The following is a 57,671-nucleotide window of genomic DNA, read 5'->3' on the forward strand; positions in this document are numbered from 1 at the left end:
TGTTCGCCGGCGGCGATCGCCAGGTGCGCGATGTGCTGGTCAATGGTCAGTGGGTGGTGCGCGATGGCCGGCATGCCGGCGAAGAGCACAGCGCCCGAGCCTTCACCCGGGTCCTGCGCGATCTTTTAGGGTAAGAAAAGCAAAAGATCGCAGCCTTCGGCAGCTCCTACACGAATGCATTCTCATGTAGGAGCTGCCGAAGGCTGCGATCTTTTCGCTCTTAATTGGATGTCTTGGCCATCTGCCGATCCGACGCGCGCCAGATCAGGCGTGTGGTGTCGTAACCCTGCTGACGCGCCTTGCTCAGCAATTCTTCGCGCACTACACCGTTGACGGTCGGTGTGCGTGACAGCAGCCACAGGTACTTGCGACTCGGATCGCCGACGATGGCGGTCTTGTAATCGTCGCTGACGTACAACACCCAGTACTCGCCCTTTGCCACACCCGGCACCAGGCGCGAGAACCAGTTATCGAATTCGACCCAGAGCTTGTCGGTCTTGCCCGGCACTTGTGGATAAGCCGTGCCCTTGGCTTCTTCCCACTGCCACTCCGGGGTCAGGCAACGATTGAGCACGCCGACATTACCGTCAGGCTTGAGGGTGTAATGGGCTTCGGATTGCGCGCAGTGGCGCTGAAAGTACATCGGCAAGCGTGCCAGTTCATACCAGGTGCCCTGATAACGCTTGAGATTGACGCTGTTGACGGTCTTGGGCGCCAACGGGTCGACGCCGGAAGTGGCGCAGCCAGCCAGTACCAGGCCAGCAAAAAGGATCAGCAATAACCGCTTCATTTTTTTCTCCGTGGGCGCGAAGCCCCGGTTTACTTCAGGCCTTGGCCGGAAAACATCAGCACTTTGTCACCGGCGTATTGCACGCTGATAAAGCTGTTCTTGTCGCCCCAGGTACAGCTGGACATACCGAGCGCGCCCGAGCAATCAGTGGGCTTGCCGAGAAGGGTTTCCACTTCGGACTTGGCCATGCCGGCCGAGAGCTTGGAGTAGTTTTCCTGATTGACCTTGCTGCATGCGGCCAACAGCACGCAAAACGACAGCAGGGCGATAGATCGCAGCGACATGGTGAAACTCCTGGAACGAGGGGGGATGGCATGGTGCCAACCAGAAGCTTAGAAGAGAAAAGTGTCATCTGGTTCCGTGACCGAACGCCTATTTATCAGCCCGCCTGTCCGGCTTTTGCCGGTAAATCAAAAACTTTGTGAAGCCGTCGAGCATTTCGTCGACTTTCCTTGCAAACGCCTAATCTTTGGCGCGGCGCGGTCGAAAATAAGAGCAGCGCAACGCTGCCGAATATGGCAAATTGCCGCCCTTTCCTGACCAGCCCCCTCGCGGTAGTTCATTCGATGACCAGAAACATGAAATTCAGCCACAAGATTCTGCTGGCTGCTGCCCTTGTGGTGGCCGTTGCGTTCGCCTGTTTCATCTTCTTCAACGACTATCGCCAGCGTCAGGCCTTGAGCAGCAGTACCGAAGCGACCATGCAGGAGCTGGGCAGCCTGACCACCAGCAACATCCAGACCTGGCTGGAAAGCCGCATTCAGCTGCTGCAATCGCTGTCGCAGCAAGTCGCCGTTGACGGCAACGCGCCCGCCAGCCTCAAACGCATCATTGACCTGCCCGCCTACACCGGCAATTTCCAGCTCAGCTATTTTGGCGGTGCCGACGGCGTGATGTTCTCGGTGCCGGCCGGCAACCGCGCGCCGGACTACGATCCACGGGCGCGCGGCTGGTACAAAGCCGCCAATAGCGCACAGCAGACCATCGTCACCGAACCGTACATTGCCGCTTCGTCGGGCAAGCTGGTGATCACCGTCGCCACGCCGGTGCAGCGTCAGGGCCAGATGCTCGGCGTGGCCGGGGCCGACATCGATCTGACCAGCGTCAGCGCGATCATCAACTCGCTGAACTTCGGCGGCCACGGTCACGCATTCATCGTCAGCGCCGAAGGCAAGATCCTGATTCACCCGGACAGCAAGCTGGTGCTCAAGACCCTCGCCGAGGCCTATCCGAACGGCGCGCCTCAAGTCAGCCCGGGCCTGAAAGAAGTCGAGTTCGACGGCAAGACCCAGTTGATTTCCTTCACTCGCGTCAACGGAGTGCCATCGGCTGACTGGTACGTGGCGCTGGTGCTCGATAAAGACACCGCGTTCTCGATGCTCAGCGAATTCCGCACCTCGGCGCTGATCGCCATGGTCATCGCCGTGCTGATCATCATCGGCCTGCTTGGCATGCTGATTCGCGTGCTGATGCAGCCACTGCTGACCATGGGCCGCGCGATGCATGACATCGCTGAAGGCGAAGGCGACCTGACCAAGCGTCTGGTGATTCACGGCAACGATGAATTCGGCGCGCTGGGTACGTCGTTCAACCGCTTCGTCGAACGCATTCATACGTCGATCCGCGAAGTGTCCTCGGCGACCGGCCAGGTCAACGAAGTCGCCCTGCGTGTGGTCGCTGCCTCGAACTCGTCGATGTACAACTCAGACCAGCAGGCCAGCCGCACCAACAGCGTCGCCGCCGCGATCAATCAGCTCGGCGCCGCCGCTCAGGAAATCGCCCAGAACGCCGCCCTCGCCTCGCAGCATTCCAGCGATGCGCGCAGCCTCGCGGTCGACGGCCAGCAGGTGGTGGATAAAACCATCCACGCCATGCAACAGCTGTCGGCAAAGATCAGCGATTCCTGCGGCAACATCGAAACGCTGAACAGCAACACGGTGAACATCGGCCAGATTCTCGAAGTGATCACCAGCATCTCCCAGCAGACCAACCTGCTCGCGCTCAACGCCGCCATCGAAGCCGCGCGCGCCGGTGAAGCCGGACGCGGTTTCGCCGTGGTCGCCGACGAGGTGCGCAACCTCGCGCACCGCACCCAGGATTCGGCGCAGCAAGTACAGAAGATGATCGAAGAGTTGCAGGTCGGCGCACGTCAGGCAGTAACCATCATGACCGAGAGCCAGCGCGAGAGCGAAAGCAGCGTCGGCATCGCCAACCAGGCCGGCGAGCGTCTGGGCAGCGTGACCCAGCGCATCGGCGAAATCGACGGTATGAACCAGTCGGTGGCCACCGCGACCGAAGAACAGACAGCCGTGGTCGAGTCGATCAACGTTGATATCAACGAGATCAACACGCTGAATCAGGAAGGCGTGGAGAACTTGCAGGCGACATTGCGAGCCTGTTCGGACCTTGAGCAGCAGGCGGCGCGGTTGAAGCATCTGGTCGGCAGCTTCAGGATCTAAGCTGCAGCCTCAGGCCTCTTCGCGAGCAGGCTCGCTCCCACAGGTATCTCCGGTGGTTACACAATTTGAGTGCACCACCAGATCCTATGGGAGCGAGCCTGCTCGCGAAAGCGGCCTGCATCACGCAGAATGTCTTCAATATAAACATCGGGAATTTGCCAGATGAACAAGAAACACAACGGGGTTCATCCAGATCAAATCACATTATTGGCAATCCTTGCGCTGGGTAGCGAGGAAATCGATCGAGGAAACTATACAAACGCTGAAGACGTATTTCTTGAGCTAGATGAACTGGATCCAGCCCAGCAATCTAGAACCGTGATCCAGGTTTGGAAAGAAATACCAACTCTTCAGCCGTAGACTCCCGCCCCAACACCGCATTGCGATGCGGAAACCGGCCAAACCGCGCAATCACTTTCTGATGCCGCTCGGCATAGTCCAGGTTATCGGCAAACACGGCCCGCTCCGTTTCCGGCTGTTCAGCCACCAGCTCGATAAATCTGGAAACAGCCTCATTCTGCACTGCGAGATTTTCGCAGTGTTCGAACACCAGATAAATGAACACACGCTGAATCGGTTTCAACTGCCGATCGAAATCCGCTGCAATGCCTTGGGCGACGAGCTTCTGTGCGAGCAGATCACCGGAAAACGCTTTGGGGGTGTCGCGATAGATCATGCGTGGCAGCTGATCGAGCAACAGCACCACCGCCAGCCAGCCTTCGGGACATTGCGTCCACTCGGTCAATTCGCCGGCCAGGGCCTGATCGACAAAGACCCCGAAACGCGTCTGCGCTTCGAGGTCTTGGCTGTTTCGCTTGCCGAACCACAACTTGCCCTTTTCGGCCGCCACTTCGCTGGCTGATTCGGCGTGTCCGAACCACCAGTCGAGCAACGGCTGCCAGGGCGCGTGCATGGTTTATTCCTTGTGGTAGGCCGTGGCGCGGGCGACTTCTTCTTTCGAGCCGAGGAACACTGCAACGCGCTGGTGCAGGCCTTCCGGCTGGATGTCGAGAATACGCTGGTGACCGTCAGTGGACGCGCCGCCGGCTTGTTCGACGAGGAACGACATCGGGTTGGCTTCATACATCAGGCGCAGCTTGCCCGGTTTCGACGGCTCGCGGCTGTCGCGCGGGTACATGAACAGACCACCACGGGTCAGAATGCGGTGTACGTCGGCAACCATCGCCGCGACCCAACGCATGTTGTAGTTCTTCTTCAACGGGCCTTCTTCACCGGCCAGCAGCTCGCCGACATAGCGCTGCACCGGGGCTTCCCAGTGACGCTGGTTGGACATGTTGATGGCGAATTCCTGGGTGGTTTCCGGGATGGTGATGTCTTCGTGAGTCAGGACGAAGCTGCCCATTTCGCGGTCCAGGGTGAAGCCTTTGACGCCGTCGCCCAAGGTCAGCACCAGCATGGTCTGCGGGCCGTAGATGGCGTAACCGGCGGCCACTTGCTGGGTGCCTGGCTGCAGGAAGGCTTTTTCGTTCAGCGGCTCGTTCTGGCTCAGGTATTCGTTCGGGCAACGCAGTACCGAGAAGATCGTGCCGACCGGGGCGTTGATGTCGATGTTCGACGAGCCGTCCAGTGGGTCGAAGACCAGCAGGTATGCGCCTTTCGGGTATTTGCCCGGGATCTGGTAGGCGTTGTCCATTTCTTCGGACGCCATGCCGGCCAGGTGACCGCCCCATTCGTTGGCTTCGAGCAGGATCTCGTTAGAGATCACGTCGAGCTTCTTCTGCACTTCGCCTTGCACGTTCTCGGTGCCCATGCTGCCCAGAACACCACCCAGGGCGCCTTTGGACACGGCGTGGCTGATCTCCTTGCAGGCACGCGCTACCACTTCGATCAAAAAGCGCAGATCGGCAGGAGTGTTGTTGCTGCGGGTCTGCTCAATCAAATAGCGACTCAAGGTAACGCGGGACATGGACGGCTCCGGTGGAATGGGGGGCGGAAAACCCGCGCAGTTTACAGGGAGTCTGAAAACCTAGCGAGCGAAGACGCCGGCTAACGTGCGCCTGGGTGTATTTGCCTGTATGAGACGTGATTGTTGGTGGAGAGTTCAGGTGTCGGATTGAGCGTAGTTCGGTTCGGCATGAGCGATTGAGGATTTTCAGTGTTTGCCCGGGCGCCTTCGCGAGCAAGCTCGCTCCCACATTGGAATGCATTTCAACTCTGGGGCGAGCCTGCTCGCGAATGGCGCGCAGCGCCGGCCATGCTCAGGTATTGGCTGGCGGCTTGCGCAACAGGCTGAACGCCATCGCCCCGAGAAACACCACACTGAGCAGCAACACCGCCCACAGCCCGAACTTCTTCCAATTGGTTCCGGCCACCGCAGCCGTCGTCGCCGTTGAGGTTTGCGTGGCCACTGCTTCGTCCTGCACCGTCGCCTTGCCCAGGCTCGCCAGCTTTTCTGGCTTGAAGTCCGGAATCAACGTTGCCAGTGGCAGGTTCGCCGTTTTCACCGTGGCATTGCCCAAGGCCAGGCTGTACGGCCCTTCGCCCCGGGCGAGGAAGATCACTTGCGTGGCGCGCACCGCATATTTCAGGTCCGGCGCCTGCTCACCCAGACCGCCGCCGCGCTCATCCACGGTCAGCTTGAGTTGCTGCACGGTCTGCCCGGACAGCGGGATTTCGTTCTGCACCACGTCCTGATTGTTCTGGCTCAGGCGATACAACAAACCGCTGCTCAGCGTCTGCCACGGCAAGTTGCTCTCGCGCCGGCCTGCCAACGTCACCGGCGCCAGACTGTTCGGCTGCTTCAGCTCAATCTGCACCCGCTCGACATTCAGCCCCATCGGCAACTGCCAGATGTATTCTCCGGATTTGGTGCTGCTGCCGGCCACGCTGGGCGACCACACCAAAGGCAGCGGCAGGTTGCGCGGGTCGCTGCTTTTCAATTGTGCCGACGTCAGGACGGGCGCCGAACCCGGCGACTCCCACAGCAGACGCACATAGCGCGCGGTCTGCCCCGGCAGGGTCACTTCGTGCTGTTCGATGCGCTCATCGGAAAAGGTCAGCCGTGCCACCTGGCCCTCGCCCCAGGACTGCCAGTGCTGCAGATCGTCGCTGGCCTCGATGCTGAAACGCTGGAAACCGTCGCGCTCGCTGGTCCAGTCGAGGATCAACTGCTGCAACGGTGCCTTGATCGCACTGGCATCGAGCAGCCAGCCGCGCAGCACTTCTTCGCCCGCCTCCAGTTGCGAGGACGGTTGCACTTCGACCAGGGTGCCGTTGGTGGTCGACTGCACGCGCACATTCGGCGCACGCTCGCTGGCGTCGGCAGCGTTGTACAGCGGGAACCATTTGACCTCGTGCAGCTTGCCGTCGTCGCGGGTCTGCGCCGATTCGCGAGCCAAGGCGTAGGCCTGCGCTTCGCCGGCGGCGTTGAACACACGCAAGTCGCTGAGATCGGTCTGGCGCGCCTGCAATTGCGCGCTCAGCGGCAGGTCGAGGCGATACCACGGGCCATTGCCGCTCACCGTCAACGGGACTTGCGTGGCGAATTCCGCCGGTTTTTCCTGAGCACCAGCGACCATCACCACGCCCAGCGCCAACCACCCCAGATTCAGCATGCGACTCAAGATGCAACTCCTTCGGTATCCGGCGCGGGTTTGTCCGCCGCCGGTTCAGCCTCGACGCGTTTGGGTGGCAGCGGCGCGAAGTAGCCGACCACCAGCAGCAATACGCCGACACCGATAAACGAGACGATCCGGGCGAGACCGCCACGGTTGCTCAGTTCGACAAAAATCAGTTTGGCCACCACCAGCGCAATCAGTGCCGCGCCGATGAGCCACACTTCGCGGCGATGGCGCAGATGGCCGCCGATCATCAGCCCCAGCGCCATCAACGTCCAGACGATCGACAGGCCGGCCTGCACCAGCATCGACGCGAGCAGTTGATCAAGCTCGAACGGGATGCCAGCCCAGTGATGCGCCGCGCGGGTGACCAGCGCGGTGCAGAAGGCGAACAGCGAAACCCCGGCGATCAGTTGCGTGGCGTGGTCGGCATGATCCTGACGGATCGACAACTGCGCAACGGCGCTGCGCGACCAGACATAAACGCCGAACAGGGCAAACAGCAGGCCCAGCTCCAACGGGTTGAGCAACGGCACGTAAGGCAATGGTTCGGCATTGCCATCGCTGACGCCATTGGCCAGCCAGAACCACGCCAGCATCAGCACCGCCAGCGGTGCCGCCGCATACAAGCGGTACTCCCGAGAAAATGCGGCCACCGGCCAAGGCCAGTTGCGCGGTGCAGCCATCAGCAGCAAATACAGGCTCGGCAGAATCGCCCAGCCCAGCCAGCGCCACGCGTTGTATTGCTCGGACAACAGCAGCAGGCCGTAACGCAACTCCAGCGCCAGCACGCCAATCAGCAGCCAGCAACCGAGCACATGGGCCACGCTCAATGCGCGCGCCGGCAACATCGACGCCAAGCGGCGCAGGCTGAAGAAGTGCACCGCGAACAGCGCCGGCCACGCCAGCCAGCCGAAGTCGGCGGCCGGGTGGTAGCGCGAATGCCAAGCGCCGAGCAAAACCAGCGCCGCCGCAGGAATCAGTAATGTGCAGAGCAACCCCAGCGCCGGCCATTTCAAGCGCAGTGACAACAGCGTCCACAGCGCCACACTGATCACAGCGACCAGCAGCAACAATGTGCCTTGCAGGTTCGGCGAGGCGAAACGCAGGATTTCGCTGACCCACGCCAGCGTCCACCAACCGGCGCCCCAGACCAGCAGCACTTGCGACAAGCGCTGCAAACTCAAGGCATCAAAAGCCGTGGCATGGTTGCCCAATTGCAAGCGCCACGCACCGATCAGCGCGGCCAGCCCCAGCACCAGCGGTGTCCAGAAGCCGCCATGGGCCAATGGTTGCAATCCTTCGCTAGACAACGGCCCGTGCCATTCAGGCCCGGCGAGCAGAAACGCAGCGCCGCCGACCACCTGCAACAGCAGCCCGAAAACGAAACTCAGACGCTGTTGCAGGTACAGGCTCAGCCAGATGATCAGCAAGCCGCTGGCCGCCCACACTGCACTCGCGGTTTGCCACGGCAGCACGAACAGCACCGCCAGATTGATCAGCACCAAGCCGGCCAGCAGCACCACCGACAAGCCGCGCAGCAGGCGCACATCGCCGCGCACCATCTCGTCCCGCGCCGCGAGCAGCATGCCGCCGATCAAGGCCAGACCGATCAAGGACGCACTGAGCAAACCGCTCCAGCCAGCGCTGAACACCGCCGCCGAATCTTCGCCGGCCGTTTGCAGGCGCAACAGAAATAACGCGCCGCCCAGCAACTGCACGGCGAATGCGGTGAACAGGAATGTGCGTGATTGAATCCGCAAGCCGACAAACAACGTTGCCAAACCCGCCAACGCCCAACTGATCGCCGTGCCCTGGATGAACAGGAACAACGGCGCCAGCAGATACAGGAACGTCAGGCCCAGACACGCCAGCAGCGGCATTCCTTGCCTTTCCCACGGCAATGTTTGCTCGGGCGTAGCCTTGCGCAGTTGGAAGAAACTGAACAGCAGCGCGGCGCCAAGCATCAGCGCGCCCAGCGGTGCGCCGTCGAGCAGGCTGCTCTCGCCGGGCTGCAACTGGCTGAGAAACGCCAGTGCCGAACCCAGTTGCAGCAGTAAGGCAAAGGCCCGGGCAAACGGTCGATGCTGACGCAACCCGAGCCAGAAAATTCCCGCGCCTTCCACGGCCCACGCCGCAGAAGTCCAGCGCGCATCGAGCCCCAGCGGAATCGCCAGGCTGGTGAAAATCACTCCCAGCGCCAGGCAGGTTTCGCCCAGGAGCATCGCGCGCCCGCCCATCAAAACTTTGGCCAGCGCCATATAGATCATGCCCAGCGCCAACGCACTGAACGCCGCCGCAAATTCGAGGTGCTGGACCAACGCAAACTGCAAACCGAAGCCAATGATCGGCGGGCCGAACAGCATGGTGCCGTCGACATAATCACCCTTGCGGGCCGACCATTGCAGCAGCGCCTCGCGATCAGCCTCCGCCGGAGCATCATGCAGGTCGCGCAATTTGCGCCGGGCGAACAGCAGGCCGATGGCGAGGTACATGAGGAAAAACACAATCAGGAACGGCTCGGTGCTCCACAGCAGTTCCGGCGTGTAGGAACGCAGGCCCCAGGCGAAACCGATGCCGAAGGTGCCGACGAAGCCGATCAGATTGAGCAGGCGCCAGGCCTTGAACCAGGCGATGGCCAGAATACCGGCGTTGAGCAAGGCGAAATAGCTGAACAGTGCGACGTGATTGCCTTCGCCTGTAGAGGTGAGAATCGGAGCGGCGAAACCACCGAGTGCCGCCGCTGCGGCCAACCCCAGCGCGTCCTGGGTAATCGCCAGAATGGCCGAGAACACCGTCACCGCGACCAGCAAACCGAGTGCAGCGGACGGATCAAGCAACGGATGCAAACGCATCGCCGCAAACACCGTCAGGTACAACACCGCGATCCCGGTCCCTTGCAGCATCAACGCATAGTTGCTGTTGCGTCGTCGCAGCCACCAGCCCAGCGCCAGCAGGGCCAACGCTGCTGCCGCGACGCCGGCGTATCGCAACTCGATCGGCACCACCATGCCTTCGGTGGCGTAACGCAGTAAAAATGCCAGACCGAAAAACAGCAGCACCACACCGACGCGCAGCACTGTATTGCCGCCAAACAGCCAGTTGCGCGCAGCGCTGATGCCGCGTTCGATCAGGTTCGGGCCACGGGGTTCGGCGGGTTTTTGCGGTGGTGCAACGGGAGCCGGTTCGGCGCGCCAGACATCCGCCGGCAGCGGCTGGCTGGTTTCGCGGGCGACGGCGGAAATCGGTTCGAGTTCGGGAGGCAGTTCCCAGATCAGTTCAGGGGTCGGGGCTGCCTGCTCAGCCACGTCGACGGGTGCGGCGACTGGCTCGGCTTCAGGTGACGGCGCGGGCGCATGCGAGGGCGAACCCTCCAGCACAAACAGCCGCTGAGCCACGCCTTGCAAGGCTTCGCGCACCTGCTCGAGTTGACGCTGTTGTTCCGCCGCCTGCGAGCCAAGGCGCGCAATGCGCAGCGCCTGGCCGATGACCAGCCCCAGCAGCGCACCCAATAGCGCGCCACTGAACGACTCGTCGAGCAGTCCACCGAGCACCAGCCCGATCAACATGAACATCCATTGCATGGTCGATATCCCTAAGCAGCCCCGGGGCGGGGCGAGTCCGGCGATGGCTTCAGTCTAGGCACAAACCGTGTGGGAGCGAGCCTGCTCGCGAAGGCGGATTGTCAACCAACATTTCTGTTTAAGTCGACGATCGCTTCGCGAGCAGGCTCGCTCCCACAGGGTACGGCGGTGATTGATGCCTTTTAACCGGCGCTCAGTATATCGATCCAGCCCAACAAACGTTGGGCCTTGCGCAGATTTGTCGGGGAAAGTTACTCCAGCGCTTTCCAGATATCCGTGGCGTACTCGCGAATCGTCCGATCGGAAGAGAACCAGCCCATCCGCGAGGTGTTGAGCACCGCCGAACGCCACCAGTTCTGCGAGTCATGCCAGTGCGCATCGACACGCTTCTGCGCTTCCCAATAGGAGTCGAAATCGGCGCAGACCAGGAAGCGGTCATAGTCGATCAACGAGTCGATCAGGCCGGTGTAACGCGAGGTATCGTCCGGCGAGAACACACCGCTGCGAATCGCTTGCAGCACATCGTTCAAACGATGGGAGGCGGCGATGTCGGGTACGGCGCTGAACTCGTGGTTCTGCTTGCGCGCTTCAACCTGTTGCGCGCTGAGACCGAAGATGAACATGTGCTCGGCACCGATGCGCTCGCACATTTCCACGTTGGCACCGTCGAGGGTGCCGATGGTCAGCGCGCCGTTGAGGCCGAACTTCATGTTACTGGTGCCCGACGCCTCGAAACCGGCGGTGGAAATCTGCTCGGACAAGTCCGCCGCCGGGATGATGCTTTCGGCCAGGCTGACGTTGTAGTTGGGCAGGAACACCACTTTCAGCAGGCCGCGCACGGTCGGGTCGTTGTTCACCACCCGAGCAATGTCATTGGTCAGCTTGATGATCAGCTTGGCCTGGTGATAACTCGCCGCCGCTTTACCGGCGAAGATTTTCACCCGTGGCACCCAGTCGACTTCCGGCTCGGCACGAATCGCCTGGTACAACGCCACGGTGTGCATCAGGTTGAGCAGCTGGCGTTTATATTCGTGGATACGTTTGACCTGCACGTCGAACATCGCCGCCGGGTTGACCGCGATCCCGAGGCGCTCGTGAATCAGATAGGCCAGCGCCTTCTTGCTGTGCAAACGCTGCTCGGCGAAGGCTTTGCGGAACGCGGTTTTCTCGGCGAACGGCTCGAGTTCGAGCAGGCGCTCTTCAGGATGATCGAGCAGGTCCGGGCCGAGGGCATCGACCAGCATCGAAGTCAGTTCCGGGTTGGCCTGATACAACCAGCGGCGGAAGGTGATGCCGTTGGTTTTGTTGTTGATCCGCTCAGGGTAGAGCTTGTGCAGTTCGGCGAATACGGTTTTGCGCATCAGCTGCGTATGCAGACCGGACACGCCATTGACGCTATGCGAACCGAGGAACGCGAGGTTGCCCATGCGCACCCGGCGGCCGTTGTCTTCTTCGATCAGCGACACCGCGCGCAACACGTCGAAGTCGTGAATGCCCTTGGCCCGCAGCGAATCGATGTGCTGCGCGTTGATCAGGTAAATGATCTGCATGTGCCGTGGCAGCATGCGTTCCATCAGCCCGACCGGCCAGGTTTCCAGCGCTTCCGGCAGCAGCGTGTGGTTGGTGTACGACAGCGTGTCGACGGTGACTTGCCATGCTGCGTCCCACGCGACGTCGTAGACGTCGACCAGTTGGCGCATCAGCTCGGCCACCGCAATCGAGGGGTGAGTGTCGTTGAGCTGGATCGCCGCGTGATCACCGAGGGTCAGCACCGAGGTGTGCATGTTGCGGTGACGGCGCAGCAGATCCTGCAGCGAGGCGGCGACGAAGAAGTATTCCTGACGCAGGCGCAGTTCTTGCCCGGCTTCGGTGCTGTCGGCCGGATAAAGGACGCGGGAGATACTTTCGGCGCGAGCCACTTCCGCCACGGCGCCCAGGTGGTCACCGGCGTTGAAGCGTTCCAGGTGCAGGTCTTCCATGGCGCGGGCACGCCACAGGCGCAGAGTGTTGACGCTCGCTCCGCGCCAGCCGACCACCGGCGTGTCATAAGCAATGGCGCGCACGGTTTCCGCCGGCGACCAGACCTGACGAGTCTTGCCGGAGGCATCGGTGACGGTTTCGACGCTGCCGCCGAAGCCGATCGGGTAGGCGACTTCCGGCCGTTCGAATTCCCAAGGGTTGCCGAAATCCAGCCAGTGTTCGGTCTGCTCCTGTTGCCAGCCATCGACTATCGCCTGACGGAACAAGCCATGCTCATAACGAATGCCATAGCCATGGCCGGCGATGCCGAGGGTCGACATGCTTTCCATGAAGCACGCCGCCAGACGACCGAGGCCGCCGTTGCCGAGCGCCGCGTCGGGCTCCAGCAGGCGGATGCGCTCCAGATCGACGCCCAGTTCGGTCAGCGCCTCACGGGCGACGTCGAGCAGGCCGAGGTTGCTCAGGCTGTCGTAGAGCAAACGGCCGATGAGAAATTCCAGCGAGAGGTAATAAACCCGCTTCTGGCCTTTGCGATAGATCTGTCGGGTGTGGTCCATCCAGTGTTCGACCATGTGATCACGCGCAGCCAGGGCGATGGCTTCGAACCAGTCATGGTCGAAGGCGTGATCGGGGTCTTTGCCCACGGCGTAGGTGAGTTTGGTCAGGACGGCGTCGCGGAATGCGGCCACCTCTGCTTCGCGAACTAGTGGTTCTTGAGTCATCAACAGGACCTCGAGCGAGCGGGAATTTTCTGAGCCTAGACGGTCTGACCGGCGCTAACGGCTCTGGTTCGGCAGTATTTGCGCGGACTGTGCGCCAGTGCGACATAACCTTGGCGGATGAGCCAATGAATGCAGGGGCCGTGCCGTCCTGTCGGGCAAAATGCGGCCGCTGTGAAAATATCCGGCGAAAGGTTGTTCAAAATTCCACCGCTCCCGGTATGATCGCGCGCCCTGATGCATACACGCCTGGTAACTCCCGATGATGAAGCCCAACCTGATCGCCGCCGCCGAGATTGATCGTCTCGATACGTGGGCCAAATATTCGGCGCCGATGTGCGGCTCGTGCATGTCCAGCTGCTGCACGTTGCCGGTCGAAGTGAAGATCAAGGATCTGGTGCGCATCGGCGTCGTCGACGAGTTCGAACTGGGCGATCCGCCAAAGAACATCGCCAAGCGTCTGCAAAAGGAAGGTCTGGTCGAGCGCTTCAATCAGAAGTCGGGAATCTTCACCCTCCAGCGCATGAGCAACAACGACTGCTATTACCTGGATCGTAAAACCCGCCTGTGCACCATTTATGACAAGCGCCCGGACACCTGCCGCAACCACCCGAAGATCGGACCGCGGCCGGGGTATTGCGCTTATAAGCCGAAAGAAGTCGAGCGGGTGCAGAATTTCCGGGCCATCGACAAATTTTGATCGCGCCTGATCGTTCCCACGCTCTGCGTGGGAATGCAGCCCGGGACGCTCCGCGTCACTCCTGAAGCCGAACGCGGAGCGTCCGTTGAGGCATTCCCACGCAGAGCGTAGGAACGATCAATACGCCCACAAAACCCTGTGGGAGCTGGCTTGCCAGCGATGAGGCCAGCACAAAGATCGCCTAAACCCCAGACAAACAAAAACGCCCCCGGTCTCGCGACCGGGGGCGTTTTCTATTCCAGGGCTGAATTACGCCTTGGCTTTCTTCGCAGCGCGGGTACGCTCGCTTTCGTCGAGGATCTTCTTGCGAAGACGGATCGACTTAGGCGTAACTTCGCACAGCTCGTCTTCCTGGATGTATTCCAGAGCCTGTTCCAGGGTGAAGCGAACAGGTGGGACCAGAGCGATGGTTTCGTCTTTACCAGAAGCACGCATGTTGTCGAGCTTCTTGCCTTTGGTTGGGTTGACGCCCAGGTCGTTGTCGCGGCTGTTCTGACCAACGATCTGACCGTTGTAGATTTCCTGGCCGTGTTCTACGAACAGCTTGCCACGAGCCTGCAGGGTTTCCAGCGAGTAGGTCAGAGCCTTGCCGGTTTCAACCGAAACCAGAACGCCGTTCTGACGGCCGGACATGTGGCCCGACTTCACTGGAGCGTAACGGTCGAAGATCGAGGTCAGGATGCCAGCACCGTTGGTCAGGGTCAGGAACTGGTTACGGAAACCGATCAGACCGCGAGCAGGGATGTTGTATTCCAGACGAACACGGCCCTTGCCATCCGGCACCATGTTGCTCAGGTCGCCCTTACGCAGACCCATCTCTTCCATGACCTTGCCCTGGGATTCTTCAGGGATGTCGATGGTGACGTTTTCGAACGGTTCCTGCTTCACGCCGTCAACTTCACGGATGATCACTTCAGGACGGCCCAGTGCCAGCTCGAAGCCTTCGCGACGCATGGTTTCGATCAGTACCGAGAGGTGCAGCTCACCACGGCCGGAAACCTTGAACTTGTCAGCCGAGTCGCCTTCTTCAACGCGCAGTGCAACGTTGTACAGCAGCTCTTTGTCCAGACGATCCTTGATGTTACGGGAGGTCACGAACTTGCCTTCTTTACCGCAGAATGGCGAGTCGTTTACCTGGAAGGTCATGGAAACGGTTGGCTCGTCAACGGTCAGCGGCTTCATCGCCTCGACGGTGTTGATATCGCACAGAGTGTCGGAGATGAACAGCTCGTCGAAGCCGCTGATGCAGACGATGTCGCCAGCTGCTGCTTCGTCAACGTCGATGCGGTGCAGACCGTGGTGACCCATCAGCTTCAGGATACGACCGTTGCGGCGCTTGCCGTCGGCGCTGATAGCGACAACCGGGGTGTTCGGCTTGACGCGACCGCGAGCGATACGGCCAACACCGATAACACCCAGGAAGCTGTTGTAGTCCAGAGCGGAGATCTGCATCTGGAACGGACCGTCACGGTCAACGGCCGGAGGCGGAACGTGGTCGACTACCGCCTGGTACAGCGGAGTCATGTCTTCCGCCATGGCGGTGTGGTCCAGACCGGCAATACCGTTCAGGGCCGAAGCGTAAACAACCTGGAAGTCCAGTTGTTCTTCGGTCGCACCGAGGTTGTCGAACAGGTCGAAGATCTGGTCCAGAACCCAGTCCGGACGTGCGCCTGGACGGTCAACCTTGTTGATCACCACGATTGGACGCAGGCCGGCTTCGAAAGCCTTCTTGGTCACGAAACGGGTTTGCGGCATAGGGCCGTCTTGAGCGTCAACCAGCAGCAGAACGGAGTCGACCATCGACATTACGCGTTCAACTTCGCCGCCGAAGTCGGCGTGGCCCGGGGTGTCCACGATATTGATGTGGTAGCCGTTCCAGTTGATGGCGGTGTTCTTCGCCAGAATGGTAATACCGCGCTCTTTTTCCTGGTCGTTGGAGTCCATCACGCGCTCGTCGTTGAGCTCGTTGCGCTCCAGGGTGCCGGATTGACGCAGGAGTTTGTCTACCAGGGTGGTTTTACCGTGGTCAACGTGGGCAATGATGGCGATGTTGCGTAGATTTTCGATCACTTGTGTATCTCGATCAGAGGATTCGGTTTGCTGACAAGTCATGGCAGCGATTAGCAGTAGTGTCCGGCATGGCCGTTACAGCTTGACGGCGGTGTCGGGGGGCCGGTGACGCAGGCCACAGGCAAACAGCCCCGGGCACTTAGCTCGGTCGATAAACGCGCACATTGGCATGCCCCTCACTGAGCAAATGGTGGGCATGCAGGCGACTCATCACGCCTTTGTCGCAATACAGCAGGTACTGGCGAGTAGGGTCCAGTTCCTTGAAACGTGCGTTCACTGCATAGAACGGCATCGTCTGTACCTCTATGCCGGCGAGTTCCAGCGGGTCATCCTCGGCGGCATCCGGGTGGCGGATGTCGATGACGATCTGACCGGCCAGCGCTTCGCTGACTTCTTCAATCTGCAAATCCTGGCCCAACTCGTCGATTACCCGATCGATCGGCACCAGTTTGGCGTTGGCGAGCGCACGCTCGAGTACCGCCATGTCGAATTCTTTCTCTTCGTGCTCAACCCGGCCCCGCTTGGCGGCAGTCTTGGGGTTGACCGAAATCACGCCGCAATATTCCGGCATGTGCCGGGCGAAATCGGCGGTGCCGATCTCGTTGGCGGTGTCGATGATGTCCTGCTTGTGCGCGACGATCAGCGGCCGCAGCACCAGTTTATCGGTCACGCAGTCGATCACAGACAGGTTCGGCAGCGTCTGGCTCGACACCTGGGAGATCGCTTCACCGGTCACCAGTGCATCGATGTGCAGGCGTTCGGCGATCTCGGACGAGGCGCGCAACATCATACGCTTCAAAACCACGCCCATATGACTGTTATCGACTTTGCCGAGAATTTCGCCCAGCACTTCCTCGAACGGCACACTGACAAATAGCACGCGTTGCGAGCTGCCGTACTTCTTCCAGATGAAGTGCGCGACTTCCATCACGCCCAATTCGTGTGCACGCCCGCCGAGATTGAAGAAGCAGAAGTGCGCCATCAGGCCGCGACGCATGATCTGGTAAGCCGCCACGGTCGAATCGAAGCCGCCGGACATCAACACCAGCGTCTGCTCCAGCGCACCCAGCGGGTAGCCGCCGATGCCGTTGTGCTGGCTGTGAATCACGAACAACCGTTTGTCGCGAACTTCGATACGGACTTCGATTTGCGGCGCTTTAAGGTCGATTCCGGCCGCACCGCACTCGCGACGCAGCTTGCTGCCGACGTATTTTTCCACGTCCATCGAGCTGAATGCATGCTTGCCTGCGCGCTTGCAGCGCACCGAGAAAATCTTCCCGGCCAGCGCATCGCCGTAGTGCTGTTTGCACTTTTCGGTAATGTCGTCGAAGTCGCCCAGCGGGTACTCGTCGATCTGCAGAAAGTGCGCGATCCCCGGCATGCAGGTCAGGCGCTCGCCCATCTCCTTCAAGGCTTTGGGGTCGGTGACGCGGGTTTCCAGCTCGAGATTGTCCCACACGCCGTTCACCACCAAGGCCGGGTCCAGGTCACGGAGCACGGTGCGGATGTTCTTGGCCAACTGGCGGATGAATTTCGTCCGGACAGGTCGGCTTTTGATGGTGATCTCGGGGAAGACTTTTACGATAAGTTTCATGAAAACAGCGCGCGAACGGCCAGCCGAAAAAGGGGGGCGCGGATTATAGCGGAAATTGCTCAAGGTTTAACCAGTTAATGTGCAGAAGGTTTTGCGCGCACCAAAACAGGTCATTTACGGAATTAAACGCAACATTACGGGGCGGGATTTGTCGATTCAGTAGCCTGCGCACCTTAATAAGCGTGAATTTGGGGCAAAAAACCCATGCTGGGGCACTGGCATGCAATTTGCTCCCTTGTGAGGCAGGTTGCCTTGGCAGAGTATTCGCGCCGGCATCACCATTATTAAGGGCATCCACTACCCGCCCTAATTCACCCGGAGGACACTATGTCGAAGTCGGTTCAACTCATCAAAGATCATGACGTCAAGTGGATTGATCTGCGCTTCACGGACACCAAAGGCACTCAGCACCACGTGACCATGCCGGCTCGCGATGCGCTGGATGACGACTTCTTCGAAGTCGGCAAGATGTTCGACGGTTCCTCCATCTCCGGCTGGAAAGGCATCGAAGCCTCCGACATGATCCTGATGCCGGTCGACGAAACTGCCGTACTCGATCCGTTCACCGAAGACCCAACCCTGATTCTGGTGTGCGACATCATCGAGCCTTCGAGCATGCAGGGCTACGATCGCGACCCACGTGCGATCGCCAAGCGCGCCGAAGAGCACCTGAAAGCTACCGGTATCGGTGACACCGTATTCGCCGGTCCAGAGCCTGAGTTCTTCATCTTTGACTCGGTGAAATTCAAGTCGGACATCTCCGGCTCGATGTTCAAGATCTACTCCGAGCAAGGTTCGTGGATGTCCGACCAGGACATCGAAGGCGGCAACAAGGGTCACCGTCCAGGCGTGAAAGGCGGCTACTTCCCGGTTCCACCGTTCGACCACGACCACGAAATCCGTACCGCCATGTGCAACGCACTGGAAGAAATGGGTCAGTCGGTTGAAGTTCACCACCACGAAGTGGCAACTGCCGGCCAGAACGAAATCGGCGTCAAGTTCAACACCCTGGTGAAGAAGGCCGACGAAGTTCAGACCCTGAAATACGTTGTGCACAACGTTGCCGACGCTTACGGCCGCACCGCGACCTTCATGCCGAAGCCACTGTACGGCGACAACGGTTCGGGCATGCACGTACACATGTCGATCTGGAAAGATGGCAAGAACACCTTCGCAGGTGAAGGCTATGCCGGCCTGTCCGATACCGCTCTGTACTTCATCGGCGGCATCATCAAGCACGGTAAGGCCCTGAACGGCTTCACCAACCCGGCGACCAACTCCTACAAGCGTCTGGTGCCAGGCTTCGAAGCTCCGGTAATGCTTGCCTACTCGGCTCGCAACCGTTCCGCTTCGATCCGTATTCCTTACGTGTCGAGCCCGAAAGCCCGCCGTATCGAAGCACGCTTCCCGGATCCGGCTGCCAACCCGTACCTGGCCTTCGCAGCACTGCTGATGGCCGGTCTGGACGGTATCCAGAACAAGATCCACCCAGGCGATGCTGCCGACAAAAACCTGTACGACCTGCCGCCTGAAGAGGCGAAAGAGATTCCACAGGTTTGCGGCAGCCTGAAAGAAGCCCTGGAAGAGCTGGACAAGGGCCGCGCCTTCCTGACCAAGGGCGGCGTGTTCTCCGACGACTTCATCGACGCTTACATCGCGCTGAAATCGGAAGAAGAAATCAAGGTTCGCACCTTCGTACACCCACTGGAATATGAGCTGTACTACAGCTGCTGATCCGGTAGCGCTGCGTAAAGTGGCGCGACAGAAAGAGGCCTCCTTCGGGAGGCCTTTTTTATTGCCCGGCGCAACGCATTTTCCATGTGGGAGCGAGCCTGCTCGCGAAAGCGGTGGGTCATTGATCGTTCCCACGCTCCGTGTGGGAATGCAGCCCGTGACGCTCCGCGTCACTGGACGCGGAGCGGCCCAGGAGGCATTCCCACGCAGAGCATGGGAACGATCCGTGTTTTGGCTACCAGTCTTTTCAATTCCAGTTATTAACGGTTTTGGCCAACCGCCCCACCTGCCCTATGCTGCTACCCATCGCTTCCAACCCCGGTCGATTTCATGGGTCGCACGTTTCTCTACATTTTGCTGCTGATCGCCCTGCCCACCGCCGCGCAGATCTACAAGTACACCGACGCCAACGGCAACACGGCGTACAGCAATCAGCCGCCGGACGGCGTGCAGGCGCAACCGGTCGAGCTGCCACCGCTCAATCGGGTCGAGCCGCAAGCACCGAGTGCGCCGCAAGCACCCACCGCAGAACAACCGCAACCAGCGCGCAACGCCTATGAAATCCTCGAACTCGCCGGCCTGCCCACTGACGAGGCGCTGCGCGCCAACAACGGCACCTTCACGGTCAACGTCCTGATCAAACCGCGCCTGCAACCGCCGCATCAATTAAGGCTGCTGCTCGACGACCAGCCCTATGGCCAGCCGAGCAACGTGCCGGTTCTGCAATTGATCAACATTGATCGCGGCGAGCATCGCCTGGCCGTGCAAGTGATCGATGGCCAGACTGTCATCCAGCAGAGCCCGCCCGCGGTCTTCACCGTGCAACGGGTGCACACGCCATGATCCGCGCGGGGCTGGTACTCGTCCTGGCACTGATGTCGACGTCCGCCTCGGCGGAGGTCTTCACCTATCTCGACGCGCAGGGCAACCGCGTCTATACCGACCAGCCACGCGCCAACGCCAAGCGAGTGCCGATCGCGACGAGCAATCGCATGGCGGTCCCTGCCAACACCGCAGCGCCGATCACCACAGCGAAAAAATCCGCCGAACCAGCGCCCTTTCACTACGACATGCTGCGCATTCTGATCCCGGAGCCCGATGCTACTTTGCGCAACAGCGCCGGCGAGCTGATCGTCAGCGTCACCAGCGAGCCCGGCCTGCAAGGCGGCCATCGTTATCGCTTGCTGCTGGATGGCAAGGCCACTGGCGAGCCCGGCGTCAGCCCGGTATTTGCGCTGAGCAATATCGATCGCGGCAGCCACAGCCTTTCGATCGAGATTCTCGACGCCGCCGGGCGTACCGTGGAACGCACCGCCAATCAGCCGTTCCACATGCTGCGCATTTCCCTGGCGCAGAAACGTCAGGTCAAACCCTGTGTCGCCGACGAATACGGCGTGCGCCCGGAATGCCCGCTCAAGGACAAACCTGAAGAACCGAAAAATCCATTCCTGCGCTTCTTTTAACGCCTGCCGGGCATACGCACCCTATTGGTGCACTAAACTGCATCTCGCCCACACCCCAACCCATTTTGGTTCGAAACTTCCCGTTGGAGCTGGCTTCGTGCCATACAAACGCGCGTCAAACGCCTGTTTCAGGGGTTAAACGCTTCTTTTCGGAGCCTTGGTTTGGTTTTTGCATTTTCCCGACATCAGCGCTTTGTTCTCGCGCACGCCTTGCTCCAAAAGGGGTCCAGATGACCATAAGCGACGCTATTCACCGTTTGCTACTCGACAACCTGACCACGGCGACCATCCTGCTCGACGCCGAATTGCGACTGGAGTACATGAACCCGGCGGCGGAGATGCTGCTGGCGGTCAGCGGTCAGCGCAGTCACGGCCAGTTCATCAGCGAGCTGTTTACCGAATCCCCCGAGGCGCTCAATTCCCTGCGTCAGGCGGTGGAGCAGGCGCACCCTTTCACCAAGCGTGAAGCGATGCTCACCGCCCTCACCGGCCAGACGCTGACCGTGGATTACGCGGTGACGCCGATTCTAAGTAACGGCGAGACTTTGCTTTTGCTTGAAGTGCATCCGCGTGATCGCCTGTTGCGCATCACCAAGGAAGAGGCGCAGCTGTCCAAGCAGGAAACCAGCAAGATGCTGGTACGCGGCCTCGCCCACGAGATCAAGAACCCCCTCGGCGGCATCCGTGGCGCGGCGCAATTGCTCGCCCGCGAACTGCCAGAAGACAGCCTGCGCGATTACACCAATGTGATCATCGAAGAGGCCGACCGCCTGCGCAATCTGGTCGATCGCATGCTCGGCTCGAACAAACTGCCGTCGCTGGCCATGTGCAACGTCCACGAAGTACTCGAACGCGTCTGCCATCTGGTCGAGGCCGAAAGCCAGGGCTGCATCACCCTGGTGCGTGATTACGACCCGAGCATTCCCGACGTATTGATCGACCGCGAGCAAATGATTCAGGCGGTGTTGAACATCGTGCGCAACGCGATGCAGGCCATCAGCAGCCAGAACGAGCTGCGTCTGGGCCGCATCAGCCTGCGCACCCGCGCCATGCGCCAGTTCACCATCGGCCACATCCGCCATCGTCTGGTGACCAAGATCGAGATCATCGACAACGGCCCGGGCATCCCGGCGGAACTGCAGGAAACCATTTTCTTTCCCATGGTCAGCGGCCGCCCGGACGGTACCGGGCTGGGCCTGGCCATTACCCAGAACATCATCAGTCAGCACCAGGGCCTGATCGAGTGTGAGAGCCATCCAGGCCACACCACCTTCTCGATCTTCCTGCCACTGGAACAAGGAGCCACATCGACATGAGCCGTAGTGAAACCGTGTGGATCGTCGATGACGACCGTTCTATCCGTTGGGTCCTGGAAAAGGCCTTGCAGCAGGAAGGCATGACCACCCAGAGCTTCGACAGCGCCGATGGCGTGATGAGTCGTCTGGCCCGGCAGCAGCCGGACGTGATCATTTCCGATATCCGCATGCCGGGCGCCAGTGGCCTGGATCTGCTGGCGCGGATTCGCGAACAGCACCCACGGCTGCCGGTCATCATCATGACCGCTCACTCCGATCTGGACAGCGCTGTCGCCTCCTATCAGGGCGGCGCTTTCGAGTACCTGCCCAAGCCCTTCGACGTCGATGAAGCGGTATCGCTGGTCAAACGCGCCAATCAACATGCGCAGGAACAGCAAGGTTTAGAAGTGGTGCCGGCGCTGACCCGCACCCCGGAAATCATCGGCGAAGCGCCGGCGATGCAGGAAGTGTTTCGTGCCATCGGGCGCCTGAGCCACTCCAACATCACCGTGCTGATCAACGGCGAATCCGGTACCGGTAAAGAACTGGTCGCCCACGCCCTGCACCGCCACAGCCCACGCGCGGCCTCGCCGTTCATTGCCCTGAACATGGCGGCGATTCCCAAGGATCTGATGGAATCGGAACTGTTCGGCCACGAGAAAGGCGCGTTCACCGGCGCGGCGAATTTGCGTCGCGGTCGCTTTGAACAGGCGGACGGCGGCACGCTGTTTCTCGATGAAATCGGCGACATGCCGGCGGACACCCAGACCCGTCTGCTGCGTGTGTTGGCCGATGGCGAGTTCTACCGCGTCGGCGGCCATGTGCCGGTGAAGGTCGATGTACGCATCATCGCCGCGACCCACCAGAATCTGGAAACGCTCGTCCACGCCGGCAAATTCCGCGAGGACTTGTTCCACCGCCTCAACGTTATCCGCATCCACATCCCGCGCCTGTCGGATCGTCGCGAAGACATCCCGACCCTGGCCCGGCACTTCCTCAGCCGCGCCGCGCAGGAACTGGCGGTCGAGCCGAAGCTGCTGAAAAGCGAAACCGAGGAATACCTGAAAAACCTGCCGTGGCCGGGCAACGTGCGCCAGCTGGAGAACACCTGCCGCTGGATCACCGTCATGGCCTCCGGCCGTGAAGTGCACATCAGTGACTTGCCACCGGAACTGCTCAACCTGCCGCAGGATTCGGCGCCAGTGACCAACTGGGAACAGGCCCTGCGCCAGTGGGCCGATCAGGCCCTGGCCCGTGGCCAGTCGAGCCTGCTCGACAGCGCAGTGCCGGCGTTCGAGCGGATCATGATCGAGACTGCTTTGAAGCACACCGCAGGACGTCGGCGTGATGCGGCGGTGCTGCTGGGTTGGGGGCGGAACACCTTGACGCGCAAGATCAAGGAACTGGGGATGAAGGTTGATGGTGGGGATGATGATGAGGGGGAAGAGGGTTAAGTCTCCGGTTCTCCGCTGAACCCATTCTCGAGCAGGCTCGCTCCCACAATTGGAATGCGCTTCCCCTGTGGGAACGAGCCTGCTCCTGGCGGCGTTCCGACGAAGCTTTTTGCGCAGCATGCACCGCATCAATGCACGATGACCCGGGATCGCGCAGAGCCCGATGCTCATCGCCCAGTTGCAAAGTGTTGAAAATTCCAGACTTCAAATAAGCGAAAGCCCCGTATTCCGGGGCTTTCGCTTTCCCAAAGCGTTTTTTGTTTCAGCGAATTTAAACCTGGCACGCACCCTGCAATACCTATCTCAGGTGATTCGTTTCACCACCCGTTTCGGGGACCTTGGTACAGGCAGGCCGGGGATTCCCCTCTTTACATCGGGCTCAGACCGCAACGCATGAGTCCACCCTTTTGGGATCCTTGGTACAGGCAGGCCGGGGGTTCCCTCTTTACACCGGGCCGACGCTGAACGCGACGCCCATGCTTTTGGGAACCCTGATACAGGCAGGTCAGGGATTCCCGCTTTTACACTGCAGCGCCCCCGCCCCTACTCGAGTCTCGGGCGCCCGGGCGCATGATGTGGGGGCTGGTTTTGCCACGTCGGGTCAGACCTCCTTATTTCCTCCTCCAGCCTGTCCAGCATTTTTCCAGGGCTGGCTTCATCAGTTGCAATACGCAGCAAACTTCTTTGCTCACCGTAACTGGCGTTTTGGAAACGCTCGATAAACGACCAGACCCGGCGCTGCAAAAGCAGCCGCTCAACCTGAAATTCCGGCGTACGCACCAGATTTCTGATTTGTTTCATCATTGCGGAGTTCGCTTCAAGGACAAATGCATCCCACAGCGCAGACTTTTCAGCGTGTCGCGCTTGGGGAACATGGTGCATCCAGTGATGGATCCCCAAATCAGACTCGATTCTTCCCAGCCATAGATCGCTACCCGTCTGCCGACGTGCAGCTATCAGACGTCGCAGAGAAGCGGGGTCGGCAATCGGGCTGCCAGTGAGGTCAAAACCCTTTCTCAGCTCAATGTGTTCAGGAATTGCGCTGATCCCGGTATGGGCCAGATCCAGACGCGTCCTGGGAATATCGGATGTAACGCCGTCCGGGAAACTCTTTATACGAGTACGGTTGAGATCGACCTCCAGCAACGCCGTCATTCCCCGCAGTGAAGGCGCCACAGCCAGCCGGCTTTGCGACAAATCCAGTTTCTCCAGCCGCGTCGGACCGCTGGGCAAATCAAGCCCGGGCGGCGGCGAAGATATGTAGCTGTGGGCCAGATTCAACTCTCGCAATGCGGACATATGAGTCACATCAGGCGCGTCTGTCAGATCGGGGTTATGGAACAGATCAAGCACCTCCAACCTTGATGCCGCGGGCAATTCACCCAGCCCGTCAGGCGGACGACGCAGGCCACAGGAACGTGCGCGCAAGACCCGCAACTCGGTCATGCCGCGCACCGAAAAAGGCGGCCAGATACTGCAGTGCGTCAGGCTCAGCTCCCGCAAACGGATCAGTTGCGTGAAATGTTCAAGAGTGACCGACGGGAGCCAGAGTGTGGCTTCCTGCATCGTCAGGACTTTCAACGCCGGGAGTTTACCGATTTCGCTTAACAGTTCATGACTCTTGCCTTTGAATCTGCGTACTTCGAGGGTTTCAATGTGGGAAAGCATCGAGAACACATTGCCCAGACTTCTTGAGGGACTTCCCTCCAGGACCAGGGATACGACGGCTCTGAGCGGAACCGAAAAACCCGGCGGCGCGAGATTGCCCCGACTTCCCAGGTCGAGCTCCAGCTTGAAACCGACCAGCTGCCCATCTCGGTAGACTTTTTCCGAGTGTTCTCCCTGCCACTTGAACAACCGGCGCATGTTGGCACCTATTGCCAGCCGGCGCCTGCGCTCTGCATTGTCCTTGCCTTTGTAGCCCGTCTCCCAGGCAGTGATCTCACGGTCCAACCGAGGAAACTCCAACTGAAGCCGCTTGAGTTCCACTTCCGCCACCCCCGCTTCTCCATATCGCGCAATGAAATCATCGGCATGTTGATCCGTCGCGTCAGCAAAATAGCGTTTGACCTGCGCCCGTGTGGTCGCAACCAGAACCGGCGGTTGTGCCCCTGAGGGGCCGGCGCCGGTGAGCCAGGGGCGGTGAAAGTTGAACGGGTTGGCAGGCGCCTGTGCACCGCCGTCCATCCCACCGCGCAAACCGGTGAGCATGGAAACCCAAGTGTTCTGCTCGCTGCGGGTGATAGCCAGGGTTTCACCGCCAAGGCTGGCGCGGTAGATATTCGCGCTGTCGGCAGCGACGGGATCGTTGGGCTTGACCAGGCGCCAAACCCTGTATTCCGGGCGGGAGGCATCCAGATCCTGCATGACCTGATACGCCTGTTCATGGATGACCACATAGAGCCTGCCTTCGTGACGTATCACGCCGTCGCTGCCCGATTGCGCGCCGCTGAGATCCGGCCCGGCATGAAAGCCGTCCAGGCTTTTGGCGGTCAGGGGGTTGGTGCGGGTGCTGAAGTCGCTGTGCGGATGCCAGATGCCGCTCTCGCTATCGCGCAACATCCATGGGCCGGAAGGGAACAACTCGCTGGAATGTCGAGCGCGATACCACCCTGTATCCGGATCCACTGCGACGAGAACGAGGCCACTGTCAGGTACGTCAACATAACAGCGATTTTTGTACATCCTGAAGCCTTCGCTATCAGCATCAGGCAGCTCGATCGCTGACGTTATCCGGTAGGTCTCCAGTGACCGGTTTATGACAGCGGGGCTTGCAGCAAGGTGCGGCGCCGGGCGAACTTCGAGCACCGGCGCCGGCAGGATCGCAACCGGGCCTGCGTCGTCGCCAGGTTTGGTGCTTCGCGACTTCAGATCATCGAGGCCAGCCCAGGGGACCGTGCCATCGCGGACGGGTACATCCGCCGGTATGAAATCCTTGTCGGAGCTTCGCTTCGGGAACGTGTGGACATCCGTATCAACGTGGGTGCTGCCCCCGCGAGGTGGTTTTACTGGCATGTTTTTTCATCCTTGAAAAGTTGCCCCGGCTTTTGTGCAGGGGGTAGTAGTGTCGGCATCGTGCCGCCCGCTGTTTACATCCCCCTAAGCAATACGCGGACGCTTGGGCAGAGGGTGCAGCGGTTGATTCTGTCGCCCTGCGTCATAGCTGCGGATTTCATTCTCCAGCCGGTCCAGCATCCTCCCGGGACTCGTTTCCGTATGAAGAATGGCGTCGAGCCTGGCCCGCTCAGTAGCGTCGGCCCGGTCATACATTTCCAGAAACCACCACACACGCCGCTGCAGCAGCGGGCGTTCGACGTGAAACTCGGGCGTTCGACTCAGCCGACGAAGAATGCCGGTCACTGCCAGTGGCATTGCGGCGTTATGCCTGTCCCACAGCGCTTGTTTTTCCGCTATCTGGTCCTGTGGCACATTGCGTAGCCAGAGATCGGCAGACCCATCGCTGCTTTCCTGCCCAAGCCAGATATCGGTGCCTGTCTCGGCACGTGCTCGTATCAACCGCCGTAGCGAGGCCGGGTCCGTGATCGGATTGCCGATGAGATTGAAGCCCGCTCTGAGCTCCACGGATTCGGGAATCGACCTGATGTGATTGTCCGCAAGATTCAGTTCTCTTGCGGGAATCCTGTCGGTAACGCCCTCGGGAAATCTTTGCAATCGTGTATTGGAAAGATCCAGCTCCTGCAGTGCGGTCATGTTTTCGAGTGAAAGGCTGTCCGCAAGCGGATTGCCCCCCAGTCTCAACACTTCAAGCTTCGACGCCACGTCGATGGCTTCAAGACCGGAAGGCAGCAGGTGTATTCCGGTGCGGCTCAGATCCAGCACTCGCAGTTCAGTCATCCCTCTGAGGTCAGCTGCCACTTGCAAAAAGGTGACTTGCTCCTGATGCCGCATTTGCATGTCGAGGCTATTCACCGGGGCCTCGAATGTATTGCAAAGCCATAGCTCATGTAGCCTGGCAAGGCCTCGTACGGAAAAGTCAGACGTCAATTTACAGTCCTGCAAGTGCAGCCTTTGCAGACGCGGGAATCTTTTCAATTGCTCGGCAAAGCGCGAATCCAGACTGAATTTTGAAGGCACCCAATTAATCACGTCCCATCCTTGAAACCGGCCTTGCACTCCGATTTCCCGACTGGTAATCGTCAGACTTTCAAGGTTGGGAAATTGTGCGCAAAACACGTCCGGATCCAGCCGGCCACGGCCTCTTAAAGTCAGAGAAACCACTGAGCCGAACTTCAAGGAAAGCGGCTTTGCAACTGGCCAAATCGTCAGATCGATTTCCAGCTTGAAGCCCACGAGCCGCCCATCACGGTAGACGCGCTGCTCGGGCTGGCCCTGCCATCGGTACAACTGGCGAAACGTCGCCCACATATTTCGCGCCTCATGAAACTCGTTGTCCGATGTAATGGAACCTCGACTGATCGGCAGGTCAAAATCCGTCGAGTCCAATAGCGCAAGCCCAAGCTGGATATGCTTGAGCTCAAGCTCTGCCACGTCCTTGTCATCAAACCGGGCGATGAAGGCATCCGCGTCCTCGTCGGTCGCGTCGGGAAGGTAGGTGCGGATCTGTTCCCGGGTAGTTGGCTCCGCGACTTCACGCGCATACCAGAGTCCGCTGTCCACATCGCGCAGCATCACCGGGCCGGAAGGGAGCAACTCGTTTGGCCGCCGGGCTCGGTACAAACCCGTCGCAGGATCCACGGCGACAGGCACCAGGTCACCGTTGGCCAGGTCTGCGTAGGTTCGCCGACTGATCACCCGCAAACCTTCGCTGTTGACCTGTGGAAGTACCGCTCGGGCGTTGGTGACGTAATTGTCCAGCGAAGGCTGGGTGGCGGTCGGGCCAATACCCTCCGCGATTGCGCGAACTACAACGGCCGCGGCGGGGGGCACGGCATCCAGGGTGGCGTCGGTGGATGATCCGGCGCGCGGCAGCAAATGGTGCTGAGCAATATCCACATCGACGCCTGTGCGACCCGAGTGGCCGGGAAGCGAAGTGTCCACGTCTGCAGACCGATGTGGGCTGCCCGAGGCGTCCACGTGGGTACCGCCACCGCGAGGGGGTTTGACTGGCATATTTTCATCCTTGAAAAAGACGCCCCCCTGCATTCCTGCAAGGGGACGACGGGTTTCGGCATCCTGCCGTTTGTAGGGGCGAACGATAGCGTGCATGAGCACGTGCTGGAGATGGGAAAGGAAGACGGTCGCAGTGGGAAACGACCTCAAAAAGTGTGGGAGCGCGCCCCAGTGATGAAGAAGTGCCGCTAGGGCTCGCTCAAACGGATCTCCAGTCGCCAGCGATCATCGACCTCGCTGCCGACCCAGTCGCCCCGCAACGGACGCGCTGCCAGCACCGTCAGCAACAATCCGCCATCACTCTTGCGCATGCGCCAGTTGACGTCCTTGCCGTTGAGCCTGAGCTGGCCTTTCTGCGGTCGACCTTCGGCCTGAAACAGCAGCGCGACGGTGCCGTCGATGATCTCGCCGTGCAGCTTCGGCTCGTTGTTGAACCACACCACCAGGCCGCCATCGGTAACCTCGACCTGCTCCAGCACGCTCGGATCCGGCGTAGTCAGCCGGCCGATCATCAAGCCGATCATCAAGCCGACAATCGCCAGCGAGCCGATGACTCGCGGGAATAGTTTCGAACGGTTGTCCACAGGCGGCGTAGAATGCCGCTCATCTTTACCTTCGGAGCCGTGCATGTTTCACGTCATCCTTTTTCAACCAGAAATTCCGCCGAACACCGGCAACGTTATCAGGCTGTGCGCCAACAGCGGCTGCCACCTGCATTTGATCGAACCACTGGGTTTCGAGATGGACGACAAGCGCCTGCGCCGTGCCGGTCTCGACTACCACGAATATGCCACGTTACAGCGTCACGCTGATCTGGCCAGTTGTCTGGAAAGTCTGGGCAACCCGCGTGTGTTCGCCTTCACCACCAAGGGTTCGCGGCCGTTCCATGATGCCGCGTTCGTGCCCGGCGATGCGTTTCTGTTCGGTCCGGAAAGCCGTGGCCTGCCAGCGGACGTGCTCGACGCCCTGCCCGCCGAACAGCGCCTGCGCCTGCCGATGCGCGAAGGCTGCCGCAGCCTGAACCTGTCCAACACCGTGGCGGTCGCCGTGTACGAAGCGTGGCGGCAGAACGACTTCAAGTAACGCCGCAAAACAAATGTGGGAGCGAGCCTGCTCGCGATTACGGAGTGTCAGTCAACATTGATGTGTCTGACAGACCGCTCTCGCGAGCAGGCTCGCTCCCACATGGGGTATTGCTGAACCGTCTTACTGAACGGTCGGGGTCTCGCCGCTTTCCTGCATGCGCTGCAGCTCTTGCGCGTACAGGGCATCGAAGTTCACCGGGGCCAGCATCAGCGCCGGGAACGAGCCACGGGTAACCAGGCTGTCCAGGGTTTCGCGGGCGTACGGGAACAGGATGTTCGGGCAGAACGCACCCAAGGTGTGGCTCATCGAAGCCGCGTCCAGATTCTTGATCAGGAAGATACCGGCCTGTTGCACTTCAGCGATGAAGGCCACTTCTTCACCGTTTTTCACGGTGACGGAAAGAGTCAGCACCACTTCGTAGAAATCGCCTTCCAGCGCTTTCTGGCGAGTGTTCAGATCCAGACCGACCGCCGGATCCCACTGCTGGCGGAAGATCGCCGGGCTTTTCGGGGCTTCGAAGGACAGGTCGCGTACGTAGATGCGCTGCAAGGAAAATTGCGGTGCGGTTTCTTCTTCGCTGGCTGCAGTGTTCTGTTGGTCAGTCATCTCAGATCCTTATCGATCTTGGGTCTTTTAGGGAGTGCTGTACGTGGGTGCAGCCGTTCAGCCCTTGAGCAGCGCGTCGAGTTTGCCGGCGCGTTCCAGGGCGTATAAATCATCGCAACCGCCGATGTGCTTTGCGCCGATCCAGATCTGCGGCACGGACGTGCGCCCGGCCTTTTTGGTCATTTCGGCACGCAGCTGCGGCTTGCCATCGACCTTGATCTCTTCGAAGGCCACGCCTTTGCTGGCGAGCAGATGCTTGGCGCGCGAGCAGTAAGGGCAGTAATCGCTGGAGTAGACGATGACTTCGCTCATGTCATTTCACCAGCGGCAGGTTGTCGCCTTTCCAGCTGGAAATCCCGCCGGACAGCTTGGCGGCGGTGAAGCCGGACTTCATCAGCTCGCGGGCGTGGGTGCCGGCGGTCTGACCGAGGGCATCGACCAGAATGATGGTCTTGGCCTTGTGTTTTTCCAGCTCGCCGACGCGGGCAGCCAGTTTGTCTTGCGGGATGTTCACCGCGCCGACGATGTGGCCAGCGGCATAATCCTTGGCCGGACGGATGTCCACCACCACACCTGCGTCTTTATTGACCAGTGCGGTCAGCTCGCCGGTGCTCAGGCTCTTGCCGCCGCCCTGCATCGTGTGCGCCAGCAACAGAGCCAGAAGTACGACGAAGATACCGACAAGAATGTAGTGGTTAGTGGCAAATTCAATCAGGTGAGCAACCATCGAAGGAGGTTCCAGGGCGTTAAAATGTCGGCCAGTATACACAGCCACTATGGTCGGCCAAACCCCGTCCGGCGGTGACGCGGTCGGAACTTCGCTTTAAACTCCAACTCCGTTTTCCATCGCCCTCTTCTTTATCAGCCACGAGTGGATTCCATGACGACTACGCCCAAACCTTTGGTCCTGATGATTCTCGACGGCTTCGGTCACAGCGACAGCCCCGAATCCAATGCCGTGTTCGCGGCGAAGAAACCTGTGCTGGATCGTCTGTGGGCCACGGTGCCGAACGGCTTGATTTCGGGCAGCGGCATGGACGTCGGCCTGCCGGACGGCCAGATGGGCAACTCCGAAGTCGGCCACATGAACCTCGGCGCCGGGCGCGTGGTGTATCAGGACTTCACCCGCGTGACCAAAGCGATCCGCGACGGCGAATTCTTCGAAAACCCGACCATCTGCGCCGCTGTCGATAAAGCCGTGGCCGCCGGCAAAGCCGTGCACTTCATGGGCCTGCTGTCCGATGGCGGCGTGCACAGCCACCAGGATCACCTGATCGCCATGGCCGAACTGGCCTTCAAGCGCGGCGCCGAAAAAATCTACCTGCACGCCTTCCTCGATGGCCGCGACACGCCGCCGAAAAGCGCCGCTTCGTCGATCGAACTGCTCGACGCGACTTTCCAGGCCCTCGGCAAAGGCCGGATCGCCAGCATCATCGGCCGCTATTTCGCCATGGACCGTGACAACCGTTGGGATCGCGTCGCCCAGGCCTATAACCTGATCGTCGACGGCAATGGCGAATTCAACGCCGCCACCGCTCAGGAAGGTCTCGAAGCCGCCTACGCCCGTGGCGAAAGCGACGAATTCGTCAAAGCCACTTCCATCGGTGAGCCGGTGAAAGTTGAAGACAGCGACGCCGTGGTGTTCATGAACTTCCGTGCCGACCGCGCCCGCGAGCTGACCCGCGTGTTCGTCGAAGACGATTTCAAGGAATTCGCGCGCGCCCGCCAGCCAAAACTGGCCGGTTTCGTCATGCTGACCCAGTACGCCGCAAGCATTCCGGCACCGTCGGCCTTCGCCGCCGGCAGCCTGGAAAACGTTCTCGGTGATTACCTGGCAAAAAACGGCAAGACCCAGCTGCGCATTGCTGAAACCGAAAAATACGCCCACGTGACCTTCTTCTTTTCCGGCGGTCGCGAAGAACCGTTCCCGGGCGAAGAGCGCATCCTGATCCCGTCGCCGAAAGTCGCGACTTATGACTTGCAGCCGGAAATGAGCGCCCCGGAAGTCACTGACCGTATCGTCGACGCCATCGAAAACCAGCGCTACGACGTGATCGTGGTCAACTACGCCAACGGCGACATGGTCGGCCACAGCGGTGTCTTCGACGCGGCGGTCAAGGCGGTCGAGTGCCTGGACACCTGCGTCGGTCGCATCGTCGAGGCGCTGGAAAAGGTCGGCGGCGAAGCACTGATCACCGCTGACCACGGCAACGTCGAGCAAATGGCTGATGAATCCACCGGTCAGGCGCACACCGCGCACACCACCGAGCCGGTGCCGTTCATCTACGTCGGCAAACGCGACCTGAAAGTGCGCAAAGGCGGCGTGCTGGCGGACGTAGCGCCGACCATGCTGATGCTGCTGGGTCTGGAAAAACCGGCGGAGATGACAGGTACTTCGATCCTGGTGTAACGCGAATCCAGAAAACGGCGAAACCTGCTGCAAATGACTTTGTGGCGAGGGGATTTAGCGAACCGTCGCACCGGCCCGCCGGGTGACGCAGCCGCCCTGAAATCGAACACCGCGGTATCTCTGATACACCGCATGTGCTGGTTTTACGACTGCTGCGCAGCCGAACGGGGATAAATCCCCTCGCCACAGGTCACTCCTGCATTGGTGTGGAGTGTTTTTCTGTCCAGTTATCACACAGCCCCAATTGGGCGTTTTTTTTGCAGCCTCGGGCGGGCATACTAGGCCGTCCTCTACCCTGGTGCCGCCCGCCCCTATGCTTCGCGTCCTGATCGCCCTTGCTCTGACCTGTCTGCTCCAGCCGGCCTTCGCCGACGAGCGCGCGCAAACCCAACAGCAGTTGGAGGCCACGCGTCAGGATATCGCCGAGCTGAAAAAACTCCTGGGCAAGCTGCAGGAAGAAAAGTCCGGCGTGCAAAAAGAGCTCAAGGGCACTGAAACCGAGATGGGCAAGCTGCAGAAGCAGGTCGACGCGCTGCAGAAAGAACTGCAGAAAAGCGAATCCGAGCTACAGCGGCTCGATGCAGAGAAAAAAAAACTCCAGAGCGCGCGCACTGAACAGCAGCGACTGATCGCCATCCAGGCCCGAGCGGCGTACCAGAACGGCCGCCAGGAATACCTCAAGCTGCTGCTCAATCAGCAGAACCCCGAGAAGTTCGCCCGCACCCTCACCTATTACGACTACCTGAGCCAGGCACGCCTGGAGCAGTTGAAGAACTTCAACGAAACCCTGCGCCAGCTGGCCAATGTCGAAAAAGACATCGGCCTGCAGCAAGCGCAGTTGCTGGTGCAGAAAAGCGACCTCGACACGCAGCGCGAAGCACTCGAGAAAGTCCGCAAGGAACGCCAGCAGGTCCTTGCCAAACTCAATGACGACGTCAAGGCCCGCGACCAGAAACTCGCCGCCCGCGAGCAGGATCAAGCAGACCTGTCTAAAGTCCTTAAAACCATTGAAGAAACCCTGGCCCGCCAGGCTCGTGAGGCAGAAGAAGCGCGGCAGAAAGCGCTGATCGCCCAGCAGGAAGCGGAAAAAAAGCGTTTGCGTGAGGCGCAGGCTGATAACAGCGACGCCCCACGAAAACCCGTCAGATCAAGCCCCGGCGCGCTGGTATCGAGCAGCGGCGAAACGTTTGGCGGGCCTTTTGCTGCAACCCGGGGAAAACTTCCGTGGCCGGTTGATGGTCGATTACTCGCGCGCTTCGGTGAAAGCCGTGGCGACGACGCCCGCACCAAGTGGGATGGCGTGATGATCAGCGCCTCCGCCGGCAGCCAGGTGCACGCCGTACACGGCGGGCGCGTGGTGTTCGCCGATTGGCTGCGCGGTGCCGGTTTGCTGGTGATCCTCGATCATGGCAACGGTTTTCTGAGTCTTTACGGCCACAACCAGACGCTGCTCAAGTCGGCGGGTGATGTGGTCAAGGCGGGCGAGTCGATTTCCACTGTCGGTAACAGTGGCGGTCAGGACACGCCAGCGCTGTATTTCGCAATTCGTCAGCAGGGTCACCCGAGTGATCCGGCGCAATGGTGTCGTGCGCAAGGATAAGCGCACCATCTAATTCAGGAGTTCGTTCGACATGCTGCATTTGTCCCGCCTTACCTCGCTGGCCCTGACGATCGCCTTGGTGATAGGCGCGCCTCTGGCGTTCGCCGCACAACCGGCCCCGACCGTCGCTCCGGCAGGCACTGCCGCGACCGCCAAGGCGCCGCTGCCGCTGGAAGAGCTGCGCACCTTCGCCGAGGTCATGGACCGGATCAAAGCCGCGTACGTCGAGCCTGTAGACGACAAGACCCTGTTGGAAAACGCGATCAAGGGCATGCTCAGCAACCTCGATCCGCATTCGGCCTACCTTGGCCCGGAAGACTTCACCGAATTGCAGGAAAGCACCAGCGGTGAATTCGGCGGCCTGGGCATCGAAGTCGGCGCCGAAGACGGCTTCATCAAGGTTGTCTCGCCGATCGACGACACCCCGGCGTCGAAGGCCGGCATTCAGGCTGGCGACTTCATCGTGAAGATCAACGGCCAGCCAACCCGCGGCCAGACCATGACCGAAGCCGTCGACAAGATGCGCGGCAAGATCGGCCAGAAAATCACCCTGACCCTGGTTCGCGATGGCGGCACGCCGTTCGATGTGACCCTGGCCCGTGCAGTGATTCAGGTGAAAAGCGTCAAGGCGCAACTGCTGGAATCGGGCTACGGCTACATCCGCATCACCCAGTTCCAGGTCAAGACCGGCGAAGAAGTCTCCAAGGCTCTGGCCAAACTGCGCAAGGACAACGGCAAGAAGCTCAACGGCATCATTCTCGACCTGCGCAACAACCCGGGCGGCGTACTGCAATCGGCAGTGGAAGTGGTCGACCACTTCATCACCAAAGGCCTGATCGTCTACACCAAGGGCCGCATCGCCAACTCCGAATTGCGCTTCTCCGCCACCGGCAAGGACGAAAGCGAAGCGGTACCGATGGTCGTGCTGATCAACGGTGGCAGTGCCTCGGCTTCGGAAATCGTCGCCGGCGCCCTGCAGGACCAGAAGCGTGCCGTGGTCATGGGCACCACCAGTTTCGGCAAGGGTTCGGTGCAGACCGTGCTGCCGCTGAACAACGACCGCGCGCTGAAGATCACCACCGCGCTGTATTTCACGCCGAACGGCCGCTCGATCCAGGCTCAGGGCATCGTGCCGGACATCGAAGTGCGCCGCGCGAAGATCACCAACGAAGCCGACAGCGAATACTTCAAGGAAGCCGATCTGCAAGGTCACTTGGGCAACGGCAACGGCGGCGCCGACAAACCGAGCGGTTCCGGCGGCAAGGCCAAAGCGATGCCGCAGGATGACGATTACCAGCTGGCCCAGGCCCTGAGCCTGCTCAAAGGCCTGAGCATCACCTCCGGCCGCTGAGGATGTTGCTCCGCGCACTCTGCGTCCTGTTGTGCTGTCTGGCGGGTTTTGCCCAAGCAGAGCCCGCCAGCTCCTCGCCGCACAAAGCCTACCTGACATTGATCATCGATGACCTGGGGCAGAACCTGCCCCGGGATCGCCGCGTGCTCGCCCTGCCCGGCCCGGTCACGGCGGCGATCATGCCCGACACCCCCCACGCCAGCGAATTTGCCCGCGAAGCCCATCGCGCCGGCAAGATCGTCATCCTGCACATGCCCATGGATCCGGCCACCGGGCCGTACGCCTGGCACCCCGAACTGCCCATCGAAGAGCTGCAGAAACGCCTGAATGCCGCGTTTGAAAAAGTCCCGTTCACCGCCGGCATCAACAATCACATGGGCAGCCGCATGACCGCGCAGCCTGCGGCGATGGCGTGGTTGATGGGCGAATTGCAGCGTCGGCACAAGTTCTTCGTCGACAGCCGCACCAGCGCTCAAACGGTCGCTGCGCAGCAGGCGCAGAAAATCGATCTGGCCAGCGTTTCCAGAGACGTGTTTCTCGATGATGAGCGCACCGAAGCGGCCATTGCCAATCAGTTGCAGACCGCGATCACCCTGGCGCACAAACAGGGCTCAGCGGTGTTGATCGGCCATCCGTATCCGCAGACCCTGGCGGTGCTGGAGCGCGAATTACCCAGACTCAAAGCGCAAGGCATCGACTGGATCGATATCCGGCAGATGATCAGCGTGCGCAGCAACCGCGCCATGGCTGGGCATGGCAAGGATGGCGTTTACCGGTGAAACCCTGTGACGCTGGCACATACATAGTTACCACCCGATAACCGTCCCCGTTTCCGATAGTGCGACCTGCAACAGGTCGCGACGCCCTCGCGTCGCTTTCAACTATCAGGAATCATCATGACTATCGAAGACAATATCGCAGCGCTGCCACGGCAAATGGAACCGATCATCCAGGACAACCTGCTGATCAACTTCACCACGGAGTTCAATCGGGTCTGGAGCAGCAACGGCTCGAAAGCGAAACCCGCCACCTTCTGGCGCCCTGCCCCCGCTCCGGATGCACTGCCGGGCTATTTCCCGCTGGGCGATATGCTGATCCCCGGCGATGCCAATATCAACGGCGAAGTAGTCGCGGCCGCAGTCTGCGAGAGGGATTTGAAAGGAGTCGAAAACGCCAGAGGCAAGGCACTGGCGCGCCCTGTCGATTTTGAACTGGTCTGGAAAGAAACCGGGGCGCCCAATGTTGCGCGCCTGTCGATCTGGCGCCCTTTGGCACCTGTCGGTTACGTCGCCTTGGGGCAAGTCTGCACCACCGATCATTGCAAACCTTCGCTCAATTCAGTGCGCTGCGTCAGGGTCGACCTCGTCGTCACGGCGAACCTCGGCGAGTTGATCTGGAATGACAAAGGTAGCGGCGCCAAAATGAGTTTCAGTGCCTACGCCATCGAACCGCCGACTGCGGCAGCAGGCGAAATCCTGTTTGCAGCGGGCACATTCGCCGGCATTCAGGGCTACAGCAAGCCTGCGGCACCTTCATCGGCGTACGCGTTGCGCATGCAGATCCCTGTGCAACTGAGCGAACCACCGCAGGTTCCGGTTCTCGGTGGCTATGCCAAGCCAGCCGAAAGCGAACCCGCCACAGTCACACATGTTGCCCGCCTGCCCTGGTTCGCGGTGCGAGACCATGCGCATCCCGGTGAGCAGTTTCGCAACTCACCTTACTACGCACTCAAGAGGACCGACCAATACGTGCTCATCGGTTATGAGCGCAATGAGGCAAACACATACCGCGCGACAAAATGGACTGCGCCGCGCGCGCAGAGCGCCGTGACGATGCGGATGTTCCATAGCTTCACCGCGATGGAAATTGTAAAAGCCTGGCCATCCGCGCCTCTGAGCGACATCCGCATGACCAGATTCTCGGCTTGCCTGCCGAAGGCCCTGACCCACACTGAAGCGTCTTCCAACGGCTGGCACGAGCTGCGACCGCAGATCGTGATTGCCATGGTGCCAAAACAATCAGCCGTAGCGGTCTATCAGATGCAAAGCCATTACGAACTGGTGAGGGAAGACGGTACTCAAGTGGCGGTCGATTTCGGCTATACCGACGACTCCAGCGTTCTGCTGACGCAATACCCGCCGCAATCCATCGAGTCAGTCAGTTCGTGCCCATCGCTGACGTCGGATATCCCCGCTGAGACAGGCATCGACAGCACCAACGTAGAAGCGCTGCCATCGCCTGATCTGGATGTGGTCACAGATAGCGCGCCATGATTTCATCGACCACGCCTTCTTTGCGCAGTTGATCCAGCGCGGTCTGAAGCTTGTTGACCACCTCATCGGAAACATCCTTGTTCAGCGCCAGGTACAACTCGGCACTGTTGAAGCGCAGCACGGTCTTCAGACCGGTCACGCCATCCTGCCGTGCCAGATAACGGCCGGCAGGATCACCCGTGGCCCACAGATCGATCTGGCCACTGAGCAGCTTTTTAGCGTTGTCCTGATCGCGCAGCACCACCACCGGTTTGAGGCCTTGCTTGGTGAGTGTCTCGGCAATCGCATCCCCCTTGTAGGCGCCGATCTTGTATTTGCGCGCGTCGTTGAGGGTGTCGAGGGTGATCTTGCTGTCAGCCTTGGCCAGCAGAATCCAGTCATCCGGGCCGATCGGGCCGACCCATTTGAACAGTCTTTCGCGATCGGGCAGGCGCGCCATGACGAAGGCCCCGTAACCGGGATTTTCCAGGGCGAGCTTGTAGACACGTTCCCAGGGGAAACGCAGGGTCAGGCTGTAAGTGAGGCCGGCGCGCTGGAACATCTCGCGAACGATGTCCGTGGCAATACCGTTGATGTTGTCGCCCTGGGCGAAGTTCTTGCCGTTCTTCGCCATGTTGTACGGCGGGAAGTTCTCGGTGAGCAGCACCAGATCGGTGTCGGGACTGGTTTCGGCCCGGGCATTGCTGATGAACAACAACGAGGCGCTGGCGAGAACAACAAGCAGGCGTTTGATCATGTCGGGCTACCGGAATCCATGGCGTGCCCAAGAGTGCCTTGGGCGCGCCATGCTGTCCACTGGCCTGTACGCTTTAGCGCATGACGATGCCGCGATGCGACATGTAGGCCTTGGCTTCCTGCACGGTGTATTCGCCGAAGTGGAAAATACTTGCCGCCAGCACCGCACTGGCATGGCCTTCGAGAATGCCGTCGGCCAGATGCTGCAAATTGCCGACGCCCCCGGAAGCGATCACCGGAATGCCCAGCGCGTCGCTGATGGCGCGGGTCACGCCGAGGTCGAAGCCGTTTTTCATGCCGTCCTGATCCATGCTGGTCAGGAGGATTTCGCCAGCGCCAAGGCCTTCCATTTTCTTCGCCCACTCGACCGCGTCGAGGCCGGTCGGCTTGCGCCCGCCGTGGGTGAAGATTTCCCAGCGCGGGGTTTCGCCGGGGCCGGAGACTTTCTTGGCGTCGATGGCGACGACGATGCACTGCGAGCCGAAATGCTGCGCGGCTTCGCCAACGAACTCCGGATTGAACACGGCGGCGGTGTTGATCGACACCTTGTCCGCGCCGGCATTGAGCAGGTTGCGGATGTCCTGCACGGTACGCACGCCACCGCCGACGGTCAGCGGAATGAACACCTGGCTGGCCATGCGCTCGACGGTATGCAGCGTAGTGTCACGACCATCGACGCTGGCGGTGATGTCGAGAAAGGTAATCTCGTCGGCGCCCTGCTCGTCGTAGCGACGGGCGATTTCCACCGGGTCACCGGCGTCGCGGATGTTCTCGAACTTCACACCTTTGACGACCCGGCCGTTGTCCACGTCCAGGCAAGGGATGATGCGTTTGGCCAGAGCCATGCTTAATCTCCGATTAAGAGTTGCAAGCTTCAAGCTGCAAGCTGCAAGAAAGAACGGACGCGGTCGCGCTTCTAACTTGCAGCTCGCAGCTTACAGCTTGGAGCTGGTCGCGTAGCTATCGCAGAAAGCCTGGGCTTCTGCCACATCCAGCGTGCCCTCATAGATCGCGCGGCCCGTGATCGCGCCGATGATGCCCGGTGCCTTGGCGTCGAGCAGCGACTTGATGTCACCCAGGTTATGGATGCCGCCGGAAGCGATCACCGGAATCCTGGTGGCAGCGGCCAGCGCAGCGGTGAACGGTACGTTGCAGCCCTGCATCATGCCGTCTTTGGCGATGTCGGTATAAACGATCGAGGACACGCCGTCGGCTTCGAACTGCTTGGCCAGGTCAATGACCTGCACGGTGCTGATCTCAGCCCAGCCGTCGGTGGCGACGAAACCGTCTTTCGCATCCAGACCGACAATGATCTTGCCCGGAAACGCACGGCAGGCTTCAGCAACGAACGCCGGATCTTTCACGGCTTTGGTGCCGATGATCACGTAGCTGACGCCGGCCTTGACGTAATGCTCGATGGTTTCCAGCGAACGGATGCCGCCACCGATCTGGATCGGCAGGGTCGGGTAGCGCTTGGCGATCGCGGTGACCACTTCGCCGTTGACCGGCTGGCCTTCGAACGCGCCGTTGAGGTCGACCAGATGCAGACGGCGGCAACCGCCCTCCACCCACTTGGCAGCCATGCTCACCGGGTCATCGGAGAACACCGTGGAATCTTCCATGCGGCCCTGGCGCAGACGTACGCAGGCACCGTCTTTAAGATCGATAGCAGGAATAATTAGCATGCTTTTCCTTCGTCAAAGAGCTGCAAGCTGCAAGCTTTAAGCTGCAAGCGCGCACGTGTGTCTGATTCTTGCAGCTGACAGCTTGAAGCTTGCAGCTGCTCCTAATTTTTTTCGAGCGCCCACAGGTCGCTTTCGATGCTTTCAAACCGTTCCTTGAGGTGGGTCTGCACATCGAAAATCGCCCTGTTGTAATAGTGCGGAGCAATCTCGCGGGTAAACAGCTCAAGAATTTCCGCCGCCTCGAACGAACCCAGATCCAGTTCGAAACGGTCTTCCATGAACCGCTGAATCTTGCGACTGGCCTCGCTCTCCTGCTCGGGAGTGAGGGTCAGAATCGGCGGTCTGGATTTCTTGACAGCCATTTACCAGCGACCGTCCCACGCAGCGAAGTTCTGCAGCAGTTGCAGGCCGTGGGTATGGCTTTTCTCCGGGTGGAACTGCACGGCGAAACGCGAACCGTCGGCCAGCGCTGCGGCGAAATCGACACCGTAATGACCGCTGCCTACCACCTGCCGCGCATTGGCGGCGGCGATGTAGTAGCTGTGCACGAAGTAGAAACGCGCCAGATCCGGGATGTCATGCCACAACGGGTGACTGATGTTCTGCTTCACCTCGTTCCAGCCCATGTGCGGGACCTTCAGGTGCTCGCCGTCTTCGTGCAGATCCTTGCCGAAGAATTTCACCGCGCCCGGAAACAGGCCGATGCAGTCGACGCCGGCGTTCTCTTCGCTGGTATCGAGCAGGGCTTGCATGCCGACACAGATGCCGAGGAACGGCCGATCCTGGCTGACCTCACGGACCAGCGAGTCGAAGCCGAGGCGACGGATCTCCGCCATGCAATCGCGAATCGCGCCAACGCCCGGGAATACCACACGGTCGGCTTCGCGAATCACGTTCGCATCGCTGGTAATCAGCACCTTGCCGGCGCCGACGTGCTCAAGAGCCTTGGCCACCGAGTGCAGATTGCCCATGCCGTAGTCGATAACCGCAACCGTCTGCATTACAGAACGCCTTTGGTCGACGGCATTTGCCCGGCCATGCGCTCGTCCAGCTCGACGGCCATGCGCAGCGCGCGGCCGAAAGCCTTGAACACGGTTTCGATCTGGTGGTGAGTGTTGGTGCCGCGCAGGTTGTCGATGTGCACGCTGACCAGCGCGTGGTTGACGAAGCCCTGGAAAAACTCCTGGAACAGGTCAACGTCGAAACCGCCGACGGTAGCGCGGGTGTACGGCACGTGCATCTGCAGGCCCGGGCGACCGGAGAAATCGATCACCACGCGCGACAGCGCTTCATCGAGCGGCACGTAGGCATGGCCGTAGCGACGGATGCCTTTTTTGTCGCCGATGGCTTTGGCAAACGCCTGGCCGAGGGTGATACCGACGTCTTCCACCGTATGGTGGTCGTCGATATGCAGATCGCCCTTGCATTCGATATCCAGGTCGATCAACCCGTGACGGGCGATCTGATCCAGCATGTGCTCAAGAAAAGGTACACCGATATCGAATCGGGCCTTTCCGGTGCCATCAAGGTTGATCGAGGCTTTGATCTGGGTTTCCAGAGTGTCGCGCTCGACAGACGCCTTACGTTCGGCCATCACCAGCTCCGCAAAATCATTGGGCGAAAAAGGCAGCCATTATAGGCACGCAGGAGGCAAACAGAAACACGAGAGGTGAGATGCCTGACGGATAGAACGCCCGACTGTCGCGGGTAGACATGTCCATACAAGCGAGAAGGGATGATGATCGCTCCCACGCTCTGCGTGGGAGTGCAGCCCCGGACGCTCCGCGTCCGCTTCAAATGTGACGCAGAGCGTCATGGGAGGCATTCCCACGCAGAGCGTGGGAACGATCAAAGGTAAATGACCTTAGTGAAACAGTACCGCCGTCTTCTGCAGGGTCACCCACACACCCCACGCCAACGGAATACCCACCACCAGCCATGCCGCGATCGCCAGAGGCTTGGTGCCCGGCGCCGCTTTCCACTCCAGAACGGTGCTGGCATCGGCACCCTTGTCGTGGCCCAGCGCCTGTTCGGCGGCCAGTTCGGCGTCGGTCATGAAGTACTTGTCGGCCACCGGGCGCACCATCAGGTTGCACAAGAAGCCCAGCACCAGCAGGCCGGCGAGGATGTACAGGGTGATGTCGTAAGCGGCAGCGCGTTCCACGCCGATGCTCAACTGATATTCACGCAGGTAGTTGACCAGCACCGGACCGAGCACGCCGGCAGCGGCCCAGGCAGTCAGCAGACGACCGTGGATCGCACCGACCATCTGTGTACCGAACAGGTCGGCCAGATACGCCGGAACGGTGGCAAAACCACCGCCGTACATCGACAGGATGATGCAGAACGCCGCCACGAACAGCGCAACGTTGCCCAGATGGCCCATGTTCGGAATCAGCGCGTACAGGGCAAAACCCAGCGCGAAGAACACGAAGTAGGTGTTCTTGCGGCCCAGGTAGTCCGAGAACGAGGCCCAGAAGAACCGGCCTCCGATGTTGAACAGGCTCAGCAGACCAGTGAAGCCCGCTGCGATCGCCGCGATCGAGGCCAGTTGGCCAGCGTCGAGTTGACCGAACGGTACATCGACGCCCAGCAGTTTGCCGCCGAACACTTCCTGCAACAGTGGCGAAGCCATGCCGAGGATACCGATACCCGCCGACACGTTCAGGCACAGCACCAGCCAGACCAGACGGAATTGCGGGGTTTTCCACGCTACGTTCACGTGGACGTGACGGTTGGTGATCATGGCGTTGGACGCTTTCTTCGCCGGAGCGGTCCAGCCTTCAGGTTTCCAGCCGGTTGGCGGCACGCGGTAGGACAGTGCGCCACCGATCATGAACACGAAGTAAATGGCCGCCATGGCCACGAAGCTCTGCCATACGCCCACGCCTTCTGGCGATGCGAAGTGGCTCATCAGTGCAGTCGCCAGTGGTGCGCCGACCATCGCGCCGCCACCGAAGCCCATGATCGCCATGCCGGTCGCCATGCCGCGCTTGTCCGGGAACCACTTGATCAGGGTCGACACCGGCGAGATATAGCCCAGGCCCAGACCGATACCGCCGATCACGCCGGAACCGATCCACATCAGCCAGATCTGGTGGGTATAGATACCCAACGCAGAAATCAGCAGACCACCGCACCAGCACAAGGCCGAGACCACGCCCGCTTTACGAGGCCCGGCGTGCTCCAGCCAGCCACCCCAGATCGCTGCCGAGCAGCCGAGGAAGATGAAGAACAGCGTGTAGATCCAGCCGAGCATGGAGATCGGCCAGTCGCAGTTCGACGAAAATACCTGTGCGATGAAGCTCATGTCCGGCGCGCAAGCCACCGGTGCGGTAACGCCGAGTGCCTTGGACAGCGGCAACCAGAACACCGAGAAGCCGTAGGCCATGCCGATGCACAGGTGAATGGCCAAAGCGGCCGGTGGAACCAGCCAGCGGTTGAAACCGGGCTTGGCGATGATGCGTTCCTTGGACAGGAACGCAGGCTGGTCGGCTCTGAGGCCGTCCGCCGTGATGCTCGTGCTCATTGTGTATCCCCCAATTGTTAGTATGGTTCGCCAGCCACTGCTCACCCTCGGCCTTATGCACGCAGGCATGACCGTTTTTTTAGGTGAAGCTCCTTGAAGGCGCGACGTTAAGTCGCAGACGGGCGGACGAACTGGCGAAGGTTACCATTCTCAGGTGACAGAAAAACCAAACTGATATCACCTTTTTTCAAGTCATCTGTTCTCGTACGACTCGGGAAGCCGCCAACCCCGTGTCTGCAAAGGCACCACGCCGTTTGCTACTTGTCCCATTTATGCGTGTGAAAAGTTACCCGTCGCCTGGGCGTGACTGAACGACGGGTGAACCAAGCGCAAAAAATGGCGTCGCAAGCGGGGGACGAATTGCACCCTCTGGCGCCCGCCGGGCATCCTCAAGCGCAGGCCCTGTGGCGAAGTTGCAGGTGCCACCGCCGACCCTCGGCAGATGACGCCACACCGAACCGGGTGCCGGCAGCGCTATACTCCCCGGCCATATGACCAATTCGACTAACTACAAGGACTCGCCCATGAAAGCGTTCGGCAAAATCCTGGGTCTGGTACTTCTCGGGCTGTTGCTGATCATTGTGGCGGCAGGCTTTGCCCTGACCCACCTCTTCGATCCCAACGACTATAAAGACGAGATCCGCCAGATTGCCCGCGACAAGGCCCACATAGAGCTGACGCTCAATGGCGATATCGGCTGGAGCCTGTTCCCGTGGCTCGGCCTGGAATTGCACGAAGCCAGCGTCGCCACCCTGGCCAAACCTGCCGAACCGTTTGCCGACTTGCAGATGCTCGGCCTGTCCGTGCGCGTGCTGCCGCTGTTGCGCCGCGAAGTACAGATGAGTGACGTGCGCGTCGAAGGCCTCAACCTGCGCCTGAACCGCGACAAAAACGGCCACGGCAATTGGGAAGACATCGGCAAGGTGCCTGTGGCGCCAGGCTCGACGCCACCCGCCACACCGGGCGCGACCGCCAGCGAGCCGACCGTCGCCGTGGAAAAACCGGCGCAACCGATCCGCCTCGACATCGACAGCCTGACCGTCAACAACGCCCGCGTTGAATACACCGATGAGCTGACCGGCAAGCAGTTCAGTGCCGAAAGCATTCAGTTGAGCACCGGCCCGGTACACGATTCGACCAATATCCCGGTGAAAGCCACCGCGTTCCTTGGCACCAACCAACCGGTACTGCGCGTGCGCACCGAGCTCAACGGCGAGCTGCGCTTCGAGCGCGCCCTGCAACGCTACAAGTTTGAAGACCTGAAGCTGACCGGCGAGCTCGCTGGCGATCCGCTGCAAGGCAAGACCATGACCTTCTCCGCGCAAGGCCAGTTATTGCTGGATAAAGCAGCGAACGTCGCCGAATGGACCGGCATCAAGATTTCCGCCAACCAGTTGCGCGCATTGGGCGAGCTGAAAGCCAACGACCTCGACAAGACGCCACAGATCAGCGGCGGCATTTCCATTGCCCAGTTCGATCTGGCGAAATTCGTCGACAGCATCGGCCAGACACTGCCGGCGATGGGCGAAGGCAGCCTGAGCAAGGTCGAACTGGTCAGCCGCGTTGCTGCCACTCCGACCAGCCTGTCGTTCGACAACATCAACCTGAAACTCGATGACAGCAGCTTCAGCGGCCGCATCGCCATCGAGGACTTCGCCAAACAGTCGCTGCGCGCGATTCTCAAGGCCGACACGTTCAACGTCGACCGTTACCTGCCACCGAAATCGGCCCTGGCCAACAGCGCCACGCAAACCCGTCAGGCCGAAGTCGCCAGCACCGAGGCCGGCGCCGTCGCAGGCACCACGCCGCTGCCGGACAAACCGAGCAAAACCGCCTGGAGCACCGAGCGCCTGCTACCGGTCGAACGCCTGGCCAAACTCGACGTCGATGCCGATCTGACTTTCGGCCAACTGACCCTCGACAAGCTACCGATCCAGAACGCCGCGCTCAAAGCCACCGGCCAGGGCGGCCTGCTGACGCTGACTAACCTGAGCGGTGATCTGTACAACGGCGGCTTCGTCGCCAACGGCACACTCGACGTGCGCCCAAGCGCGCCGGTGCTCAACCTGCAGACCCGGCTCAACCGCGTGCCGGCGGAAAAAATCATCGAAAGCCAAGGCAAGAATCCGCCGGTCAAAGGTCTGGTAACGCTGACCAGCAGCCTCACCGGCAGCGGCAACAGCCAGCAGGCGCTGATCGACACGCTCAACGGCAACGCCAGTTTCGTCATCAACAACGGCGTGCTGCTCAACGCCAACCTTGAACAGCAATTGTGCAAAGGCATCGCCACCCTCAATCGCAAATCCCTCAGCGGCGAGCCACGGGGCAAGGACACACCGTTCGAAGAGCTCAAGGGCAACTTGACCGTGCGCAACGGCGTCGCCAATAACCCCGACCTGAAAGTGCGCATCCCCGGCATGACCGTCAACGGTGACGGCGACATCGACCTGCGCGTTTTGGGTATGGATTACCGCGTCGGCATCATCGTCGAGGGCGACACCAGCGCCATGCCCGACCCGGCCTGTCAGGTCGGCGAGAAATTCGTCGGCATCGAGTGGCCACTGCGCTGCCGTGGCCCGCTGGAACTGGGCGCCAAGGCCTGCCGCGTCGACAATGACCGTCTCGGTCAGGTGGCCAGCAAGATGGCTGGCAACAAGCTCAGCGAGAAAATCGACGAAAAACTGGGCGATAAAGTCAGCCCGGAATTGAAAGACGCGTTGAAGGGGCTGTTCAAGCGATGACAGCAGAGCAATTTTCCACGGCGGTGCTGGAGTGGTTCGACCGCCATGGCCGCCACGATTTGCCGTGGCAGCAGGACATCAATCCATATCGGGTCTGGGTGTCCGAGATCATGTTGCAGCAGACTCAGGTCAGCACCGTGCTCAACTATTTCGAGCGTTTCATGGCGGCGCTGCCAACAGTCGAAGCGCTGGCCGCAGCGCCGGAAGACGAGGTGCTGCACCTGTGGACCGGGCTGGGTTACTACACTCGCGCACGCAACCTGCAGAAGACCGCGAAGATCGTCGTCAGCCAGTACGCTGGCGAATTCCCGCGCGACGTGGAAAAACTCACCGAGCTGCCGGGCATCGGCCTGTCCACCGCCGGGGCGATCGCCAGCATCAGCATGGGCCTGCGCGCGCCGATCCTCGATGGCAACGTCAAACGCGTGCTGGCGCGCTTCACTGCGCAAGAGGGCTACCCCGGCGAACCGAAGGTGGCCAAACAACTCTGGGCCAACGCCGAGCGCTTCACCCCGCACGATCGGGTCAACGCCTACACCCAGGCGATGATGGATCTTGGCGCGACACTCTGCACGCGCAGCAAGCCGAGCTGTCTGCTGTGCCCGCTCAAGCGTGGCTGTGAAGCGCACATGCTTGGCCTGGAAACCCGTTATCCGATTCCCAAGCCGCGCAAGGCCATCCCGCAGAAACGCACGCTGATGCCAATGCTGGCCAACGGCGAAGGTGCGATTCTGCTTTATCGCCGCCCGTCGACGGGACTGTGGGGCGGTTTGTGGAGCCTGCCGGAGCTGGATGATCTGGAAGATCTGCAACATCTGGCCGATCAGCACTCGCTGACCATGGGCCAGCAGCAGGCGCTGCCGAGCCTGGTTCACACCTTCAGCCATTTCCAGTTGTCCATCGAACCGTGGCTGGTTCACGTGCAGGAAGCCAGCCATCACGTGGCCGAGGCCGACTGGCTCTGGTATAACCTCGCCACCCCGCCGCGCCTGGGCCTTGCTGCCCCGGTCAAGACCTTGCTTGAGCGCGCGGCCGCCGTCTTGAATGCAGGAGAATCGCCATGACCCGCACCGTAATGTGCCGCAAGTACAAAGAAGAACTGCCCGCGCTGGAACGCGCCCCATTCCCGGGTGCCAAGGGCCAGGACATTTTCGACCACGTCTCGGCCAAGGCCTGGGCCGACTGGCAGAAACACCAGACCCTGCTGATCAACGAAAAGCGCCTGAACATGATGAACGCCGAAGATCGCAAATACCTGCAGGGCGAAATGGACAAGTACTTCTCCGGCGAGGAATACGCCAAGGCCGAAGGCTACGTGCCGCCAGCCGAATAACCGGTATATTTCGTAAGCGACGGAATTAATTTAAGAAATTTTCAAAAAGTCGTTGACGTAAATCCGAAAAACCCTTTTAATGCGCCCCGTTGCCCAGATAGCTCAGTCGGTAGAGCAGGGGATTGAAAATCCCCGTGTCGGCGGTTCGATTCCGTCTCTGGGCACCAAATACCGAAAACCCTGAATCGCAAGATTCAGGGTTTTTTTATGCCTGCGATTTGATCCCCCTCCTCTCTTCGTCCTTCGATATACCCGGATTCCAGCTGTACTGGAAAAAACCCGAAATCTGTATCTCTCCGCGCAGATGGCGTTTCGCCAATACTTTGCGCAAGCCTTGGCGAGCCAATGACTGGCTCTACTTTGCGCCCCGCAACACTCTGGACTCCTGTAGCCCTCAGAGCGCAAACCCTGATTTTTTGAATCGATCGGCGTCGCCCGCAAGGTCACTTCCTGTCCAGCAAAAAAATCTGAACCCAACCCACAGGCGAACTGCAGTTAGTGCTTTTCAAACATTCCAGGATGAATGCTGGCGCCCCGTGCGCCCGGCAAAAGAGCGAAACGGACGACGTATGATCAAGCAACTCATCAATGAAAACAGTTATGTGCAGATCGACGATCTTTGCAGCGCAACGATCCAGCTGAAAATCGAAGGACTGAATCCTGCCGGCTCCATCAAGCTGAAGACCGCGCACGCGCTGATCACTGATCTTGAAGTCCGCGGACTGATCAACCACAAGACCCGCCTTATCGAATCCTCGTCGGGGAATCTGGGCGTTGCGCTGGCCATGGTCTGCGCCGCCAAGGGTTACCAGTTCGTTTGCGTAATCGACCCGAATATTTCCGCGCCGAACCGCAAGCTGATTCAAGCCCTGGGCGCGCAAATGCTCATGGTCGATCAACGCGACGAGAACGGCGGATATCTGAATTCGCGGATTCGTCTGATCGAGCAACTGGTCGCTGACAACGCCGACTACATCTGGCTCAACCAGTACAAGAATCCGACCAACCCCCTCGCCCACTATCAAGCGACTGCCAGGTCCATCGCGCGCAAGTTTCCCCAGGTGGATTACCTGTTCGTCGGCGCTGGCACCACTGGCACGCTGATGGGCTGCAAGAACTACTTCGCCGAACATCATCCACAGACCAAAGTCATTGCCGTCGATACCGTCGGCTCGGTGACGTTCGGCCTGCCGGGCGGCACGCGCCATATTCCGGGGCTCGGCACCAGCCGCCTGCCGGAGATATTCGAGTCGTCGGGCATTCACGACTTCCTGTCGATTCCCGAGGAAAAGACGATCAAGGTCTGCCGTTGGCTGGCGCAACGCTACGGCCTGCTCTTCGGCGGCTCCACCGGGACTGTGCTCGCCGGCATCCGCCAGTGGGCGCCGCATATCCGGCCCGACGATGTCGTGGTGGCGATCTCCCCCGACATGGGTGAGCGCTATCTCGAAACCATCTATTCCGACGACTGGGTCACCCAGCGGATCGGCGCAACCGCACTGCAGCCCCTTTTCCCTGAAATCGCTCTGGCACTCTCGGCGTAATCCTCATGACCACACAGAATCCGATCCAGCCGTTCCACGTGATCCCCGGCGCTGTCGTCAAAGACATCCTCAACGGGCTGCGGCATGCAACCATCGACATGGTGGCGCAGACCTACCTGACCCACGAGCGTGGCGAAACCGTTAACCCCGACAGTTATTTCCTGCGTTTCCCTGCGCAACCGGCGAACCGGATCATTGCGCTGCCGGCGGCCATCGTCGACAGCGAGGGCGATCAATCCGTCTCCGGGATCAAGTGGATTGCCAGTTATCCCGACAACATCAAGTCAGGCATTCCGCGCGCATCTGCCGTGCTGATTCTCAACGACCCGCAGACCGGTTATCCCTACGCCCTGCTCGAAGGTGCACTGATCAGCGCCGTGCGCACGGCGGCGTCGGCGGTATTGGGTGCCTGGTGGCTGAATGGCCAGAATCGCCACGCGGCGACACTGTCGATCATTGGTGGCGGGGTAATCTCAAGAAATATCCTCGAGACTTTCGTCGCCGACGACTGGTCCTTCGACAGCGTGGGCATTCACGATCTCAACGCGGAATCGGCGCAAGCCCTCGCGGAATTTGGCGGACAACTGGGCCTACCGGATGTACGCCTGCTGTCGCTCGAAGAAGCGCTGACTGCCGACATCGTGGTGTTCGCCACCAGCGCGGGCGAGCCGTACGTAAAAGGCCAGGGCACGTTCCGCCCGGGGCAGATTGTTCTGAACATCTCGCTGCGGGATATCGGCGCCGAAATCATCGAGGAAAGTTACAACTACTTCGACGACATCACCCATTGCCTGAAGGCCAATACCTCACCGCATCTGGCCGAGCAGCAATATGGCCATCGCGACTTTGTCACCGGCACAGTGGCGCAGCTGATTCGGGGTGACCTGCATGTCGCCCAGGACAAACCGCTGATCTATTCGCCATTCGGCATGGGCATTCTCGATCTCGCGATTGGCCGGATGATCCACGACATTGCGGTGGCGGCCGGTACGGCAATTGCCATCCCGTCATTTTTTGGCGAGGAGCGCAGATGGTGAAGGCGCCTGTACACATCGGCCTGGTCGGCTGCGGTTCGCGCGGATTGTCGATATTCGAGCGCCTGTTGAGCCGCGCCGAGGAACGCCCGGAACAACCGGTGTTCATCGACATCTTCGAGCCCAACGTGCTCGGCAGCGGCGCGCACTGGCCCGATCAACCGGACTACCTGTTGCTCAACACCGTCGCCGGTCAGCTCGGGGTATTTCCCGACGCAGCAGCGTTCGGTGATCTGACCGACGCCCGGGAACGGCCAGGGCCGGACTTTCTCGCGTGGTGCCGAGCACAGCGCGTCAAGGTTGACCCCGACAGCGGCCTGCTCGCCGCCGACGGTCGCGACGTCGAGCCGGAGGATTTTCTGCCACGGCACCTGCTCGGCGCTTATCTGGCCGACGCCTTCACGCGGATCCTCACGACCGCCCCCGCCTGGGTAACGGTCAATCTGCATCGGCATCAGGTCACGGCGGTCGAGCGCAACGAGAACCAGCAATACCTTCTGCTAACCGCCGACGGCGCTGCGGTGACGGTGGATCGTCTGGTGCTGACCGTCGGCCACACCGGACGCCTGCGCCTGGCGGGGCAGAACCGGGTCGACAACGTTTACCCGCTGCCGGGCAGCCTCACCAACGTCGAGCCCGGCGAAACGGTGTTGATCGAAGGGTTGGGCCTGGGCGCCATGGACACCCTGGCGGCGCTGACGGCTGGCAGAGGCGGAATCTACAAACCCATGGCCGATGGCAGTCACACTTACCAGCCTTCGGGTCAGGAGCCGGTGATCTTCATCCAGTCGCGGGACGGGCTGCCGTTTCGCACGCGTCCCAATGGCTTGATCGGCTGCCCCCGCCATAGCGCCGTGCTGCTCACGAGCGAGCGCATCGAGTCGTTGCGGGTCAACGCCCACAACCGCCGGCTGGATTTCGAACGGGACATTCTGCCGCTGATGCTGCTGGAGATGCGTGCCGCTGCGGTCGCCGTTCTGCATAAACCCTCAGCGCCACAACAGCTGCTTGAGCAGCTCAGAACCGTCAGCGTTGCCGGCCCTGCCGGTGTGGCCGCTTGTGAAGCCTTGCTGCGCGAGTTCGAAGCGATTGCCGGCGCAATCAGTCCGCTGGAGCTGATCAGCCACAAACTGCCCGACAGCGTCACGCCTTACAACTATCACGCATGGATTTACGACACCCTCGAAGCCGACTTGCATGAAGCACACCTGGGACGCGGCGCGTCGCCGATCAAAGCCGCCATCGAAGTCTGGCGCGACTTGCGGGACCGGCTGCGTGAGGCGGTCGATTTCGACGGGCTCACCGAAGATTCGCATCGGCAGTTCTATGGCCGCTGGCACAAGGCGATCAATCGTCTGGTCGCCGGCCCGCAGAAGGAGCGCCACGCCGATCTGCTCGCGCTGTGTGATGCCGGTTTGCTGACCTTTCTCAAGCCTGGCTCACGCCCCGCGATCGAGCACTTCAAGCGAGTCGCCGGTTACGTCCAGAGCAGCGGCGTCACCCACAGCGACTGCGCACCTGTGCGCGACCTCGCGCGCTTGGGCCTTGTGCGTCCACGCACCGATGTGCCGGGCATCGACGGCATCGATGTCGACGCGGCGTGCAACCCAAGGTCGAACAGCGGCGAAGCGGTGCATGACATCTGGGTGTTGGGTCCGCTCGCTGAAGGCTCCTGTTATTACAACCACTACGTCACCTCGGCGGGCGCACCTTCGCGGCTGTTCATGGACGCCCATCGAGTCGCCACCGCCATCCTTGAGACAGGAACTCGCGCATGAAACTCTACTATCAGACGCATTCGCCGTACGCCCGCAAGGTGTTGGTGCTGGCTCACGAACTTGGCATCGCATCGAGCCTTGAGGTGATACATCACGAGACCAGCCCGACTTCACCGAACGCGACCATTTACCAGGCCAACCCCTTGGGTAAAGTGCCGGTGCTGATGCTGCCCGACGACAGCGCACTGTTCGATTCCATCGTGATTTGCGAATACCTCGATGACCTGAGCGGTGGTGGAAAATTCATCCCGGCAAGCGGCCCCGAGCGCTACAAGGCGCTACGCCTGCAGGCATTGGCGCAGGGCATGTGCGACGTCGGCATCAAGCTGCGCTGGGAAGTCGAGCGGCGTCCCGAGGCTTTGCGCTATCCGGCGTACGCGGACGGCCAGGCCTACAAACTCAAGGAGGCGTATCGCTTCATCGAAGAGCACGTCGACCTCAATGGCCCGATCACCGTCGGCCACATCGCCTTGGCGACGGCCCTGGACTGGATCGCTTTCCGTCAACTCTCGGACTTCTCGGCGCAGGCACGCCTGAGCGAGTGGTATCAGACGTTCTGTCAGCGCGCGTCCATGCGGGCGACCGAGTACAGCGGACAGACGCACGATTAAGCCAAGGAAACCGCTATGAGCTCTCTCTTGCTGCAAATGTCACCGATCGCGCTGGTGATCGCGCTGATCCTGATCCTCCGGCGTCCACCAGTACAAGCGGCGCTGGCCGGTGTGGTACTGGTGCTGGTGCTGTGGGCTCTGGGCGCTGCCGGGCCGGTGTCGGCGGCGATCTCCTCGGCGATTTTTCAAGACACCACGATCCTGTTTCTCAGCACCGCGTGCGTCATCGTCCCGGGGCTGGCCTTCGTCATTCTGGTCGAGCGCGGCGGTGCACCGCAGGCCATCGGCGCATGGGTCAAGGAACTCGGCTGGACACCGCCGGCGCAGGTGATTTTCATCGTGCTGGGCCTGGCGCCGCTGCTGGAAGCGATGACCGGCTTCGGCGTTTCGCTGATCGCCACGGTGCCGCTGCTGATGGGGCTTTTCACTCGCCAATCGGGGATGAAAATTGCCCTCGCCGGCATGGTCATCATGCCGTGGGGCACACTGGGTCTGGCAACGGTGATCGGTGCCCTGCTGGCGCATTTGCCGGCGCAAACCCTCGGCAGCCATTCGGCGCTGATCAGCGCGCCAGTGTTCCTCTGCCTGGCGTCGCTGGCCTTGTGGCAGGCCGGCATCCGCAAGATGACAGCGTGGCTGGGGCTGCTTGTCGTGACGGCCCTGTTCGTTGCCGTGCTGTTTGGCGTCAACCTGTGGCTCGGCCCGGAAGTTTCCGGTGTGCTGGCCGGGCTGGCCGTGGCTTGCGTTGGCCTGGGCATCTCCTGGGCGCAACGGAAAAAACTGGTGCGCTGGCCGAGCGCGGCATGGCCTTATCTGGCCTTGCTGGGAGTGATTGTGGCGTCGCGCGGACTGTTCGTGCTGTCGGGCTGGGATGGCCTGTGGGTCGTCAGGGGCGAACACGTTTCATGGAAGCCGCTGGCGTCTCCAGGGCTGGCGCTGCTGATCGTGACCGTGCTGATGGCGTTCAGGCAAACCGTGGGCGCGGGTTTCCCGTGGCAAGCGCTGTTCAACCGGGCGAAGTTTCCGGTCACGACAATCTTCCTGTTCCTGCTGCTCTCCCAGGTGATGGTCAACGCCGGATTCCTCGTCGAGGCGCAAAGCGCGTTGCAATCCATGTCGGGTATTTCGCTGGCGCCGACGATCGCTCTACTGGCGGGGATTGCCGGTTATGTCACCGGTTCCAACGTCGGCGGCAACACGCTGGTGATGCCGTCCATTGCCGCGCTGAGCAGCGAACACGGGGCGTGGCTGGCGGCAATGGTCAACAGCGCCGCCGGCCATGGCGCACTTGGCTCGCTGTCGATCCTGTCATTGATCACCGGACTTGCCGGTGCCAACCGCCAGGAAGAAAACAGCCTGATCCGCTTCGCCTTCGGTCTGGTGGCGCTGAACATCGTCATAGTTGCTGCAACGGGGATCGTTTTGCTCTACTTTCTGTGAATTGTTTCGAATCATCACAGAGAACTTATGGACAGGTTTGATTTGCCGGACAAGCGCTGGCGGATAGTCAAGGACTGGATTATTCGCCAGATCGACAGCGGTGACCTGGCGGCCGAAGCGAAACTGCCGTCAATCCGCGTTCTGGCGCGGATGTTCGAGACCAGCATCACCACGGTGCAGCGGGCGCTGGCCGACCTCGAGGCCGAGGCCTACGTGACGACGGTGCCGCGCGTCGGCTACTTCGTCTCGGCGTCAGGGCGGGCAAAACCATCCGGCGCTTTCGATTTCTCCAGTGTCACCGTCAACGTCAATCATGCGGTGGTCGCAATGCTCTCCAAAGCAGCGTCGCGCACCACTGCATCGCTGAATTCGGCGGTTCTGCACAGCGATCTCACGCCCAACGTGTTGCTCAACAAATGCCTCTCGGTGCTGGCCGCCAGGACTGACAACGCGCTGAGCGGTCTGGTAGCGCCACCCGGCCTGCCAGCGCTGCGACGGCGCATCGCCGGGCTGATGCTGACCCGCGGTGTAGTCTGCGGGCCGGACGACATTCTGGTGACCTCGGGCGACACCATCGCTCTGGAACTGGCCCTCGAAGCCGTCGCGTCGAAAGGCGCTACCGTCGCCATCGAAACCCCGACCTACTACGGCATTCTGCAGACCATCGAACGCCTGGGCATGCGCGCCCTGCCGATCCGCACCGACGGCCGCACGGGGCTGGATGTCGATCATCTGGAGGAAGCGCTGAAACAGAAAAAAGTCGCAGTGATCTTTCTCAACCCGACGCTGCAGAATCCGCGTGGCTTCATCATGCCCGACGAAGCGCGCGCGAGACTTTCAAGGATCGCCCGGGAAGCGGATGTGCCGATCATCGAAGACGACATCTTCTTCGACCTGGTGCCCGAAGCTGATCGGCCGCGCGCCCTCAAGAGCTACGACAGCAGCGGCCAGACAATCTACTGCTCGTCGTTTTCGAAAACCATCGCGCCGGGTTATCGCGTCGGCTGGTGTCTGGCCGGCAAATACCGCAATGCCATCCTCGCGCAGATGTTTTCGCGCAACCTGGCCGTTTCCAGCCTGGCGCAAAATGTTCTCAATGAATTCATCGGCCGTGGCTACATGGACGAGCACTGCGCCAGATTGAGGTCGCAACTCTCTTCGCTGGCGAGTTTTGTCGAAGCACTGGTGCGCACGGATTTCCCGATCGGCACCCTCTACGTCCCACCGCGCGGCGGCTTCATCCACTGGATCGAAATGCCGACACACACCGACATGCCGGCGCTGCAGCAATTGGCCACGGAGCGTGGTTGCCACGTGGCTGGCAGCGGCATCTTTTTCGCCGACGGCCAGGCTTCCACAGGCGTGCGCATTTGCCTCGGCACTACGCTGACCCCGGCGGTGATCGGCATTCTCAAGGTGATCGCCGAATGCGCCCACCTTGCCGCACGCCCGACGAACCTGCGGCAGATGCCGACTGAACAATTGCAAGAGCCGGCAGTTTTCTGACCGGCTCACGCGAGCCTCGCTTATGAATCAGAAAAGAACCCGTATTCGCTTGCCGCATCCTCCGCCGTATCGCCCGAGCCGCTGGACATTCTGGCTGACGGTGCTCGCGGGAGTGCTGATCGCCTTTGCCGTGTGTCTGTCGATCTACATGCTTATCGAGAGCTGGGTCAGCGGTTCCATCACCACCAACAATCGCGGACCGCGCAGCACCTACACCTTGGCACTGCAACCTCGGCGATACTGGTTCGAATTCATGTGGCAGAGCTTCTGGACCGCGTTCATGTTGGCCATCGGTGTGTTCGGGCTGTGGATTTATCGCAAAGGGCGGATGCGTTAGCAGAGGCCGAAGGGCAAGCGCTCGCGATGATGCAACTGGGGCGCTTTTTTGAAGCAGCCTCTTACCTGCCTGTTCCTTTCATTCCAGCGCAACACCAGATCGCTCACCGCAGCGCCGCCAACTCTGCGGCGATTGACTGGGCAAAAGTACGAAATGGACTACGGACATTTACCCCGTTACGCGCCTTCCGGTGGCAAAGTCCTGCAACGCCTGTCCCACCCTTCCTTCCGAACTCGCAGGTTCACCCGACATACCTGCGCCGCCTTCCCCGGCATGCTTGCGTCTCTGTTTCCAGAATGCGGAAGACCCGATGAGCCAGCTCAAACCTGCTGATACGCAAGACCATAAAATCGATTCACTGCTGGGCGAACTGGGCGAACTGATTCGCCAGGCGCGGCAAAAAGTGCTGCGCGCGGTCGATACGATCCAGGTGCAGACCTGTTGGCAAATCGGCCGGCACATCGTCGAGTTTGAACAACAGGGAGCCCAACGTGCGGGATATGGGAAAAAATTGATTGGCCTACTGGCTAAGGATCTGAGCGGGCAATTCGGGAAAGGGTTTGATGAAACCAATTTGTGGAAGATGCGCCTGTTTTATCAAAAATTTCCAATTCGAGACGCACTGCGTCCCGAATTGAGCTGGACCCACTACCGCCGGCTACTGCGGGTCGAAAGCGAGAAAGCGCGCCTGTGGTACATGAACGAATGCGCCGACCTCAACTGGTCAAGCCGCGCCCTTGATCGTCAGATCCTGACGCTCTACTACGAGCGCCTGCTGATGAGTCCGGAAAAAGCCGAGGTGGTCGAGGAAGCCACGACCAACATCGACGCGATGAAATGCAATCCGCGGGAATTCATTCGCGATCCGGTCATGCTCGAATTCCTCGGCCTGCCCTCGGCAGGCAAAGTCAGGGAAAGCGGACTCGAACAAGCACTCATCGACCACTTGCAAAGCTTTCTGCTTGAACTTGGCAAAGGCTTTTCTTTTGTCGCCCGCCAACAACGCATCAGCACTGACGGCGTCGACCTCTATATCGATCTGGTGTTCTACAACTACCTGCTCAAGTGCTTCGTGATCATCGACCTGAAACGCGGCAAGCTCAGCGCCCGCGATGTCGGGCAGATGGACATGTATGTGCGCATGTACGACGAGCTCAAGCGCAGCGAAGGTGACAAGCCAACCGTCGGTATCATTCTCAGCGCGGAAAGCAATGACTCGGTGGCGCGCTATTCCATGCTCAAAGGCAATGAGCAACTGTTCGCCAGCAGCTACAAGACGATACTGCCGAGCGAAGAAGAGTTACGTGCTGAACTCAACCGCGAACAGGCATTGATCGAAGAACGCATGCTCATTCAATCCAGTGAATGAACCGGCCGGATTGTTCTTGATCAGCGCGGCGACTATGGTTGGCACCTAACCGCCGAGGTCAAGCACCATAGGCAGCAAGCCCCCATTCGAGTTGGAAGACGCAGAGTTGAGCCAACCAGTTTTGACTGCAGCTGAAGGCACGTCCTTCAAGGAAACTGCCGACGACGGCTACGCACTCGGCGGCTTGACCTG

The 57,671-nt window shown here is 60.5% G+C and carries 47 protein-coding genes, 1 tRNA gene and 1 pseudogene (1 of these 49 only partly in view); 27 read left to right on the forward strand and 22 right to left on the reverse strand.

Annotated features, from left to right (window positions below; all coding sequences use genetic code 11):
- Positions 1-220: 220 nt before the first annotated feature.
- Positions 221-790 (reverse strand): lipocalin family protein, encoded by a 570-nt coding sequence (locus tag J5M66_RS08215; RefSeq protein WP_016772094.1) that lies wholly within the window; start codon positions 788-790, stop codon positions 221-223.
- Between the two features lie 29 nt (positions 791-819).
- Positions 820-1,074 (reverse strand): hypothetical protein, encoded by a 255-nt coding sequence (locus J5M66_RS08220; RefSeq protein ID WP_016772095.1) that lies wholly within the window; start codon positions 1,072-1,074, stop codon positions 820-822.
- 282 nt (positions 1,075-1,356) lie between these two features.
- Between J5M66_RS08220 and J5M66_RS08225 the strand changes: the two genes are divergently transcribed.
- Positions 1,357-3,249, forward strand: coding sequence for a methyl-accepting chemotaxis protein (locus J5M66_RS08225; protein ID WP_197047952.1), 1,893 nt, complete (start codon positions 1,357-1,359; stop codon positions 3,247-3,249).
- Between the two features lie 310 nt (positions 3,250-3,559).
- Here the strand turns inward: J5M66_RS08225 and J5M66_RS08230 are convergent, their stop codons facing one another.
- The 5 genes from J5M66_RS08230 to J5M66_RS08250 all read right to left on the reverse strand — a co-directional run bounded on the left by J5M66_RS08230 (position 3,560) and on the right by J5M66_RS08250 (position 13,113).
- Positions 3,560-4,162, reverse strand: coding sequence for a DUF924 family protein (locus tag J5M66_RS08230; RefSeq protein WP_123444033.1), 603 nt, complete (start codon positions 4,160-4,162; stop codon positions 3,560-3,562).
- 3 nt (positions 4,163-4,165) lie between these two features.
- Complete coding sequence (locus tag J5M66_RS08235; protein WP_016772098.1) at positions 4,166-5,176, reverse strand: class 1 fructose-bisphosphatase; 1,011 nt, start codon at positions 5,174-5,176, stop codon at positions 4,166-4,168.
- A 292-nt stretch (positions 5,177-5,468) separates the two neighbouring features.
- Positions 5,469-6,833: a DUF3999 domain-containing protein gene (locus tag J5M66_RS08240; RefSeq protein ID WP_207807971.1), complete on the reverse strand. Its 1,365-nt coding sequence runs from the start codon at positions 6,831-6,833 to the stop codon at positions 5,469-5,471.
- Positions 6,830-10,411, reverse strand: coding sequence for a DUF2339 domain-containing protein (locus tag J5M66_RS08245; RefSeq protein ID WP_207807972.1), 3,582 nt, complete (start codon positions 10,409-10,411; stop codon positions 6,830-6,832). The genes J5M66_RS08240 and J5M66_RS08245 overlap by 4 nt, the downstream gene beginning before the upstream one ends.
- Positions 10,412-10,662: 251 nt before the next feature.
- Positions 10,663-13,113, reverse strand: a complete 2,451-nt coding sequence (locus J5M66_RS08250) for a glycogen/starch/alpha-glucan phosphorylase (protein ID WP_016772100.1) — start codon at positions 13,111-13,113, stop codon at positions 10,663-10,665.
- Between the two features lie 259 nt (positions 13,114-13,372).
- On the opposite strand from J5M66_RS08250, the gene J5M66_RS08255 reads away from it, so the two are divergent.
- Positions 13,373-13,810 carry a YkgJ family cysteine cluster protein gene (locus tag J5M66_RS08255; RefSeq protein WP_016772101.1) on the forward strand — a complete coding sequence of 146 codons (438 nt, stop codon included), beginning with the start codon at positions 13,373-13,375 and terminating at the stop codon, positions 13,808-13,810.
- A 249-nt stretch (positions 13,811-14,059) separates the two neighbouring features.
- On the opposite strand, the gene typA is transcribed toward J5M66_RS08255, so the two are convergent.
- Positions 14,060-15,880, reverse strand: coding sequence for a translational GTPase TypA (gene typA / locus J5M66_RS08260; protein WP_016772102.1), 1,821 nt, complete (start codon positions 15,878-15,880; stop codon positions 14,060-14,062).
- A gap of 139 nt (positions 15,881-16,019) precedes the next feature.
- Positions 16,020-17,474 (reverse strand): tRNA uracil 4-sulfurtransferase ThiI, encoded by a 1,455-nt coding sequence (gene thiI, locus J5M66_RS08265; RefSeq protein ID WP_123444036.1) that lies wholly within the window; start codon positions 17,472-17,474, stop codon positions 16,020-16,022.
- 327 nt (positions 17,475-17,801) lie between these two features.
- Between thiI and glnA the strand changes: the two genes are divergently transcribed.
- The 5 genes from glnA (at position 17,802) to ntrC (ending at position 23,420) form a co-directional block, all read left to right on the forward strand.
- Positions 17,802-19,208, forward strand: a complete 1,407-nt coding sequence (glnA, locus tag J5M66_RS08270; protein WP_016772104.1) for a type I glutamate--ammonia ligase — start codon at positions 17,802-17,804, stop codon at positions 19,206-19,208.
- A 330-nt stretch (positions 19,209-19,538) separates the two neighbouring features.
- Complete coding sequence (locus J5M66_RS08275; RefSeq protein ID WP_123444038.1) at positions 19,539-20,051, forward strand: DUF4124 domain-containing protein; 513 nt, start codon at positions 19,539-19,541, stop codon at positions 20,049-20,051.
- The gene (locus J5M66_RS08280; RefSeq protein ID WP_123444039.1) at positions 20,048-20,671 is read left to right on the forward strand and encodes a DUF4124 domain-containing protein; all 624 of its coding nucleotides are present in this window, start codon (positions 20,048-20,050) and stop codon (positions 20,669-20,671) included. The genes J5M66_RS08275 and J5M66_RS08280 overlap by 4 nt, the downstream gene beginning before the upstream one ends.
- 230 nt (positions 20,672-20,901) lie before the next feature.
- Positions 20,902-21,987, forward strand: a complete 1,086-nt coding sequence (glnL, locus tag J5M66_RS08285) for a nitrogen regulation protein NR(II) (RefSeq protein WP_016772107.1) — start codon at positions 20,902-20,904, stop codon at positions 21,985-21,987.
- Positions 21,984-23,420: a nitrogen regulation protein NR(I) gene (gene ntrC, locus J5M66_RS08290; RefSeq protein ID WP_016772108.1), complete on the forward strand. Its 1,437-nt coding sequence runs from the start codon at positions 21,984-21,986 to the stop codon at positions 23,418-23,420. Before glnL ends, ntrC begins: the two co-directional genes overlap by 4 nt.
- Before the next feature lie 543 nt (positions 23,421-23,963).
- On the opposite strand, the gene J5M66_RS08295 is transcribed toward ntrC, so the two are convergent.
- The 3 genes from J5M66_RS08295 to J5M66_RS08305 all read right to left on the reverse strand — a co-directional run bounded on the left by J5M66_RS08295 (position 23,964) and on the right by J5M66_RS08305 (position 29,140).
- On the reverse strand, positions 23,964-26,435 hold the full coding sequence (locus tag J5M66_RS08295) for a hypothetical protein (protein WP_207807973.1): 2,472 nt from the start codon (positions 26,433-26,435) through the stop codon (positions 23,964-23,966).
- 84 nt (positions 26,436-26,519) lie between these two features.
- On the reverse strand, positions 26,520-28,607 hold the full coding sequence (locus tag J5M66_RS08300; RefSeq protein WP_243432906.1) for a leucine-rich repeat domain-containing protein: 2,088 nt from the start codon (positions 28,605-28,607) through the stop codon (positions 26,520-26,522).
- 92 nt (positions 28,608-28,699) lie between these two features.
- A complete protein-coding gene (locus J5M66_RS08305) occupies positions 28,700-29,140 on the reverse strand; it encodes a hypothetical protein (protein ID WP_016772112.1) in 441 nt (146 codons plus the stop codon).
- Between J5M66_RS08305 and J5M66_RS08310 the strand changes: the two genes are divergently transcribed.
- The gene (locus tag J5M66_RS08310; protein WP_016772113.1) at positions 29,139-29,594 is read left to right on the forward strand and encodes a tRNA (cytidine(34)-2'-O)-methyltransferase; all 456 of its coding nucleotides are present in this window, start codon (positions 29,139-29,141) and stop codon (positions 29,592-29,594) included. The genes J5M66_RS08305 and J5M66_RS08310 overlap by 2 nt on opposite strands.
- A gap of 123 nt (positions 29,595-29,717) precedes the next feature.
- Here J5M66_RS08310 and secB read toward each other — a convergent pair whose 3' ends face one another.
- The 3 genes from secB to J5M66_RS08325 are packed head-to-tail and all read right to left on the reverse strand — an operon-like array spanning position 29,718 to position 30,930.
- Entirely contained in the window at positions 29,718-30,203 is a 486-nt protein-coding gene (secB, locus tag J5M66_RS08315) for a protein-export chaperone SecB (protein ID WP_016772114.1), read from the reverse strand.
- Between the two features lie 57 nt (positions 30,204-30,260).
- Positions 30,261-30,515: a glutaredoxin 3 gene (grxC, locus tag J5M66_RS08320; RefSeq protein ID WP_016772115.1), complete on the reverse strand. Its 255-nt coding sequence runs from the start codon at positions 30,513-30,515 to the stop codon at positions 30,261-30,263.
- Position 30,516: 1 nt separating this feature from the next.
- Entirely contained in the window at positions 30,517-30,930 is a 414-nt protein-coding gene (locus J5M66_RS08325; protein ID WP_016772116.1) for a rhodanese-like domain-containing protein, read from the reverse strand.
- 153 nt (positions 30,931-31,083) lie between these two features.
- Between J5M66_RS08325 and gpmI the strand changes: the two genes are divergently transcribed.
- The 5 genes from gpmI to J5M66_RS08350 all read left to right on the forward strand — a co-directional run bounded on the left by gpmI (position 31,084) and on the right by J5M66_RS08350 (position 37,837).
- Positions 31,084-32,613: a 2,3-bisphosphoglycerate-independent phosphoglycerate mutase gene (gene gpmI, locus J5M66_RS08330; RefSeq protein WP_207807974.1), complete on the forward strand. Its 1,530-nt coding sequence runs from the start codon at positions 31,084-31,086 to the stop codon at positions 32,611-32,613.
- Between the two features lie 313 nt (positions 32,614-32,926).
- Complete coding sequence (locus tag J5M66_RS08335; protein ID WP_207807975.1) at positions 32,927-34,213, forward strand: murein hydrolase activator EnvC; 1,287 nt, start codon at positions 32,927-32,929, stop codon at positions 34,211-34,213.
- A 31-nt stretch (positions 34,214-34,244) separates the two neighbouring features.
- Positions 34,245-35,564, forward strand: coding sequence for a S41 family peptidase (locus J5M66_RS08340; protein ID WP_039756590.1), 1,320 nt, complete (start codon positions 34,245-34,247; stop codon positions 35,562-35,564).
- A gap of 2 nt (positions 35,565-35,566) precedes the next feature.
- Positions 35,567-36,343, forward strand: coding sequence for a divergent polysaccharide deacetylase family protein (locus J5M66_RS08345; RefSeq protein ID WP_207807976.1), 777 nt, complete (start codon positions 35,567-35,569; stop codon positions 36,341-36,343).
- Positions 36,344-36,460: 117 nt separating this feature from the next.
- Positions 36,461-37,837, forward strand: coding sequence for a Vps62-related protein (locus J5M66_RS08350; protein ID WP_207807977.1), 1,377 nt, complete (start codon positions 36,461-36,463; stop codon positions 37,835-37,837).
- Here J5M66_RS08350 and J5M66_RS08355 read toward each other — a convergent pair.
- The 7 genes from J5M66_RS08355 to J5M66_RS08385 all read right to left on the reverse strand — a co-directional run bounded on the left by J5M66_RS08355 (position 37,818) and on the right by J5M66_RS08385 (position 43,786).
- Positions 37,818-38,573, reverse strand: a complete 756-nt coding sequence (locus J5M66_RS08355; RefSeq protein WP_207807978.1) for an ABC transporter substrate-binding protein — start codon at positions 38,571-38,573, stop codon at positions 37,818-37,820. The two genes, J5M66_RS08350 and J5M66_RS08355, sit on opposite strands and share 20 nt — an antisense overlap.
- Before the next feature lie 73 nt (positions 38,574-38,646).
- Positions 38,647-39,417, reverse strand: a complete 771-nt coding sequence (gene hisF, locus J5M66_RS08360; RefSeq protein ID WP_016772122.1) for an imidazole glycerol phosphate synthase subunit HisF — start codon at positions 39,415-39,417, stop codon at positions 38,647-38,649.
- Between the two features lie 90 nt (positions 39,418-39,507).
- The gene (hisA, locus tag J5M66_RS08365; RefSeq protein WP_034153016.1) at positions 39,508-40,257 is read right to left on the reverse strand and encodes a 1-(5-phosphoribosyl)-5-[(5-phosphoribosylamino)methylideneamino]imidazole-4-carboxamide isomerase; all 750 of its coding nucleotides are present in this window, start codon (positions 40,255-40,257) and stop codon (positions 39,508-39,510) included.
- A gap of 101 nt (positions 40,258-40,358) precedes the next feature.
- Positions 40,359-40,619 (reverse strand): DUF2164 domain-containing protein, encoded by a 261-nt coding sequence (locus J5M66_RS08370; RefSeq protein ID WP_122705184.1) that lies wholly within the window; start codon positions 40,617-40,619, stop codon positions 40,359-40,361.
- The gene (hisH, locus tag J5M66_RS08375) at positions 40,620-41,258 is read right to left on the reverse strand and encodes an imidazole glycerol phosphate synthase subunit HisH (protein WP_016772124.1); all 639 of its coding nucleotides are present in this window, start codon (positions 41,256-41,258) and stop codon (positions 40,620-40,622) included. It lies immediately after the preceding gene.
- Entirely contained in the window at positions 41,258-41,851 is a 594-nt protein-coding gene (gene hisB / locus J5M66_RS08380) for an imidazoleglycerol-phosphate dehydratase HisB (protein WP_016772125.1), read from the reverse strand. The genes hisH and hisB overlap by 1 nt, the downstream gene beginning before the upstream one ends.
- A gap of 270 nt (positions 41,852-42,121) precedes the next feature.
- Positions 42,122-43,786: an OFA family MFS transporter gene (locus J5M66_RS08385; protein WP_024011221.1), complete on the reverse strand. Its 1,665-nt coding sequence runs from the start codon at positions 43,784-43,786 to the stop codon at positions 42,122-42,124.
- A gap of 234 nt (positions 43,787-44,020) precedes the next feature.
- Between J5M66_RS08385 and J5M66_RS26905 the strand changes: the two are divergent.
- The 14 genes and pseudogenes from J5M66_RS26905 to J5M66_RS08445 form a co-directional block, all read left to right on the forward strand.
- Positions 44,021-44,232, forward strand: a pseudogene (locus J5M66_RS26905) (aspartate 1-decarboxylase autocleavage activator PanM); the annotation flags it as partial.
- A gap of 78 nt (positions 44,233-44,310) precedes the next feature.
- Entirely contained in the window at positions 44,311-46,527 is a 2,217-nt protein-coding gene (locus tag J5M66_RS08390; RefSeq protein ID WP_207807979.1) for an AsmA family protein, read from the forward strand.
- The gene (mutY, locus tag J5M66_RS08395; RefSeq protein WP_024011219.1) at positions 46,524-47,591 is read left to right on the forward strand and encodes an A/G-specific adenine glycosylase; all 1,068 of its coding nucleotides are present in this window, start codon (positions 46,524-46,526) and stop codon (positions 47,589-47,591) included. Before J5M66_RS08390 ends, mutY begins: the two co-directional genes overlap by 4 nt.
- Entirely contained in the window at positions 47,588-47,860 is a 273-nt protein-coding gene (locus J5M66_RS08400) for an oxidative damage protection protein (protein ID WP_016772129.1), read from the forward strand. Before mutY ends, J5M66_RS08400 begins: the two co-directional genes overlap by 4 nt.
- Positions 47,861-47,951: 91 nt before the next feature.
- Positions 47,952-48,027, forward strand: a tRNA-Phe gene (locus J5M66_RS08405).
- Between the two features lie 402 nt (positions 48,028-48,429).
- Positions 48,430-49,404 (forward strand): 2,3-diaminopropionate biosynthesis protein SbnA, encoded by a 975-nt coding sequence (gene sbnA / locus J5M66_RS27225; RefSeq protein WP_207855453.1) that lies wholly within the window; start codon positions 48,430-48,432, stop codon positions 49,402-49,404.
- A 5-nt stretch (positions 49,405-49,409) separates the two neighbouring features.
- Positions 49,410-50,441, forward strand: coding sequence for a 2,3-diaminopropionate biosynthesis protein SbnB (gene sbnB / locus J5M66_RS27230; RefSeq protein ID WP_243434959.1), 1,032 nt, complete (start codon positions 49,410-49,412; stop codon positions 50,439-50,441).
- The gene (locus tag J5M66_RS08415) at positions 50,435-52,216 is read left to right on the forward strand and encodes an FAD/NAD(P)-binding domain-containing protein (protein ID WP_207807980.1); all 1,782 of its coding nucleotides are present in this window, start codon (positions 50,435-50,437) and stop codon (positions 52,214-52,216) included. The genes sbnB and J5M66_RS08415 overlap by 7 nt, the downstream gene beginning before the upstream one ends.
- A complete protein-coding gene (locus J5M66_RS08420) occupies positions 52,213-52,827 on the forward strand; it encodes a glutathione S-transferase (protein ID WP_071174102.1) in 615 nt (204 codons plus the stop codon). Before J5M66_RS08415 ends, J5M66_RS08420 begins: the two co-directional genes overlap by 4 nt.
- A gap of 15 nt (positions 52,828-52,842) precedes the next feature.
- Positions 52,843-54,267, forward strand: coding sequence for an L-lactate permease (locus tag J5M66_RS08425; RefSeq protein ID WP_206421222.1), 1,425 nt, complete (start codon positions 52,843-52,845; stop codon positions 54,265-54,267).
- 27 nt (positions 54,268-54,294) lie between these two features.
- Complete coding sequence (locus J5M66_RS08430; RefSeq protein ID WP_207807981.1) at positions 54,295-55,773, forward strand: PLP-dependent aminotransferase family protein; 1,479 nt, start codon at positions 54,295-54,297, stop codon at positions 55,771-55,773.
- 22 nt (positions 55,774-55,795) lie between these two features.
- Positions 55,796-56,110, forward strand: a complete 315-nt coding sequence (locus J5M66_RS08435) for a hypothetical protein (RefSeq protein WP_206421224.1) — start codon at positions 55,796-55,798, stop codon at positions 56,108-56,110.
- A 310-nt stretch (positions 56,111-56,420) separates the two neighbouring features.
- Positions 56,421-57,479: a PDDEXK nuclease domain-containing protein gene (locus J5M66_RS08440; RefSeq protein WP_207808086.1), complete on the forward strand. Its 1,059-nt coding sequence runs from the start codon at positions 56,421-56,423 to the stop codon at positions 57,477-57,479.
- Positions 57,480-57,585: 106 nt separating this feature from the next.
- Positions 57,586-57,671, forward strand: partial view of an alpha/beta fold hydrolase gene (locus tag J5M66_RS08445; RefSeq protein WP_243432907.1) — the beginning only. It continues 850 nt past the right edge of the window; only the first 86 of its 936 coding nucleotides appear in the window; its start codon is at positions 57,586-57,588; the stop codon falls past the right edge of the window.

Source organism: Pseudomonas sp. 67(2021), assembly GCF_017491835.1.
Classification (GTDB): Bacteria; Pseudomonadota; Gammaproteobacteria; order Pseudomonadales; family Pseudomonadaceae; genus Aquipseudomonas; species Aquipseudomonas atacamensis.

Bases quoted from the DNA above. Each gene is read 5' to 3' on its own strand.
- J5M66_RS08215 (WP_016772094.1), bottom strand. From the start codon at position 790: ATGAAGCGGTTATTGCTGATCCTTTTTGCTGGCCTGGTACTGGCTGGC.
- J5M66_RS08220 (WP_016772095.1), bottom strand. From the start codon at position 1,074: ATGTCGCTGCGATCTATCGCCCTGCTGTCGTTTTGCGTGCTGTTGGCC.
- J5M66_RS08225 (WP_197047952.1), top strand. From the start codon at position 1,357: ATGACCAGAAACATGAAATTCAGCCACAAGATTCTGCTGGCTGCTGCC.
- J5M66_RS08230 (WP_123444033.1), bottom strand. From the start codon at position 4,162: ATGCACGCGCCCTGGCAGCCGTTGCTCGACTGGTGGTTCGGACACGCC.
- J5M66_RS08235 (WP_016772098.1), bottom strand. From the start codon at position 5,176: ATGTCCCGCGTTACCTTGAGTCGCTATTTGATTGAGCAGACCCGCAGC.
- J5M66_RS08245 (WP_207807972.1), bottom strand. From the start codon at position 10,411: ATGCAATGGATGTTCATGTTGATCGGGCTGGTGCTCGGTGGACTGCTC.
- J5M66_RS08250 (WP_016772100.1), bottom strand. From the start codon at position 13,113: ATGACTCAAGAACCACTAGTTCGCGAAGCAGAGGTGGCCGCATTCCGC.
- J5M66_RS08255 (WP_016772101.1), top strand. From the start codon at position 13,373: ATGATGAAGCCCAACCTGATCGCCGCCGCCGAGATTGATCGTCTCGAT.
- thiI (WP_123444036.1), bottom strand. From the start codon at position 17,474: ATGAAACTTATCGTAAAAGTCTTCCCCGAGATCACCATCAAAAGCCGA.
- glnA (WP_016772104.1), top strand. From the start codon at position 17,802: ATGTCGAAGTCGGTTCAACTCATCAAAGATCATGACGTCAAGTGGATT.
- J5M66_RS08275 (WP_123444038.1), top strand. From the start codon at position 19,539: ATGGGTCGCACGTTTCTCTACATTTTGCTGCTGATCGCCCTGCCCACC.
- J5M66_RS08280 (WP_123444039.1), top strand. From the start codon at position 20,048: ATGATCCGCGCGGGGCTGGTACTCGTCCTGGCACTGATGTCGACGTCC.
- glnL (WP_016772107.1), top strand. From the start codon at position 20,902: ATGACCATAAGCGACGCTATTCACCGTTTGCTACTCGACAACCTGACC.
- ntrC (WP_016772108.1), top strand. From the start codon at position 21,984: ATGAGCCGTAGTGAAACCGTGTGGATCGTCGATGACGACCGTTCTATC.
- J5M66_RS08295 (WP_207807973.1), bottom strand. From the start codon at position 26,435: ATGCCAGTAAAACCACCTCGCGGGGGCAGCACCCACGTTGATACGGAT.
- J5M66_RS08300 (WP_243432906.1), bottom strand. From the start codon at position 28,607: ATGCACGCTATCGTTCGCCCCTACAAACGGCAGGATGCCGAAACCCGT.
- J5M66_RS08310 (WP_016772113.1), top strand. From the start codon at position 29,139: ATGTTTCACGTCATCCTTTTTCAACCAGAAATTCCGCCGAACACCGGC.
- J5M66_RS08305 (WP_016772112.1), bottom strand. From the start codon at position 29,140: ATGCACGGCTCCGAAGGTAAAGATGAGCGGCATTCTACGCCGCCTGTG.
- secB (WP_016772114.1), bottom strand. From the start codon at position 30,203: ATGACTGACCAACAGAACACTGCAGCCAGCGAAGAAGAAACCGCACCG.
- grxC (WP_016772115.1), bottom strand. From the start codon at position 30,515: ATGAGCGAAGTCATCGTCTACTCCAGCGATTACTGCCCTTACTGCTCG.
- J5M66_RS08325 (WP_016772116.1), bottom strand. From the start codon at position 30,930: ATGGTTGCTCACCTGATTGAATTTGCCACTAACCACTACATTCTTGTC.
- gpmI (WP_207807974.1), top strand. From the start codon at position 31,084: ATGACGACTACGCCCAAACCTTTGGTCCTGATGATTCTCGACGGCTTC.
- J5M66_RS08335 (WP_207807975.1), top strand. From the start codon at position 32,927: ATGCTTCGCGTCCTGATCGCCCTTGCTCTGACCTGTCTGCTCCAGCCG.
- J5M66_RS08340 (WP_039756590.1), top strand. From the start codon at position 34,245: ATGCTGCATTTGTCCCGCCTTACCTCGCTGGCCCTGACGATCGCCTTG.
- J5M66_RS08345 (WP_207807976.1), top strand. From the start codon at position 35,567: ATGTTGCTCCGCGCACTCTGCGTCCTGTTGTGCTGTCTGGCGGGTTTT.
- J5M66_RS08350 (WP_207807977.1), top strand. From the start codon at position 36,461: ATGACTATCGAAGACAATATCGCAGCGCTGCCACGGCAAATGGAACCG.
- J5M66_RS08355 (WP_207807978.1), bottom strand. From the start codon at position 38,573: ATGATCAAACGCCTGCTTGTTGTTCTCGCCAGCGCCTCGTTGTTGTTC.
- hisF (WP_016772122.1), bottom strand. From the start codon at position 39,417: ATGGCTCTGGCCAAACGCATCATCCCTTGCCTGGACGTGGACAACGGC.
- hisA (WP_034153016.1), bottom strand. From the start codon at position 40,257: ATGCTAATTATTCCTGCTATCGATCTTAAAGACGGTGCCTGCGTACGT.
- J5M66_RS08370 (WP_122705184.1), bottom strand. From the start codon at position 40,619: ATGGCTGTCAAGAAATCCAGACCGCCGATTCTGACCCTCACTCCCGAG.
- hisH (WP_016772124.1), bottom strand. From the start codon at position 41,258: ATGCAGACGGTTGCGGTTATCGACTACGGCATGGGCAATCTGCACTCG.
- hisB (WP_016772125.1), bottom strand. From the start codon at position 41,851: ATGGCCGAACGTAAGGCGTCTGTCGAGCGCGACACTCTGGAAACCCAG.
- J5M66_RS08385 (WP_024011221.1), bottom strand. From the start codon at position 43,786: ATGAGCACGAGCATCACGGCGGACGGCCTCAGAGCCGACCAGCCTGCG.
- J5M66_RS08390 (WP_207807979.1), top strand. From the start codon at position 44,311: ATGAAAGCGTTCGGCAAAATCCTGGGTCTGGTACTTCTCGGGCTGTTG.
- mutY (WP_024011219.1), top strand. From the start codon at position 46,524: ATGACAGCAGAGCAATTTTCCACGGCGGTGCTGGAGTGGTTCGACCGC.
- J5M66_RS08400 (WP_016772129.1), top strand. From the start codon at position 47,588: ATGACCCGCACCGTAATGTGCCGCAAGTACAAAGAAGAACTGCCCGCG.
- sbnA (WP_207855453.1), top strand. From the start codon at position 48,430: ATGATCAAGCAACTCATCAATGAAAACAGTTATGTGCAGATCGACGAT.
- sbnB (WP_243434959.1), top strand. From the start codon at position 49,410: ATGACCACACAGAATCCGATCCAGCCGTTCCACGTGATCCCCGGCGCT.
- J5M66_RS08415 (WP_207807980.1), top strand. From the start codon at position 50,435: ATGGTGAAGGCGCCTGTACACATCGGCCTGGTCGGCTGCGGTTCGCGC.
- J5M66_RS08420 (WP_071174102.1), top strand. From the start codon at position 52,213: ATGAAACTCTACTATCAGACGCATTCGCCGTACGCCCGCAAGGTGTTG.
- J5M66_RS08425 (WP_206421222.1), top strand. From the start codon at position 52,843: ATGAGCTCTCTCTTGCTGCAAATGTCACCGATCGCGCTGGTGATCGCG.
- J5M66_RS08430 (WP_207807981.1), top strand. From the start codon at position 54,295: ATGGACAGGTTTGATTTGCCGGACAAGCGCTGGCGGATAGTCAAGGAC.
- J5M66_RS08435 (WP_206421224.1), top strand. From the start codon at position 55,796: ATGAATCAGAAAAGAACCCGTATTCGCTTGCCGCATCCTCCGCCGTAT.
- J5M66_RS08440 (WP_207808086.1), top strand. From the start codon at position 56,421: ATGAGCCAGCTCAAACCTGCTGATACGCAAGACCATAAAATCGATTCA.